General features: G+C 52.3%; 71 protein-coding genes (1 of these 71 only partly in view). 14 read left to right on the plus strand and 57 right to left on the minus strand.

Annotated features, from left to right (window positions below; translation table 11 throughout):
- Positions 1-450: 450 nt before the first annotated feature.
- From BUA93_RS07830 to BUA93_RS07870, 9 genes are all read right to left on the minus strand, one after another.
- Complete coding sequence (locus BUA93_RS07830) at positions 451-1,206, minus strand: ribonuclease HII (protein ID WP_072978972.1); 756 nt, start codon at positions 1,204-1,206, stop codon at positions 451-453.
- Positions 1,207-1,342: 136 nt separating this feature from the next.
- Complete coding sequence (gene purN, locus BUA93_RS07835; protein ID WP_072978621.1) at positions 1,343-1,930, minus strand: phosphoribosylglycinamide formyltransferase; 588 nt, start codon at positions 1,928-1,930, stop codon at positions 1,343-1,345.
- Positions 1,931-1,960: 30 nt separating this feature from the next.
- Entirely contained in the window at positions 1,961-4,495 is a 2,535-nt protein-coding gene (locus BUA93_RS07840) for an ATP-dependent Clp protease ATP-binding subunit (protein WP_072978622.1), read from the minus strand.
- Positions 4,496-4,508: 13 nt separating this feature from the next.
- Positions 4,509-5,177: an ABC transporter ATP-binding protein gene (locus BUA93_RS07845; protein WP_072978623.1), complete on the minus strand. Its 669-nt coding sequence runs from the start codon at positions 5,175-5,177 to the stop codon at positions 4,509-4,511.
- Between the two features lie 87 nt (positions 5,178-5,264).
- Positions 5,265-6,512, minus strand: coding sequence for an FtsX-like permease family protein (locus tag BUA93_RS07850; protein WP_072978624.1), 1,248 nt, complete (start codon positions 6,510-6,512; stop codon positions 5,265-5,267).
- A gap of 33 nt (positions 6,513-6,545) precedes the next feature.
- Complete coding sequence (locus BUA93_RS07855) at positions 6,546-6,917, minus strand: four helix bundle protein (protein WP_072978973.1); 372 nt, start codon at positions 6,915-6,917, stop codon at positions 6,546-6,548.
- 54 nt (positions 6,918-6,971) lie between these two features.
- On the minus strand, positions 6,972-8,477 hold the full coding sequence (gene lysS, locus BUA93_RS07860) for a lysine--tRNA ligase (RefSeq protein WP_072978625.1): 1,506 nt from the start codon (positions 8,475-8,477) through the stop codon (positions 6,972-6,974).
- Between the two features lie 107 nt (positions 8,478-8,584).
- On the minus strand, positions 8,585-9,382 hold the full coding sequence (locus BUA93_RS07865; protein WP_072978626.1) for a hypothetical protein: 798 nt from the start codon (positions 9,380-9,382) through the stop codon (positions 8,585-8,587).
- Entirely contained in the window at positions 9,379-10,182 is an 804-nt protein-coding gene (locus BUA93_RS07870) for a YkgJ family cysteine cluster protein (RefSeq protein WP_072978627.1), read from the minus strand. The genes BUA93_RS07865 and BUA93_RS07870 overlap by 4 nt, the downstream gene beginning before the upstream one ends.
- 152 nt (positions 10,183-10,334) lie before the next feature.
- Between BUA93_RS07870 and BUA93_RS07875 the strand changes: the two genes are divergently transcribed.
- Together BUA93_RS07875 and BUA93_RS07880 are read left to right on the plus strand one after the other, a co-directional pair.
- Positions 10,335-11,750 (plus strand): tetratricopeptide repeat protein, encoded by a 1,416-nt coding sequence (locus tag BUA93_RS07875; RefSeq protein ID WP_072978628.1) that lies wholly within the window; start codon positions 10,335-10,337, stop codon positions 11,748-11,750.
- Entirely contained in the window at positions 11,750-12,997 is a 1,248-nt protein-coding gene (locus tag BUA93_RS07880; RefSeq protein ID WP_072978629.1) for a hypothetical protein, read from the plus strand. Before BUA93_RS07875 ends, BUA93_RS07880 begins: the two co-directional genes overlap by 1 nt.
- 118 nt (positions 12,998-13,115) lie before the next feature.
- Here the strand turns inward: BUA93_RS07880 and BUA93_RS07885 are convergent, their stop codons facing one another.
- From BUA93_RS07885 to nirJ2, 8 genes are all read right to left on the minus strand, one after another.
- Positions 13,116-13,772 carry a hypothetical protein gene (locus BUA93_RS07885; protein ID WP_072978630.1) on the minus strand — a complete coding sequence of 219 codons (657 nt, stop codon included), beginning with the start codon at positions 13,770-13,772 and terminating at the stop codon, positions 13,116-13,118.
- A gap of 78 nt (positions 13,773-13,850) precedes the next feature.
- Positions 13,851-14,486, minus strand: coding sequence for an OmpA/MotB family protein (locus BUA93_RS07890; RefSeq protein ID WP_072978631.1), 636 nt, complete (start codon positions 14,484-14,486; stop codon positions 13,851-13,853).
- A gap of 3 nt (positions 14,487-14,489) precedes the next feature.
- Entirely contained in the window at positions 14,490-16,277 is a 1,788-nt protein-coding gene (locus BUA93_RS07895; protein ID WP_072978632.1) for a fimbrial protein, read from the minus strand.
- 15 nt (positions 16,278-16,292) lie between these two features.
- Entirely contained in the window at positions 16,293-17,201 is a 909-nt protein-coding gene (locus tag BUA93_RS07900; protein ID WP_072978633.1) for a hypothetical protein, read from the minus strand.
- Positions 17,202-17,210: 9 nt separating this feature from the next.
- Complete coding sequence (locus BUA93_RS07905; protein ID WP_254793908.1) at positions 17,211-17,936, minus strand: right-handed parallel beta-helix repeat-containing protein; 726 nt, start codon at positions 17,934-17,936, stop codon at positions 17,211-17,213.
- Entirely contained in the window at positions 17,933-18,763 is an 831-nt protein-coding gene (locus BUA93_RS07910; RefSeq protein WP_072978634.1) for a hypothetical protein, read from the minus strand. Before BUA93_RS07910 ends, BUA93_RS07905 begins: the two co-directional genes overlap by 4 nt.
- A 149-nt stretch (positions 18,764-18,912) precedes the next feature.
- On the minus strand, positions 18,913-19,452 hold the full coding sequence (gene tadA / locus BUA93_RS07915; RefSeq protein ID WP_072978635.1) for a tRNA adenosine(34) deaminase TadA: 540 nt from the start codon (positions 19,450-19,452) through the stop codon (positions 18,913-18,915).
- Positions 19,453-19,490: 38 nt separating this feature from the next.
- Positions 19,491-20,480 carry a putative heme d1 biosynthesis radical SAM protein NirJ2 gene (gene nirJ2 / locus BUA93_RS07920; protein WP_072978636.1) on the minus strand — a complete coding sequence of 330 codons (990 nt, stop codon included), beginning with the start codon at positions 20,478-20,480 and terminating at the stop codon, positions 19,491-19,493.
- 422 nt (positions 20,481-20,902) lie between these two features.
- Here nirJ2 and BUA93_RS16220 point away from each other — a divergent pair, with 422 nt between their 5' ends.
- The 6 genes from BUA93_RS16220 (at position 20,903) to BUA93_RS07945 (ending at position 23,685) form a co-directional block, all read left to right on the plus strand.
- Positions 20,903-21,061 carry a hypothetical protein gene (locus BUA93_RS16220; protein ID WP_175547395.1) on the plus strand — a complete coding sequence of 53 codons (159 nt, stop codon included), beginning with the start codon at positions 20,903-20,905 and terminating at the stop codon, positions 21,059-21,061.
- A gap of 2 nt (positions 21,062-21,063) precedes the next feature.
- A complete protein-coding gene (locus BUA93_RS07930; RefSeq protein ID WP_072978637.1) occupies positions 21,064-21,747 on the plus strand; it encodes a hypothetical protein in 684 nt (227 codons plus the stop codon).
- A gap of 25 nt (positions 21,748-21,772) precedes the next feature.
- Positions 21,773-22,744: a hypothetical protein gene (locus BUA93_RS07935; RefSeq protein ID WP_072978638.1), complete on the plus strand. Its 972-nt coding sequence runs from the start codon at positions 21,773-21,775 to the stop codon at positions 22,742-22,744.
- On the plus strand, positions 22,741-22,914 hold the full coding sequence (locus BUA93_RS16225) for a hypothetical protein (RefSeq protein ID WP_175547396.1): 174 nt from the start codon (positions 22,741-22,743) through the stop codon (positions 22,912-22,914). Before BUA93_RS07935 ends, BUA93_RS16225 begins: the two co-directional genes overlap by 4 nt.
- Positions 22,915-23,033: 119 nt before the next feature.
- Positions 23,034-23,387 (plus strand): hypothetical protein, encoded by a 354-nt coding sequence (locus BUA93_RS07940; RefSeq protein ID WP_072978639.1) that lies wholly within the window; start codon positions 23,034-23,036, stop codon positions 23,385-23,387.
- 4 nt (positions 23,388-23,391) lie between these two features.
- On the plus strand, positions 23,392-23,685 hold the full coding sequence (locus BUA93_RS07945; protein WP_072978640.1) for a hypothetical protein: 294 nt from the start codon (positions 23,392-23,394) through the stop codon (positions 23,683-23,685).
- Here BUA93_RS07945 and BUA93_RS07950 read toward each other — a convergent pair.
- The 5 genes from BUA93_RS07950 to BUA93_RS16760 are packed head-to-tail and all read right to left on the minus strand — an operon-like array spanning position 23,676 to position 29,353.
- Positions 23,676-26,033 (minus strand): phage minor head protein, encoded by a 2,358-nt coding sequence (locus BUA93_RS07950; RefSeq protein WP_072978641.1) that lies wholly within the window; start codon positions 26,031-26,033, stop codon positions 23,676-23,678. The two genes, BUA93_RS07945 and BUA93_RS07950, sit on opposite strands and share 10 nt — an antisense overlap.
- 13 nt (positions 26,034-26,046) lie before the next feature.
- On the minus strand, positions 26,047-27,294 hold the full coding sequence (locus BUA93_RS07955) for an anti-CBASS protein Acb1 family protein (RefSeq protein ID WP_072978642.1): 1,248 nt from the start codon (positions 27,292-27,294) through the stop codon (positions 26,047-26,049).
- Between the two features lie 14 nt (positions 27,295-27,308).
- A complete protein-coding gene (gene terL, locus BUA93_RS07960) occupies positions 27,309-28,709 on the minus strand; it encodes a phage terminase large subunit (protein ID WP_072978643.1) in 1,401 nt (466 codons plus the stop codon).
- On the minus strand, positions 28,699-29,142 hold the full coding sequence (locus BUA93_RS07965) for a hypothetical protein (RefSeq protein ID WP_072978644.1): 444 nt from the start codon (positions 29,140-29,142) through the stop codon (positions 28,699-28,701). Before BUA93_RS07965 ends, terL begins: the two co-directional genes overlap by 11 nt.
- Positions 29,143-29,149: 7 nt before the next feature.
- Entirely contained in the window at positions 29,150-29,353 is a 204-nt protein-coding gene (locus tag BUA93_RS16760; protein WP_072978645.1) for an excisionase family DNA-binding protein, read from the minus strand.
- Positions 29,354-29,378: 25 nt separating this feature from the next.
- On the opposite strand from BUA93_RS16760, the gene BUA93_RS07975 reads away from it, so the two are divergent.
- Positions 29,379-29,927, plus strand: coding sequence for a hypothetical protein (locus tag BUA93_RS07975; protein ID WP_139257887.1), 549 nt, complete (start codon positions 29,379-29,381; stop codon positions 29,925-29,927).
- Here BUA93_RS07975 and BUA93_RS07980 read toward each other — a convergent pair.
- The 4 genes from BUA93_RS07980 to BUA93_RS07995 are packed head-to-tail and all read right to left on the minus strand — an operon-like array spanning position 29,924 to position 32,512.
- A complete protein-coding gene (locus BUA93_RS07980; RefSeq protein WP_072978647.1) occupies positions 29,924-30,433 on the minus strand; it encodes a ParB N-terminal domain-containing protein in 510 nt (169 codons plus the stop codon). The two genes, BUA93_RS07975 and BUA93_RS07980, sit on opposite strands and share 4 nt — an antisense overlap.
- A complete protein-coding gene (locus tag BUA93_RS07985; protein ID WP_072978648.1) occupies positions 30,430-30,807 on the minus strand; it encodes a GNAT family N-acetyltransferase in 378 nt (125 codons plus the stop codon). Before BUA93_RS07985 ends, BUA93_RS07980 begins: the two co-directional genes overlap by 4 nt.
- Positions 30,804-31,916 carry a phosphoadenosine phosphosulfate reductase domain-containing protein gene (locus BUA93_RS07990; RefSeq protein WP_083597262.1) on the minus strand — a complete coding sequence of 371 codons (1,113 nt, stop codon included), beginning with the start codon at positions 31,914-31,916 and terminating at the stop codon, positions 30,804-30,806. The genes BUA93_RS07985 and BUA93_RS07990 overlap by 4 nt, the downstream gene beginning before the upstream one ends.
- A gap of 2 nt (positions 31,917-31,918) precedes the next feature.
- Positions 31,919-32,512, minus strand: coding sequence for a ParB N-terminal domain-containing protein (locus tag BUA93_RS07995; RefSeq protein WP_083597309.1), 594 nt, complete (start codon positions 32,510-32,512; stop codon positions 31,919-31,921).
- A 204-nt stretch (positions 32,513-32,716) separates the two neighbouring features.
- Between BUA93_RS07995 and BUA93_RS16230 the strand changes: the two genes are divergently transcribed.
- Positions 32,717-32,854 carry a hypothetical protein gene (locus BUA93_RS16230; protein WP_175547397.1) on the plus strand — a complete coding sequence of 46 codons (138 nt, stop codon included), beginning with the start codon at positions 32,717-32,719 and terminating at the stop codon, positions 32,852-32,854.
- Positions 32,855-32,930: 76 nt separating this feature from the next.
- Here the strand turns inward: BUA93_RS16230 and BUA93_RS15745 are convergent, their stop codons facing one another.
- The 31 genes from BUA93_RS15745 to BUA93_RS08145 form a co-directional block, all read right to left on the minus strand.
- Positions 32,931-33,284: a helix-turn-helix domain-containing protein gene (locus BUA93_RS15745; RefSeq protein WP_083597263.1), complete on the minus strand. Its 354-nt coding sequence runs from the start codon at positions 33,282-33,284 to the stop codon at positions 32,931-32,933.
- Positions 33,285-33,773: 489 nt separating this feature from the next.
- Positions 33,774-33,908: a hypothetical protein gene (locus tag BUA93_RS16665; RefSeq protein WP_256374673.1), complete on the minus strand. Its 135-nt coding sequence runs from the start codon at positions 33,906-33,908 to the stop codon at positions 33,774-33,776.
- 66 nt (positions 33,909-33,974) lie between these two features.
- A complete protein-coding gene (locus BUA93_RS08010) occupies positions 33,975-34,364 on the minus strand; it encodes a DUF5675 family protein (protein WP_072978650.1) in 390 nt (129 codons plus the stop codon).
- A complete protein-coding gene (locus BUA93_RS08015) occupies positions 34,361-34,852 on the minus strand; it encodes a DUF1353 domain-containing protein (protein ID WP_072978651.1) in 492 nt (163 codons plus the stop codon). Before BUA93_RS08015 ends, BUA93_RS08010 begins: the two co-directional genes overlap by 4 nt.
- A gap of 86 nt (positions 34,853-34,938) precedes the next feature.
- Entirely contained in the window at positions 34,939-35,199 is a 261-nt protein-coding gene (locus BUA93_RS08020; RefSeq protein ID WP_072978652.1) for a hypothetical protein, read from the minus strand.
- A gap of 18 nt (positions 35,200-35,217) precedes the next feature.
- Complete coding sequence (locus BUA93_RS08025; RefSeq protein WP_072978653.1) at positions 35,218-36,063, minus strand: bactofilin family protein; 846 nt, start codon at positions 36,061-36,063, stop codon at positions 35,218-35,220.
- A gap of 2 nt (positions 36,064-36,065) precedes the next feature.
- Complete coding sequence (locus tag BUA93_RS08030; protein ID WP_072978654.1) at positions 36,066-36,392, minus strand: hypothetical protein; 327 nt, start codon at positions 36,390-36,392, stop codon at positions 36,066-36,068.
- Position 36,393: 1 nt separating this feature from the next.
- Positions 36,394-37,512 carry a hypothetical protein gene (locus BUA93_RS08035; RefSeq protein ID WP_072978655.1) on the minus strand — a complete coding sequence of 373 codons (1,119 nt, stop codon included), beginning with the start codon at positions 37,510-37,512 and terminating at the stop codon, positions 36,394-36,396.
- A gap of 8 nt (positions 37,513-37,520) precedes the next feature.
- A complete protein-coding gene (locus tag BUA93_RS08040) occupies positions 37,521-38,135 on the minus strand; it encodes a baseplate wedge 1 family protein (protein ID WP_072978656.1) in 615 nt (204 codons plus the stop codon).
- A 1-nt stretch (position 38,136) separates the two neighbouring features.
- A complete protein-coding gene (locus BUA93_RS08045) occupies positions 38,137-39,045 on the minus strand; it encodes a hypothetical protein (RefSeq protein WP_072978657.1) in 909 nt (302 codons plus the stop codon).
- Positions 39,045-39,416, minus strand: coding sequence for a hypothetical protein (locus BUA93_RS08050; RefSeq protein ID WP_072978658.1), 372 nt, complete (start codon positions 39,414-39,416; stop codon positions 39,045-39,047). The genes BUA93_RS08045 and BUA93_RS08050 overlap by 1 nt, the downstream gene beginning before the upstream one ends.
- Before the next feature lie 69 nt (positions 39,417-39,485).
- Complete coding sequence (locus BUA93_RS08055) at positions 39,486-39,866, minus strand: hypothetical protein (protein ID WP_139257893.1); 381 nt, start codon at positions 39,864-39,866, stop codon at positions 39,486-39,488.
- Between the two features lie 3 nt (positions 39,867-39,869).
- A complete protein-coding gene (locus BUA93_RS08060; protein WP_072978660.1) occupies positions 39,870-40,397 on the minus strand; it encodes a Gp138 family membrane-puncturing spike protein in 528 nt (175 codons plus the stop codon).
- Complete coding sequence (locus BUA93_RS08065) at positions 40,394-41,419, minus strand: baseplate hub protein (RefSeq protein ID WP_072978661.1); 1,026 nt, start codon at positions 41,417-41,419, stop codon at positions 40,394-40,396. Before BUA93_RS08065 ends, BUA93_RS08060 begins: the two co-directional genes overlap by 4 nt.
- A complete protein-coding gene (locus tag BUA93_RS08070) occupies positions 41,419-41,781 on the minus strand; it encodes a phage baseplate plug family protein (RefSeq protein ID WP_072978662.1) in 363 nt (120 codons plus the stop codon). Before BUA93_RS08070 ends, BUA93_RS08065 begins: the two co-directional genes overlap by 1 nt.
- A gap of 4 nt (positions 41,782-41,785) precedes the next feature.
- Entirely contained in the window at positions 41,786-42,496 is a 711-nt protein-coding gene (locus BUA93_RS08075; protein ID WP_072978663.1) for a phage baseplate protein, read from the minus strand.
- Positions 42,493-44,397: a phage tail tape measure protein gene (locus BUA93_RS08080; RefSeq protein ID WP_072978664.1), complete on the minus strand. Its 1,905-nt coding sequence runs from the start codon at positions 44,395-44,397 to the stop codon at positions 42,493-42,495. The genes BUA93_RS08075 and BUA93_RS08080 overlap by 4 nt, the downstream gene beginning before the upstream one ends.
- A gap of 3 nt (positions 44,398-44,400) precedes the next feature.
- The gene (locus BUA93_RS08085; protein WP_072978665.1) at positions 44,401-44,610 is read right to left on the minus strand and encodes a hypothetical protein; all 210 of its coding nucleotides are present in this window, start codon (positions 44,608-44,610) and stop codon (positions 44,401-44,403) included.
- Between the two features lie 59 nt (positions 44,611-44,669).
- Positions 44,670-45,068, minus strand: coding sequence for a phage tail assembly chaperone (locus tag BUA93_RS08090; protein ID WP_072978666.1), 399 nt, complete (start codon positions 45,066-45,068; stop codon positions 44,670-44,672).
- A 3-nt stretch (positions 45,069-45,071) separates the two neighbouring features.
- On the minus strand, positions 45,072-45,485 hold the full coding sequence (locus tag BUA93_RS08095; RefSeq protein WP_139257894.1) for a hypothetical protein: 414 nt from the start codon (positions 45,483-45,485) through the stop codon (positions 45,072-45,074).
- A gap of 12 nt (positions 45,486-45,497) precedes the next feature.
- Positions 45,498-46,682 carry a DUF3383 family protein gene (locus BUA93_RS08100; protein ID WP_072978668.1) on the minus strand — a complete coding sequence of 395 codons (1,185 nt, stop codon included), beginning with the start codon at positions 46,680-46,682 and terminating at the stop codon, positions 45,498-45,500.
- Between the two features lie 3 nt (positions 46,683-46,685).
- Entirely contained in the window at positions 46,686-47,168 is a 483-nt protein-coding gene (locus tag BUA93_RS08105; RefSeq protein WP_072978669.1) for a phage neck terminator protein, read from the minus strand.
- On the minus strand, positions 47,165-47,539 hold the full coding sequence (locus BUA93_RS08110; RefSeq protein WP_139257895.1) for a head-tail adaptor protein: 375 nt from the start codon (positions 47,537-47,539) through the stop codon (positions 47,165-47,167). Before BUA93_RS08110 ends, BUA93_RS08105 begins: the two co-directional genes overlap by 4 nt.
- Positions 47,511-47,915, minus strand: a complete 405-nt coding sequence (locus BUA93_RS08115; RefSeq protein WP_072978671.1) for a DUF4054 domain-containing protein — start codon at positions 47,913-47,915, stop codon at positions 47,511-47,513. The genes BUA93_RS08110 and BUA93_RS08115 overlap by 29 nt, the downstream gene beginning before the upstream one ends.
- 5 nt (positions 47,916-47,920) lie before the next feature.
- Positions 47,921-48,265, minus strand: coding sequence for a hypothetical protein (locus BUA93_RS08120; RefSeq protein WP_072978672.1), 345 nt, complete (start codon positions 48,263-48,265; stop codon positions 47,921-47,923).
- A gap of 85 nt (positions 48,266-48,350) precedes the next feature.
- Complete coding sequence (locus tag BUA93_RS08125) at positions 48,351-49,265, minus strand: major capsid family protein (protein WP_072978673.1); 915 nt, start codon at positions 49,263-49,265, stop codon at positions 48,351-48,353.
- Between the two features lie 11 nt (positions 49,266-49,276).
- Positions 49,277-49,771, minus strand: a complete 495-nt coding sequence (locus tag BUA93_RS08130) for a structural cement protein Gp24 (protein ID WP_139257896.1) — start codon at positions 49,769-49,771, stop codon at positions 49,277-49,279.
- A 2-nt stretch (positions 49,772-49,773) separates the two neighbouring features.
- Entirely contained in the window at positions 49,774-50,901 is a 1,128-nt protein-coding gene (locus BUA93_RS08135; protein ID WP_072978675.1) for a DUF2213 domain-containing protein, read from the minus strand.
- 199 nt (positions 50,902-51,100) lie between these two features.
- Positions 51,101-51,667: a hypothetical protein gene (locus BUA93_RS08140; RefSeq protein WP_072978676.1), complete on the minus strand. Its 567-nt coding sequence runs from the start codon at positions 51,665-51,667 to the stop codon at positions 51,101-51,103.
- A 297-nt stretch (positions 51,668-51,964) separates the two neighbouring features.
- Positions 51,965-52,135, minus strand: coding sequence for a hypothetical protein (locus BUA93_RS16235; RefSeq protein ID WP_175547398.1), 171 nt, complete (start codon positions 52,133-52,135; stop codon positions 51,965-51,967).
- A gap of 99 nt (positions 52,136-52,234) precedes the next feature.
- Positions 52,235-52,546 carry a helix-turn-helix transcriptional regulator gene (locus tag BUA93_RS08145; protein ID WP_072978677.1) on the minus strand — a complete coding sequence of 104 codons (312 nt, stop codon included), beginning with the start codon at positions 52,544-52,546 and terminating at the stop codon, positions 52,235-52,237.
- A gap of 278 nt (positions 52,547-52,824) precedes the next feature.
- Between BUA93_RS08145 and BUA93_RS08150 the strand changes: the two genes are divergently transcribed.
- The 4 genes in view from BUA93_RS08150 to BUA93_RS16240 are tightly spaced (at most 8 nt apart) and all read left to right on the plus strand, a layout consistent with a single transcriptional unit that may run on beyond the window.
- A complete protein-coding gene (locus BUA93_RS08150; RefSeq protein ID WP_072978678.1) occupies positions 52,825-53,286 on the plus strand; it encodes a hypothetical protein in 462 nt (153 codons plus the stop codon).
- Positions 53,279-53,545 carry a hypothetical protein gene (locus BUA93_RS08155; protein WP_072978679.1) on the plus strand — a complete coding sequence of 89 codons (267 nt, stop codon included), beginning with the start codon at positions 53,279-53,281 and terminating at the stop codon, positions 53,543-53,545. The genes BUA93_RS08150 and BUA93_RS08155 overlap by 8 nt, the downstream gene beginning before the upstream one ends.
- Positions 53,542-53,820: a hypothetical protein gene (locus BUA93_RS08160; RefSeq protein ID WP_072978680.1), complete on the plus strand. Its 279-nt coding sequence runs from the start codon at positions 53,542-53,544 to the stop codon at positions 53,818-53,820. Before BUA93_RS08155 ends, BUA93_RS08160 begins: the two co-directional genes overlap by 4 nt.
- An 8-nt stretch (positions 53,821-53,828) precedes the next feature.
- Positions 53,829-53,955 carry the 5' portion of a hypothetical protein gene (locus tag BUA93_RS16240; protein ID WP_175547399.1) on the plus strand. It continues 32 nt past the right edge of the window, so only the first 127 of its 159 coding nucleotides appear in the window; the start codon lies at positions 53,829-53,831; its stop codon lies beyond the right edge, outside the window.

The following is a 53,955-nucleotide window of genomic DNA, read 5'->3' on the forward strand; positions in this document are numbered from 1 at the left end:
AGCAGTACCGCGGCCATTCCGCCGGAACCCATTCCGTGTCGCTGGCCCCCATGAACCGCGGCTTGTATCTGGTGAAGGTGGTTTCTGGCGGTAGCATACAGACGCTTCGCGCCCAGGTGAAGTAATTCGCAAAATAGCGTCGGAGCAAACTTCAAAAGTCTGTTGCGAAAAATATGCAAATATGCAAAAAGCCGATTTCCATAAATCGGCTTTTATAGAATTAGGGGGAATATTTACTTAATCGCAAGCATCGCCGAGATTACGTCGTCCTAGCCTCATGATGTGAAGTGAGGAATATGAAATCACGTTTCTTTCGGCCCGCCAGCGCCATATTTTCAAAAAATTTATTTCTTTTTACAAAAATTGCCCAAGGAGGCGATTCTCAAGGACAAATACGGCCATGAGCGGAACAGCCTTGGACATCGTAGACATCAGAATCAACTAGGATTTTTACAATTCCAGTTCGGTCTGCAAGCTCTTGGGGTGAAAACTCTTGCGATGCTCAGGGGTCATGCCCTGGCGGCGGATGGCATCCAGGTGTGCCTTGGTTCCATAACCGGCATGCTTATCAAAACCATAACCAGGGTAACGCTTTTCGAGGTCGTCCATATAGCGGTCACGGAAAACCTTCGCCAAAATCGAAGCAGCCGAAATGCTTGCAATGCGGCCATCGCCCTTGACCACGGGGATCTGCATTGCTTCGGGGATTCCGTGAATCTTGAGGTTGCCGTCGACAGCGATTAAAGCGGTTAGTGGTTGGTGGCTAGTGGTTAGGGAAGCAAAGGAGCCTTTCTGGAAGATTGGAATTTCGGGTTCTGATTCGTGAATTCCGGGCATACCGAGAGCCTGCAGGGCACGACGCATGGCCAAAAAGTCCGCTTCCAGGATGTTCATGCGGTCAATTTCTTCGACCGAGGCGCTTGCCACGGCAAAGCATTCGCAGGCGTCCTGCACCGCCTGGTACATAGCTTCGCGCTTGGGGCGAGTAAGTTTCTTGGAATCGTTGAGCGTGAGGAGCGCGTCGGGCGACTTGAGCACAGCCGCACACGCCACCACGGGGCCCGCCAAGGGACCGCGGCCCACTTCGTCAATGCCCACGACCACGGCATTCTCTCCCATCTGGGATGCAGCGAATTTGCGCATGGCGACTTCGCCATCGACAGGGGCTTCAATTCCTTCGAGAAATGCGGGCAACTTATGCTTCATAATCATTCAACTCTGTCATTCTTGACCGAAGGGAGGTCGGACAACACCTGGTTACTTGTAACCTTAGTGCGCATGATTCTCGAAAGGGAGAATCCGGTGCTGGATTCCGTCGCTACGCTCCAGAATGACTTTCTACTTACAGGATGCTCTTTGCGTAGTCGCGGATAGTCTTCCAATACAATTCATGTTCCTGCACCAGCACGCGGGCAGCGAGCGTTTCCGGCGTATCGCCATCTTCTACAGGAACGCGGGTCTGCGCAAGAATTCGGCCCTTGTCGATTTCTTCGCTCACCAGGTGAACGGTGGGGCCCGATTCCTTTTCGTTGGCGGCAATCACGGCCTCGTGCACGTGAATTCCACAGAAGCCCTTGCCACCATACTTAGGCAAAAGCGACGGGTGAATATTCAGAATGCGGTCCGGAAGCCGTTTGATAATGCTCACCGGCAAGGCCTTCATGTAACCGGCCAAAATCAACAAATCAATATCGTAGCGGTCGATGACTTCAAGCATCGCAGCTTCGTAAGCGGCCGTATCGGGGTGCGTTTTTCCCGAAATATGGTAAACAGGAATCCCGTAAGATTCTGCGTGAGATACTGCCCCGCAACCCCCGTTATTGGTAATCAGGAACTTGCATTGGGCCTCGAGGTCACCCTCGCCAATGCGGTCAATAATCGCCTTAAAGTTGCTCCCGCCGCCGGAAGCCATCACGCCAATTTTAAACATAAAAATACAAATCGGTTTATCTAAAAATTTCTAGCTCGGCAGAGCTTCCGAGGTGAACTTGAGCTTGCCATTTTCGACATCGATGGAAATCGTCGAGAAATCCTTGTAGATGCCAAGCAGCAAGCCTTCCGCAATTTCGTCTTCCACCAGATTCTGGATCGAGCGGCGAATCGGACGCGCACCCAAGGCAGAATCGTAGTTGTGAGATACGATATGCTCCTTCGCAGCCTCAGAAACTTCAAGGAGAATTCCCCTTTCGGACAAATTCTTCTGAAGGAACGTCAACTGGATATCCACGACAGAAACAAGGTCCTTCTTCGAAAGCGGACGGAACACAATCTGTTCGTCAATTCGGTTCAGGAATTCCGGCGAGAACACCCGCTTGACTTCTTCGCGAATGGCGGTTTCCATACGTTCGTAGTCGTCGGTCTCGCCCATCTTGGTGAAACCCATGCCGGAACTGTGGCGCACCTCGCGTGCACCTGCGTTACTCGTCATGATGATGATCGTGTTCTTGAAGTTGATCTTGCGGCCATAACTATCCGTAAGGATACCATCGTCCAGAATCTGCAAAAGCAGATTGTAGATGTCGGGGTGAGCCTTCTCGATTTCGTCAAGAAGCACCACGCAGTACGGGCGCTTGCGCACCTTTTCGCTCAGCTGTCCACCACCGTCCTCGAAGCCTACGTATCCCGGAGGCGCACCAATCAGGCGGCTGATACTATGCTTTTCCATGTACTCGCTCATATCGATGCGGATCATGGAATCTTCGCTGCCGAATAAGCTCTGGCTGAGCACCTTCGCCAGTTCCGTCTTACCCACACCCGTGGGGCCCAGGAACAGGAAACTGCTCATGGGGCGTTTCGTGTTGCGGATACCGGCGCGGGTACGGCGAATCGCCTTGACCACGGCATCGACCGCAGCATCCTGGCCAATAATGCGTTCCTTGATTTCGTCACCCAATTTCAAAAGTTTCTGAGTTTCTTCGCCCGCAAGGCGGCTGATAGGAATCCCCGTCATCTTGCTGATGCAGTCACGGATTTCATTTTCGTCCACAACGGGCAAGTCCGCCGAATCTTCCTTATTCAAGGCTTCGCGGCGTTCCGCGATACGCCCCGTCAGTTCCTCGATCTTGTCGCGGAGGGTTGCAGCCGTTTCGTACTGCTGGTCAGCAATAGCCTCTTCCTTCTTTTGCATGGTCGCGGCAAGTTCGTCTTCCATTTCCTTAAGGTCCTGCGGCGTACGAATCGAATTCAAGCGTACGCGAGCACCGGCCTCGTCAAGCACGTCAATCGCCTTGTCCGGCAAGAAACGGTCGCTGATATAGCGTTCGGCGAGCACCACCGCCGCACGAATCGCTTCGGGCGTGTAATGCACCTTGTGGTGCTGTTCGTACTTCGGACGCAGCCCATCCAGAATCTGGATAGAATCTTCGGAATTGGGCGGATTCACGACAATCGTCTGGAAACGGCGTTCCAGCGCGGCATCCTTCTCGATATACTTGCGGTATTCGTCGATGGTCGTCGCACCGATGCACTGGAGCTCGCCTCGAGCAAGGGCCGGCTTAAAGATGTTACTGGCATCGAGACTGCCTTCGGAACCGCCCGCTCCCACAATCGTATGGAGTTCGTCGATGAACAGGATGACCGAACTGTCGACACGTTGCAATTCCGTAATCAGGCCCTTCACGCGTTCCTCGAACTGTCCACGGTACTTGGTACCGGCCACCATGGCCGCCACATCAAGCGTGACCACGCGCTTGTTCATCAGGAGTTCAGGAATTTTCTTCTGTACAATCTTCTGGGCGAGCCCTTCGATAATCGCCGTCTTGCCGACACCCGGTTCACCGATAAGCGCCGGGTTGTTCTTCTTGCGGCGGCAAAGAATCTGAATCAAGCGTTCGATTTCGCGGCTACGGCCGATAATCGGGTCGAGTTTACCCTGCTTGGCAAGCGCCGTCAAGTCGCGACCAAAATGGTCCAGAATCGGAGTCTTGGAGCGGGACTGGCTACGAACCTGCTGACGCGTATCGCCACGCCCCTGATTGATAAAGCGTCCGTCATCACTGTCGTCGGCACCATCTGCAGGAGCCTGACCATTCATGGCCTCGTTCTTCACCTGCTGCAATGCCGCGTCAAAATTCTCGTAGGTAATGCCAAAAGTCGAAAGAGTCCCTGCCGCCGGAGATTCGCTCTGCTGTAAAATGGCGAGCATCAAGTGTTCCGGGCCAATGTACTGGTCCCCTTCTTCCTTCGCAATCTTGGCCGCATTAAAAAGAGCCGCCTTGCACCGCGCCGTAAAATTGAGAATCGCCCCATGCGAAACGCCGATGGTCATAATGCCGCCGTTGCTCGAAAGCGAACGCTGCACCGTTTCACCGAGTTCGTTCAGGTTGACCTTAAGCGCCATCAAAGTCTCGGCGGCAAAACCGGAATCTTCGCGGACAAGCCCGAGCAGCAAATGTTCGGTCGTTACACTGTCGCTACCTAAGTTGCGGGCCGCAATGCGGGCAGCCTGCAACACCGCTTTCGCCTTTTTCGAAAAAATACCGTTGATATCTGACATATTTCTCCTTAAGCTACTGAATGACGCCGCCGTGCATCACGACACGCCTTTTTGCAAAACTAGCCAATTTTTCGTCGTGCGTCACAATCAAGAAAGCTTGATTAAACTTTTCGTTGAGTTCGCCAATCAATTCGTTCAGCATCGCAGAATTCGCCTCATCCAGGTTGCCGCTCGGTTCGTCGGCCAGCACCAAGTCCGGATGGTTCATGAGCGCACGGGCAATAGCCACGCGCTGGCGTTCGCCACCGCTCAATTCACGCGGCAAATGCTTGAGGCGGTCCTTGAGGCCCACCGTTTCCAAAAGCATCGCGGCACGTTCCTTGCATTCCTTTTCAGAAGTCCCGAGAACGCGACCCGGCACGCACACGTTTTCAATTGCCGTAAATTCGCTCAACAAGTGATGGAACTGGAACACGAAGCCCACCTGCACACGATGGTAGCGGTCACGCTCGGCGTCGTTGAACTTGGAAAGCGCCTTCCCCTTAAAGAGGATTTCGCCAGACGTCGGCGTATCGAGCATCCCCACCAAATTCAAAAAAGTCGACTTACCCGAACCCGAAGAACCCGTGAGAGCCACCAGCTCACCCGTTTCCATCTCAAAATTCACACCCTTGAGAATTTCAAGCTTTTCACCCGTTTCGGAGAAAACCCTGCGAAGATTGATGGTTTGTAATAAACTCATTGGCATACGTTAGTGGTTAGTGGTTGGTGGTTAGGAAATATCTGAAACAATCCATCCTGTTTACTAATCACTAACCACTGTTTACTTCTACTCATGTCTAATCGCCCCCACCGGATCCAAGCGGCTCGCCTTCCATGCAGGGAGCAACGTCGCTGCCACGCAAAGCGCAATGCCGATGACAAAAATCAAAATCACGTCAATGATGTGCACCGAAATCGGGAAGTACGGAATCACGTAGACATCGCCGGGGAGCTTGATAAAGTGGTAGGCCTCTTGCAGCTTGCAAAGCACCAGGCCGATGGTACCACCGACAATCGTACCGCCCACGCCAATGAAACTTCCCATGAGCATAAAGACGCGCATGATGGCCGCCTTGCTAAAGCCCATACTGCGGAGAATGCCGATTTCCTTGGTTTTGTCGATGACGACCATGATCAAGCTACTGATGATGTTGAATGCAGCCACCAAGATGATAAGGCAAATCACCGCCGCCACGATGAACTTTTCGTAGTTCATCCACTTGAGGAGCGTGATGTTTTTCGTTTTCCAGTCCATGGCGTAATACGGATAACCTAACCATGACGCAAGGCTGTCCACCGCCTCGCCGGCAAGCCAATGATTGTTCAAGCGGAACTGAATGCCCGTCACCACGTCACCCAAGCCAAGCAACTTCTGCAATTCCGGGATGCCCACGTAAGCGAGATTGCCGTCGAATTCATAGGTACCCGTCTCGAAGATGCCGCTCACCACGCACATCATCATTTTCGGGCCGCCACTCGTTACCATTGCGTCGGGGCTCTGGAAGGTCTGCAGCACAAGCTTGTCGCCAACTACCACACGAAGCCTGTTGGCAAGGCCTGAACCGAGAATAATTCCCGGACGCATGGTCCCGCTCAAGTCTTCGAGGCTATCGACCGAGTAATTTCCCCACTTGATGTACTTGTGGATATCGGTCACGCCCTTGGCGGTTTCAGTATCAATACCGTAAATGACAATGCCGTCATTCACCTTCTTGGAGCTCACGCCCACTTTGTAAATAATGAAGGGAGACGAAGCGACCACGCGAGAATCACGGTCGCGAACTTCTTTCATGAGGCTGTCATACGGAGCAATCATTTCTCCATTGTACGCCATCACTTCGAAGTGAGCGTCTTTGCCGATCATCTGGGCAGTCACTTCTTCTTCGAAGCCGTTGACCGCAGCAAGCGCCACCACCAGCGCAAACACGCCGATAGAGACACCGAGCATACTGAAAATGCCGATAAGCGAAACGAAGAGACTCTTACGTTGAGCCCCTAAGTAACGCCAGGCGATTAGCCACTCAAGTTTATTCATAGGAAGTAGTGGTTAGTGATTAGTGGTTGGTGGTTAGGATTCTTTGGATTTGGAATTCTGCCTTTCCTTGAGTTTGGCCAGCATCTTCCCAACCTCATCTAATGAACATTTTAAAAAAGATATCTCTGAATTCGAAGCTAGACCTACTCGTTCACACAAAATCAATTGCGTTTCGAGTTCAGCCTTGGATCCTAAAGAAATGCCTAAAAAATGTGCAAATTCTTTTTTAGACTTACGACCTTCACCTTCAGCAATATTACTTGCTATAGAAACAGAGGCTCGCCGCATTTGAGATACAAGTCCAAACAATTCCTCTTTAGAAAACTGTTTTGTCAATTGGTAAACAGCGACTGTTAAATCAATCGCTTTTTGCCAAACAACTAAATCCTTATAACTCTGGGCCATTGCAAACCTGACACAATCCTGTTTACTAACCACTAACCACTGTCTACTGCGAAGCTACGCTTCGGGTTTCATCAGCGGGAAGAGCTGTACGTCGCGGATGGTCTGCTGGTTGGTGAGGAGCATGACCATGCGGTCGATACCGAAGCCCACGCCGCCGGTAGGAGGCAGGCCAGATTCGATAGCATGCATGAAGTTTTCGTCCATCGGGTGCGTTTCACCTTCGCCACCGCGGCCGCGGCGCACCTGGTCTTCCAGGAGCTCACGCTGACGGATGGGGTCGTTCAGTTCGGTATAGGCGTTGCCCAGTTCCCATCCGTTAGCGTACGGCTCGAACTGTTCAATGAGCCCTTCGATGGTACGGTGCTTCTTGCAGAGCGGCGTACTTTCGGTGGGCATGTCCTTGATGAAGGTCGGCTGGATGAGCTTGTCTTCCACGGTGAGCTCGAACAGTTCGAGGATACCGCGACCGCGGCTGAATTCACCATCCAAGTGTCCGCCGAGTTCTTCCATCTTGGCCTTGATTTCGTCGTCGCTCATCTCGTTCACCTTGAGGCCGCCGAACTTTTCGATAGCCTCAATCATGCTGTAGCGGGGCCACGGGGCCTTGAAGTCGATTTCCTTCCCCTGGTAGTCAATCTTGGTGGTGCCGTTGGCCGCAATGCAGGCGCGTTCGTAGATGTTCTCGAAGTGCACCATCATGTCGTTGTAGTCGGCGTAGGCTTCGTAGAATTCGAGGCCGGTGAATTCCGGGCTGTGGGTGCGGTCCATACCTTCGTTACGGAAGTTCTTGGAGAATTCGAAAACCTTTTCCATGCCGCCCACGATGCAGCGCTTGAGGTAGAGTTCCGGAGCCACGCGCAGGTAGAGCGTCATGTCGCAGGCGTTGTGGTGCGTGGTGAACGGACGGGCGTTCGCACCGCCGTAAATCGGCTGGAGCGTCGGAGTTTCGACTTCGATGAATCCCTTTTCGATCAGGTATTCGCGGATAGCCTGCAGAATTTTAAAACGCTTGATGAACACGTCCTTCACGTCGTCGTTCAGGGCCATGTCGATGTAACGCTGACGGTAGCGGGTATCCACGTCGGCAAATTCGTTGAACACCACCTTGTTGCCGTTCTCGTCCACCTTTTCCTTAGCCACCGGAAGCGGGCGCACAGCCTTACTGAGCATGGTCACCTTCTTCACGTGCACGGAGTATTCGCCCGTCTGGGTTTCGAACATGAAACCGTTTACGCCGATAAAGTCACCCAGGTCGGTCATCTTCACGATTTCATAGTTTTCTTCGCCCACTTCGTCACGGGCGACCACCACCTGCAAGCGGCCATAACGGTCCTTGAGGTGCATAAAACACATTTTGCCCTTACGGTTGAAGCGAACCACACGGCCAGCGAAAGCAATACTTTCGCCAGAAGCCATCAAAGCTTCCTTATTTTCTTTCAAAACCTTGGAATCATGCGTGCGGTTGAACTTGTGCGGATAAGCCTCCACACCCATTTCCTTGAACTTTTCAAGCTTCGCGAGGCGTGCCTGAACCTGGTCATTCATATCTTGCATTGCCATAATTTGGTCCTTGTTAATTTTACGGCGCTAAATGTAGAAAATTCAGAGTTCGGAGTTCGGAATTCAGAGTTAAATCAACTCCGAAATCTGAAATCAGAATTCCGAATTTACAATTCCCCGTGGCGGCGCATCTTGCGGATATTCAGCGGAAGCACGTGATTGTGCCAGTGGATCCATTCATCGTAATAGATGTACTGGCGTTCGCGACGTCTAAAGTTACGCCCATGAACAATGCGGCGGCCATTCTTGATTTCAACTGGAATCGCAATATGCAGGCATTCATGGTAAACGACACCGGCCACGGCATACTCCGGGCAGTTGGCGGCATCGTAGCCCTTGCTGATGCTAATCAGGTGGAATTCTTCGCCGGTCACAGGATCCTGACGGACCGAATGGAAGCTGAGCCCGCCTATGCGATTGCTCCACGTGATACGACAAGTTAATTTGTCTTCAAAACACGTACTGTTGATTGCGGCAAGCACATCGTTCAAGTTATGATACTTGCCCTGCGGCTTTATAGGCGGAAGGCGTCCCTTACTCGAAAGCGACTCATCGCCACGGTCTGCAAGAATCTGTTCAACCAGCGTCCAAAAGCGGCTCACCAAGTCCTTGATTACCGCCTTATTCTTCGCCGTCTTGCGTTTGATGGCGTGTTCTGCCCACTCAGCAGCCAATTCTCGCGCTGGCGCAAATTCAGGGTCTTTCATGTAGGCGGGCAAAATCACTTCGGGGTGGCCAAACAGCACTCCCCCCTTGCAGCGAATGCTCTTCTTGAGTTGCGTATTGTACTTGAAATGCACCAAGCCATTCTGCGAAACCGATGTCGGAACTTTCGGCTTCGCCGGTTCCTTGGGAGCATCGGTATTGTTCCCGAACAGGTCAAGTTGCAATCCGAACAAATTCATTTTTCGCCAATCAGACCTTCAAAGCGGTTCACGGCCAAGAGTCCGCCAAAGTAGCTTTCGGGCAAATCCAGCAACGAATAATGTTCCGAGATTCCGTACACCGCATCTTCGATGCTATCCGGCAAGTAAACAATGTAGCTATCGTTTTCGGGTGTTTGCAAATGCTCCGGTGTGCAAAACTTTGGGTCCGTCTCGCTAAAATACATGCGGCAAGACACCGGACGCAACGGATACACCGTACAATCGCCCTTCTTGTCCGAAAACGGGCACGGGTTCCATGCCGCAAAATAGTCGTGCAAGGCCTTGTCTTCGGCGTAGTCGTCCAAATCCATTTGGGTCGTCCGACTTTCGCCACCCTCGATTTTACCATTCTCGGCTTGCGTTCTACGCGATTCAAACATCCTGCTAAAGAGAGACGAACGCACCTGGCACGCCTCCATAATATCGAGCAGGTCATTCCGCCCCCGGAGGTCGCCATATAGAGTCAGAAGTTCAAAAGGCTCCACCGACATGGGGTAATGATGGCAGCAATTTCCGCAAGCGGGCCTGCACTGGATCGGTCGCGGCTGCTGTGGCAAAACGGCCTCAAGATACTCCGAAAAAAGACGGTGATATTCCCTTGTAAAATCGCGAATAAGCGGAAGCTGTTCCACCAGGTTGTCTGGACCTATCGCATATTCCCTACCCAAGTCTGCCGCTAGGGCATCCAAACGGTCGCGTTCGCGCCCCAGAAGCGAAGACAAGCGCATTTCGGCAATCCGAAACGCCTTGGTGGGAAAATACTCGCGATACGCAGTCATGCTATAAAGATAGATATTTTTGATATCAAGCGAAATAAACGACAAAAAAGCCTAAAAAAACGATAATTATCACAATTTCTCTCAAAAAAACAGAATGAAATTCCATTTTTGTAAGAATAAAGTTATCTTTTTAGATAAATGGGAATAATGTAATGAAAAACGTACTTAAATCCAAATTTTTATGGACAGCAGCCCTTGCGGCCTGTTTAACTGTCGTAGGATGCAACATTTTCAACCCTACCGAAAGTGTAAACATCAAAAACGATGATGCAGATGCTCTCACATACGAAGGTTATATCAAATTCCGTAACAACGAATATAGCGAAGCCGAAACGTACTTCAACAAGGCCATCGCCGCAGACTCCGCACACTCCGAAGCGTGGCTCGGCCTCATGAAATCTATCCTGAACCGCAAGCTGAACACGACGGCCGAAACGAACGTATTTTCCCTGCTCAAATATGTCAACACGAACCGAGACGCCGGCGACAAGACCGTACCGTTCGCCGACCTTCCCGATTCCGTCGCCAACACCCTTAGAACCGCTATCGATACGGTCAACTCTATCGCCACACAATTTATTGAACGCGACAAGAATGGCAAGACCGACGGCAAAGTCACTTACAAGTATATCGCCGATGGTTACATGGTTATCCAGATGTTAAAGACCATGCTCGTACTCAAGACCAAGATGCCCCTGGAATGCGCCAACAAGAGCACAAGAGCCGAACTCAGCAATAGCACCTGCAGCATGCAGGCCATTCTTAACGACTTCAAGAACGATCCCAACGAAACCGTGGAAACATTCCACGAAGTTTTCAACACCTGCGAAGCTAACCCCGAAAGTATGACCTCGCTCTTCGAAGACTACCTCCAGGGTTTTGGCAACGAAGCGGGTTACCTGACCAAAGAAGCCAAGAACGACGCTGTTAAGGGAATGTGTTCCGCCCTTGCCCAGGAAACGGAAGCATCCGAAGACGACGTTCCTCAACAATCCAAGACTCTGAACATCATTATCGGCCAGCTTGGCTATAGCGATATCATCGATGACGACGGCGACGGCTGCATTGACGAGGAACTCTATGACGGTGAAGACAACGACGGAGACGGAGAAATCGACGAAGACATCAGCGACAAGACCAATGAAATCCGTTATGACGATGCAACGATCATGAAGAATATCGCTCAAAAGAAGATGTCTATCAAGGATCTACGCGTCATCAAGTCCGCCGGTCCCAACGAAAAATACAGGAACGTCGACATCGACATGAACGGCAAAACCGTAGCGGACGACTCCGACGAACTGGACCGCGAATGGGCATTTATCTACGAGAACTATAAGGACCGCGTCGCACATAACGACCACCGCCTCGTTTTCTCTAAGGACCTTTCCTGGAACATGGAAGGGGGCGTCGAAGGCCTGAAAGCAAGAAAACAGCTCATCGCAAACGATACCAACAAAGACAATCCCACCTACAGCCTCGAAGACCGCAAGACGATGGTCGGCGGTTGCTGGGTCAACTACGATGAAGACTCATTCAAGAAATGGTTTGATGGGAGGACTAAATAATGAAAAAGCTCCTTGTATTTTTGATTCTTGTTTTGACGGTAACCTCCTTTGCAATCAAGGCCCCGACGCATAGATCGCTACGCGCGGAAGCCATGGGTAACGCCCACGTTGCCTTGGTCGACGACAAGGAAGCCATCTACTTCAACTACGCCGGCCTGAACCAGATTAATCGCCTGGGCAATTACGAGGAACGCCCCGAACAGGGCTACTACCCGCGCAACCTCGGCGATATGCGCTTGAACCTCGGCGGTGCAGGTCCCTTCGAAACTTATTTCTCCACCTACAACGTGGCAAAGGATGTCCAGAAAATCTATAGCCGCGCCAGCGAGGTCGCCAAGGAGAATGGATTGAAAGAATCCAATGTCCTTTTAGATTCCCTTTCAGCGCACCCCGAACTCATCCACAAGATGAATGAATACGACCACAAGTACCTGTCCATGAAAATCAAGATGGATGCCGAAATGGCTTTCCATAATTTCGGTGGCGCCATCTGGGTCGACGGTAATGTAGCACCCTATATGGACGCGGGCCTGATTGTTCCCCAGATTGTCGTTGACACATTCTATGTAGATGGTGTGGCTCAGGTCGGTACCGCTTACGGTTTTACCGATGAATTCTCTGCCGGTATCGGCATCAAGTTCGCCAAGCGCCACAAAGTCGAAAGCGTCCAGGTGACCATGGCCAACTACGACAACATCCAGGACACCCTGGAAGACCGCTATCACGACGTCGCCGACGAACTGTTCGAATTCAGCTCAATGTCCTTTGCAATCGATCTCGGCATGCTTTACCAGGTCGCCCGCGAAGTCCGCCTCGGCCTTTCCGTCCGCGACATCTATTTCAAGGAACTCGCCGGTGACAAGATTACTCCGAACATTACCGCCGGTATCAACTATAGCCCGCGATTCTTCAACAAGAATACGGGCTTTGGCCGTAAGTTCAACATCGCCTTCGACTATGCCGATGCTATCAACGGGCAGAACAACTACAAGTTCCTCTCGCACATCAACTTCGGTATGGAAGTGGAACAGACGCTGCTTGCGTGGCCCGGATACAACAACGCCATTCGATTCCTCGCTTTACGCCTTTCCGGCGGTTTCAAGGGCGGCTACCCCGCAGCCGGTTTCGGTCTCGAAGTATTGCGTTTCGTTTCAGTCGAATTCGCCACCTGGGCAGAAGAACTCGGTTACTACACCGGCCAGGACGAAGAACGCGTCTACATGGGCCAGCTGAGTATCGGATTTTAATAAATTCGGAGTTCAGTATTCGGAGTTCAGAGTTTCTTTCAGGCGGCTTCGCCGCGATTATTTAAATTCTTAATTATGAATTTTGAAATTCATAATTCAAAAAAATAGAGCGCAAGCTCTATTTTTTTTCTTGGGGGACGAGACGTTCCACGATACGGAACAGGTCGTTATAGATTTCGAGGAAGTCCTCTATCCAGATTGGATCGCGCTCGCCTACCACATGGAAGGTCTCTTCCAAGGTGTGCAGGGCATTGTAGGGACCCACCAGGCTCCCTGCCGGAACGGAGGCCGTTCCACGATAAAGATCCGTAGCCACGAGACGGGCACGCAGGCTGCGCCTCAATCGGGCAATCAGCGCGGTACGGAGCGACAAAAGTTCATCATGAGCCTGCAGGAGCTGACCTTCGCGAATCCACGCCTCAACTACACTCAGCCTGCGAAGAGTCGATTCCCTTTCGGTCGCCGGAACAAGCAACATCTTTTGCGAAAGCGTCTGCTTGAGTTTCGCCGACATGGCAAGTAGCATGTCGCTGTTCCAGATGACCATCGGATTTTCGGCAAAACGGTCCGTCGCATCCACGCGGGGAGTATGCGTCTTGATCCAGCGTTCTAGCTTATCGGCCACCATCGAGGCTTCCGGCAATCTATCGACCGCCAAATATTCTCCGGCGCGGTTAAAAAGATTATCTGCATAGACCATACGCCAATGCGGCAGCTTTCCGCTCTTGCGGATAGCATCGATACTTTGGCGAATGTTTTCCAGGCGTTCTTGCATAATTTAATACTGAGTTCGGAATTCTGCTTTCAGAGTTTCTTATCAGGCGGCTTCGTCGAGATTATTCTGACTTCCGAATTACTTATTCTCCATCTTCTGCAGGGGGGTAACGCCGATTTCTACGCGACGGTTCAGACGGCGGTGTTCTTCGCTGTCGTTCGGGTACTTGGGCATGTGTTCACCAAAGCCCGCGGCAAAGAGCCTGTCCGGCGGGAATCCCTGCGCAATCAGTGTCTTTACCACGTTCACTGCACGTTCGGTCGACAAATTCCAGTTGGTGTAAGTCTTGGACTTCACCGGAGTATCGTCGGTAAAGCCGCTCACCATAATCACGTCGGTAGAATCAAGCGCTTCCAGAAGGCCCTTGCTGATGCCGCGAATCACGCCCTCGCCTTCCTTGGTGAGATCGGCGCCGTTAATCGGGAAAAGGAAAGAAGCCTGAATCTGAATCTTGCCGTCTTCAAGTGCGATTAGGCCTGCCTCAATAGAGGTCTGCAAGCTCTTGGACAAAAGCGCATTGCGTTCTGCCGCTATCTTGCGCATTTCTTCTTGGCAGCTGAGGACTTCCTCTTCGGTACGCGTAAGGTCTTCAGCCTTCTGCTCCTTAAGGGTCGCCATCGCCACAAACGCAAGGATGAACAACGAGACAAGGGCTACGCCCAAGTCCGTGTAGGCCATCCAGGGATTGCTGTTTTCGTCTCTTTTCAAGCGCATCCGTTAGCCCTCGACCTTAGGCTGTTCTGCGGGAGCAACAGACGAACTGCGCTGCGTCTGCTCCAGCACCTCGAGCAAAATTTCCTGCGTCTTGACGGCGTTTTCCATAAGCACTTCGCTGGCGCGTTCGTGGAAGGCTTCGAGAGACTGGTTGAGATGTTCCACGAAGCTTTCTTCCTCTTCGCGTTCTGCGGTATCGCCCGAAAGCTTTTCGAGAATCGTCTCGAGGCCAGCACGCAGCATTTCGAGGTTTGCGCTGAGTTCGGACTGGTTCACGCGCATCAGTTCTGCGGTTTCCACGATGTTTCCACCCAAGGCGTCCGTCGCTTCCTTTTCCTTGACCACGCGATTGTCGATGCTTTCGGTGAGAGCCTTCTGGGCTTCCAGCAGCACGGCAGAAGTTTCGGAAAGTTTCTGGAAGGCGCCGAGAATATCGGAAGAAAGGGTCGAGAGTTTTTCGGCAACGGACTGAGAAAGTTCTGCGGAACCCGCTTGGGCTTTTTCGGCCACCTGAAGAGCCACATTCTTGAGCGTTTCGAGACCTTCTTTCTGGGAATCCACATTAGCCGTCGTTTCGGCGGCGAGGCGTTCCATGAAGGAATTCCACTGATCGTTCGACTGCTTGACCTGTTCAGAAACCGCAGAGGCGATATCCTTCGTCGAACCTTCCATCGCCTGGGCCGTCGCGGCGGCAACGCCGTCAAGGCCAGACTTCACATCAGAAGCAACCTTCGCAAGAGCTGATTCTACGTTACCCGAAACGCCTTCCAGCGAAGACTTGACTCCAGAAGAAATACCTTCGAGACCGCCGTTCAGCGTAGCAGAAATTCCATTCAATTTTTCATCAAGCTTAGCCGGGATCGATTCCACGGAAGCAGAAAGTGTCTTGATATTCTGTTCCATCGGAGTAAACGCACCCGAAAGCGAACCGCTCACAGAAGCACCCAAATTTTCGACGGACTTATTCATTCCTGCAACTGCGGAAGCCAGGGATTCGTTCAGCTTGGCAGTCGTCGAGGCTAGTTCCTCGCCCACCATCGCAACAACGCCAGAAAGGCCTTCCTTTACAGAAGATGCCACCGTAGACAGATTCTTTTCGACAGAATCAAAGAGACGCTCCAGTTCATTCTTCGCACGAACTTCTTCGCTCTCTTCCGTCTCGCTATCTCCCTGCAGATCAAGCGTGTAGGCATCGAGGCGGGCAACAAATTCATCGCGAGAGGCAATCATCATATTGCGGCTCGCATTCAAAATCAGGGCCGCAAACAAACCACAAAGGCTAGTGCCGAAAATACCCTTCATGTTCTGGAACAAAAGCTGAATCGTATCGAGCGTTCCCTGCGTCGTAGAATTGTCAATAGCACCACCCGCCGTGGCCACGGAATACATCAAACCGAAGAAAGTACCCATAAGGCCAAGCAGGATGACCGAGCCGCTGGCGCTACGCGGAACGGCTATGCCAACGCTATTCGAAAGGACTTCGTAGGCCATCGAGGAGTCGAGGCGGATTTTCTTGGCGAGCAGGCTCTTGGCCAAGGCAACGCGCTTGGCAACGACACCGTCGCCCGAGACATAACCGCCACGGTTCTTGCAGGTTTCCAGGACTTCGTTTTCGGCTGCTACCAGCTTGACCGTCTTGAGAGCCACCAGCTGTTCGCCGATGAACACGGCAAAAATGGCCACCATGATAACCCAGCCGAACAACGGGGCGCCGAAATAAAAAGCGGCCGCCATCAAGGCGATGAGCCCGACCACGGTAAGCGCCAAAATCATCTGAAATGCATTTTTCATTTTATACCTGCATCCTTAAGCCTTCTTCAAGGCTGTTGTTTCGAATAAATTCAACTGACCGCGCGAAAATCCGCGCAGGAACAAAGCCCACTTGCTCTGGTACCATTCAATAATCTGGATGGTGAGCCCGCGGGCGTAATCACAAAAATCATCGGTAAACGCGAGGAACGCATTTTCGTAGGCGTAATGCGGATTCCAGAAACGACAAATATTACGGGCGCACGAAGACGCCGAGCTGTAATAATGGGGCGCCCCCTTCGTATTGAAGGCAGCCGCGAAACGCTTCTTCGCGAGGCTATTCAGCGAGCTACGCAACGACACCACCATGGCATTTTCCTTGTCGCGGAGCGACGCTTCCAAACTGGGAAGCAGTTTGGAAACCGCATCCACGGCACTTTCGGAGTGCCAGTACTTGCAGAGTTTTTCCTGGAGCTGCATCACACGGCCGTGCATGCGGACGAACAACGGTTCGGCGTCGCTCACCAGCAGGTGAATCGTCGCCGAATAGAAAGCGTTGATATCCTGCTTGTTGTTCTTGACGGTCAACGCCCAGCCTTTTTCCTCGTCGTGATGCAAAAAGTCACCACCTTCCAAAAGGAGGCGCATCACTTCGTCCGTCGAAAATCGCTGCATCCACTTGGTGCGGAATTCGTCGTAAAGCTTATTGGCATCTGCGATAATCTGCGGGAAGCTGGAATCCGCCAATTTCCACGCCGTCTCGCTAAAGGAAATCAGCTCCGAAGTACCGACATTGACCGCCGGGTCGTTCAGCATGGCATCCAAGTGTTCGTGCAGCACGATAGACCATGTCACCATCATTGACTGCGAAAGTGTCGCGATCATCGTCGAGCGGTTCGGACGCACCGAAAGACGGACACTGTTGCCCGTCATCTTTCGAATGGACCTGCGGAACGCTTCTTGCACTCAGACTCCTTAGAAAGCGGTTTCTATGCGGTGCCAGATATTGCGATTGACACGCTTGCCCTGAGCGGCCATTTCCTCGGCTTCGTTGCGCACGTCGGCTTCAAGATTGTCCTTGATCAGGCCCTTGTCGCCATCGAATTTTCCACCGGGTTCCAGATACAGGCCGTACACGTTATTGGAAATAACCGTTTCCGTCGACATGACCTGTCCTGCACGCACCGAAAGCGCATAGCGGTTACGAATAAATTCACAATGTGCCAGGAAAACTTCTGGAACATCATCAATCCACAGGCCATAGTAGTTGTTCACAAACTTGACATTTTCGAAAATACCCTTGGAACGGAACACCGTGTTGCGGAAAGCATTTTCGATAACGAGGTTCTTGATTTCAAAAGGACGGTTCGCCGAAACAAAGTGCACTCCGTTCCAGCTTTTCACGGAATCTGCGCTCCTGAAAACTACCGGAGCAGCTTCTGTACCAATAATCTTGACGGCGCCACGGAACATGAGCTTAGCATATTCGCCCATGAGCACGGTCACGCCCGGTTCGATTTCCAAAGTGTCCTTAGCCGAAAAGACAGCGCCCTGTTCCAGCAGGTATGGGCTGTCCGCCACCACCAGTTTCACCTTTCCGTTTTCAATCGGCGGAAAAGGCATCTCCCCTGCCACCGTTGCACCGGCAAACAGCAGAGTCGAAATCAACACTCCCAACCATTTCTTAAAACGAGAAATCAAAATTCACTCCTCAGCTTGATTTTCTGAATCACATGCATATCGGGAATGACATTGTCTGCCACAATATCATTGACACTCAGGTCACCCGTCAGTTCCATCTTGACGCTGGAGATCGCACCGTGCGTCATATCGAAAAGAATCGAGCCAGTTCCCACGATAAAGCCATTGCTTTCCATACGGAGGTCTGAGGTTGAATCGGGGATTTCCTTATACTTGAGGTTCATCCCGATCTTTGCCATCTGGACACCGTCATGGACATACTGGTCTTCGAGCGTAAACGACTTATACACCACCGTCTTACCCGATGCGCCAGGAATTTCAACAGGACGTTCCCAGGTTTCGCCAAGACGAACGGCCTTTCCCGGCAGCAGGGGCTGCACCTTCAGGAAAATACGAATCAGGTCAAGGGCCTCGGTTCCGAGCATCACGGAATCTTCGATGAAAGGATCGCGCACGGAGCCGTCCTTCGCCATCTTGAACTGGAAATGTTCCGTAGACATATAGCGTTCCATGCTGCGGAATTCCTCGACGGAGCGCTTGTCGGACTTATAATCCACAGAATTAATCTTCAACTGGAACTTGGCGGAGCCGTCATCGTAGGCCGTCAGGAGAGAATTTGTCGCACGAACATTCAGATGCGTGTTCATCGCTTCGGGCGTAGCCGAAACGGAATCCGTCACCGGAAGAATCGCGTTCAGGGATGTTTCAAGGTAATACGTCTGCGGGGGGACATTCTGGGTGTTAAACGCAAGAACGAATTCATTCCCATCACAGGCACAAAGAGCAAACAGAGCTGCAGAGCTCGCAAAAAACTTAAAGAAATTCATACTATGAATATAGTAATTCGGAATTCAGAATTCGGATTTCAGAGTTAAAACAACTAGGATTTCGGAATCTGGAGTTCAAGTTCCAGAACAATCCGAAAAACAAGATTCTGGGTTAAAATAATTCCGAATTCACAAATCTGAATTCTGAATTAATTTTCCCCTTTGTTGCCGCTATCCCCTTTTTCAAGGCGCATTTTCTGGAAAAAAGCCTTCAAAAGGCCCAGGCATTCACCGGCAAGTACTCCGCCCACCACTTCGACATCGCGCTTGAGGGCATTGCCCGTAATCACGTCGATGGTCGTGCCGCAGCCGCCAAAGCGGGTATCCGGAGATCCGTAGACTACGCGGGAAACTCGGCTATTGAGAATGGCTCCAGCGCACATCGGGCAAGGCTCCAGAGTTACATACAAAGTACAACCGTCCAGGCGCCAGTTTTCGAGACTGCTCGCGGCAGTTCCGATGGACAAAATTTCGGCATGGGCCGTGGCATCCCTCAGCATCTCGATCTGGTTATGGCCCTTCCCTATCACCACGCCGTCCTTAACGATAACGCAACCGATGGGAATTTCCTTCTCATCGAAAGCCCTTTCGGCTTCGCGGAGCGCCATACGCATGTACTTTTCGTCTAATTCGGAATTCGGAGGTCGGAGTTCGGAGTTGTTTTTTTCTATTAAATCTTCACATTTCATATTTCATCTCTGAATTCTGAATTCCGAACTCTGAACTATTAAAGTCCTCTCCCGTAGGCACAATACGAATCTTCTTGCATGTAGTCGCCGTCGTGGTAATAGGCGGCACGGGCGCGGCAACCGCCGCAGCGGTCGTTGAACTTGCACTTGCCGCAGGCACCGGAATAAGCCTTGGTACGGAGTTTCTTGAAGATTTCGGCATTCGCCCAGATTTCGTCAAACGGCGTGTCGTGCACATCGCCCGCTTCTTCCATCATGTAGGCGCAGGGGCGCACCTTGCCGATAGGGCTTACGATGCAGTAGTCTAGGCCCGCGAGGCATCCGCGGCTGTAACGCGTCTTGATGCCGAGCTGGTCGGCAATTCGCAGGAACTGCGGAGCGCAAGTCGGCTTTACCGGAATACCGAGCGTGCGACTCTTTTCCATAATCTTGCGAAGAAGTCCTTCGTATTCAGCAACACGCAGGGCGTGACCTTCAATTTCCTTGCCGCGACCCACGGGGATGAGGAAGAAAATCTGGTGATTCACCGCGCCGATTTCCTTGACCCAGTCCATGATGTCGAAAATTTCGTTCTGGTTCCAGTCCATGATGGTCGTGTGAATCTGGAACGGGAGTCCTGCCGCCTTGCAGTTTTCGATACCCATCATCGTAAGTTCGAAGGCGTTCGGAAGGCCACGGAATTCATTGTGACGATCGTGATCGATACTGTCGATGCTGATTCCCATCGCCATGGCACCAGCCTTCTTGAGTTCAATGGCCAGGTCGTGCGTAATGAGCGTGCCATTCGTGCCGAACACCGGACGAAGTCCCTTGCTCGAAGCGTGGGCCACCAGCTCCACAATGTCCGGGCGTGTCATCGGCTCGCCACCGCTAAAGATCATAATCTTGAACCCCGCCTTCGCGATTTCGTCAATCAGCTTGAGGGCTTCTGCCGTTGTGAGTTCAGCAGCCTTATTTTCGCCTGCATCCTGGTAGCAGTGCTTGCAGGTCAGGTTACACTTGTTGGTGGTCATCCAAGATACGATCATTTAAAACCTCAATTTAGTGCGCTAAAAATAGAAAGAATACCCCTTGCAAAACATCCCATGAACCCGCTATATTGCCAGTTCGTCGCAAAAATAAAAAACCGCCTCGGGGTGGAGACGGTTTTTAGTGGATGATGCAGGGGTCGAACCTGCGACCCGCTGATTAAGAGTCAGCTGTTTTCGGCATTCCTTATAAACACTACTTTCCAGGCGTGTAGTCTCAAAAAGCACACAAAATTTTTCTGCGGAATCGTCTCAAAAAGCACACTTTTTTTCATCGAAACAACCGATTTTCCACGGATAAGCTGCGAATAAGAAAAATAACACGTCTTTTTTTATCCACAATATAAATAAATCTGATTTAATTAGTTATATTTGTAATAAAGGAACGGTAAAGTTCCCGAAACAAAAAGAAAGAGGTGACAATGACATCAAGGTTTGTATTCACGGTATGGCAGGAGATGAAAAGCGGAAGAATCTACTGCGGAAAGTTCGGAAGCGACACCGAGGCCATGACGGCCAAGGCAAGGCTCGAAAGGGAAAATCCTAACCACAAGTACGCAATCTACGCGAAGGAGGTGTAGCCATGAGTAACGTTTGGTACGGCTCCCTCAATAACAGGCTCGCAGAACGTTCCATCCAGCCTAAACCCGAAATCGGCATGGGCGTTACCCAGTGCTGCTACAGCGATAGGCACCCCTGGGAAATCATCGAGGTCAAGGACGAGAAGCACATCACAATCCGGCAGATGGGCTGCGAACGGATCGACAAGAACGGGATGAGCGATTGCCAGGAATACCGCTACTTCAGCAAGCCCGATGGCGGCGTCAAGCACCTGGTTCTTCGCAACGGACGCTGGCGCGACCGCATCGAGGAAGCGGTCTACGAGGAAGACCCCAACGGCGAATACGTCCGCCTTTTTGATGTCGAGAAAAAGCGCTACCGAAAGGTTGGCTACAAGGTTACAAACAAGCTCGGCTGCGACGGCTGGAGCCTCGGACGCTCCGAAGAATACTACGACTTCACTTTCTATGGGTACATCATGGACGGAATCAAGAAATTCATCGAGGGCAAGGATTACAAGTGCAGGATGATTTGCGACAGCGACATTGTCCTGAATTTCAGGGTTGTCAAGAGGACTGAGAAAACCGTGACACTTCTCGACCTTGAAACTGGAGAGACCAGCAGAAAGCGCCCGAACGTGTGGGACGGACAGGAAGTCTGTTTTCCACTAGGATATTACTCAATGTGTCCCATCCTGAGGGCTTAACCATAACACAAAAGGAGATGAAATAATGACTATTATCAACGAGACATTGATTGAACTGGCAAACGACAACAGCTTCTTCAACAGAGGCAACGGACTCGAAAGGGATGCCCAGGTCGCGACAAATTCCTTCCGCGAAAATTTTACAGACCTTGAAAAGCGCATCGGTGCCTTCAACGAAAGGCAGCGCGAAATCCTTGATGAACGCGAAGCCGGATGGCGCGAGCTGGTCGCGGAACAGTACAACGACATGGCAAATTTCGAGGCAAGCAACGTTCCATGGCACATTGCAGGACCCGCGAACTACAATTTCAACAGGTACAACAAGCGTCTGGACGCGGCCATGAACCGGTTCCAGGAAAAGGACGAAAAGAGGGAACGCTTCATCAAGAACACCTGCGACATGCTCATGAAGGCCATGACCACGGAAGAACAGGTGTCCTACTGGAGAAACGGTAAAAACGGATATGGCGAGGTCATCGCCACGGACGATCCGCTGGCTGTAGAAAAGATGGAAGCCCATCTTGAGTTCCTGAAAGGAGAACACGAGAAGCACGTCACATGGAACAAGTCCATCCGTAGGACAGGAGGCGCCCAGTTCTGCGAGGGCATGGGCGATGAACAAAAAAAAGAGGTTGAAGACTACATCAAGCAATTCCCGTACAAGGTCAACAAGTTTTTCTTCACGGACCAGGAACAGGCCAATATCCGAAACAAGGAAGCTCGCCTTGAACAGTTGAAGAAGTCCAGGCAGCTGGCAGCTGAACAGAAGGAAAACGGCAATAGCCCCGATTTGCAAAAGGAAGGGCTTCGGATGCAGATTAACTACGAGGCTGCACGTGTACAGCTCATTTTCGACGGAAAGCCAGACGAGGCCATCCGGGCCAAACTGAAGGCGAATGGATTCAGGTGGTCTCCACGGTTCGGAGCATGGCAGCGTCAGAACACCCCAAACGGAATCTACATCGCAAGGAAGTTCTTCGAGGAGTATGTAGCATGATTCACGAATTCAAGGTTGCCTACAGGCTCAGCGGTAGCCGCAGAAGGACGGTACTGGTGAATGCGGAAAGCGCTTCGGATGCACGTAACCGCATCATACACGCGATAAATGCGGCCCAGCAACGTAGCAACAGGTTCGTCAACCTGGACTATTGCGAGGTCTCGGAATGATTCTCGGCACCCTGCCCCCGGACTTTCATCATCTCCTTCATCCTCGGGCGGGGTGCCACTTTTTTTCAAAGGTATAACACCTTTGTCGGAAATAAACTATATTTTAATTAGGTATATTTATGGTCAGTTATAAAGGATTCAGCAAGGAACAGCGACTGAAGATGCACGAAATCTTCAAGGCGGAAATAGCGGCTGGCAGGGTTCCACCAGCGAACACGCTCCCCTGCTCGATTTGTGGGCAGGACAAGGGGATCCGGCACTACCATGCCGAGGACTACACGAACCCAGAACAGCATCAGAAAAGCGTCAAGGTTGTCTGCTGGCGATGCCACATGATGATACACAACCGGTTCAAGCACCCCCTTAGCGTCGCGCAGTATTTCTTGAACATCCACTTTCTGGGCAAACGGTACGCCCCGGTGTTCAGGCCGGACGACTGGAAAACACTCGAACAGCACTTCACGGAGGACTAGCTGTATGGCAAAGACTTATAATTTTTTCAGGTACTTCAAGGACGAGGAGCAAAATCCGTTCTACGGAAAGGACCAGGACAAGGCCATGCTTTGGGATTACGAACGCGGATATTCTTTCACTGGTGACGAGAAATTCCTTATCGAAGAGTATCACGGATACATCAAGCAATACCGAGAAAACGACGGTATTCCCGAAGGTTTCAAGGCGCTCCTTTTCAACCGTTACATGAAAGATGCTTATTCTGTATCCGAGTCAATTCCAAGTTTCAAAAAATTCTACGAAAAGTATTACGGCTGATTGTATAGCTGACCTACCAACTTGCAGTAGATTGTCTTACCATGGACTTCTACTACTTCCAGTTTAGAACCCCTTTGAAGAATCATTTCGCGCTCACCGCCGAATGATTCTTTATTTTTTCCGTTCCAGAGAACTCCGGTGTCAAAATCATGTTTATGGGCATCGTTGTAGTGAGTAAAAGGTTCGGCGTAAATTCCCTTGGCGCCTTTCGGAACGGCTATTTTCAACGTGTAAGTTTTGGTCAGCCCGTTGCCTTCCTTTACCGCAGTTGACAAAAAAGCTCCATCGATAAAGGTATCTCCTTTTTTCAGTGACGACAGGTTTATACCTGCAGAAGTCATAAAATCATCTGTTCCCCTAGACACAACTATGTCGCTCGGAATAACTGATTTTTCAATCGCATTTGTCATAATAGGCAAATCGTTTGTGTATTCTGACAAAGGCCTACCGCCATAATACGTTATTTTTCTTAAAGGTTCATTCAGATAGCTGTATGTCTGCGTGTATTTTGTGAGGACAGTTTTCTCTTCCTGCGAGTATTGCGCCCAAAGCTGTTCGGACAAAGGACGGAAGGCAGCATCGGCCCTATCGTCAGTGACTTTACGAAACTCCTGAATCAGCTTTTTCGCGTCCTTGTTCGACATATAGGTCAAGTCATTCGCAGAATTATTCATTGCTGGCTTCGGATCATACTGCTTGATTCGCGCCTGTTCCTTTTCTACCTTCTGTAGTTGTTTCAACAATTCAGTCTCGGTATACGCCGACTTGTTCGCTACCATGTTTTCAAGTTCACCTAGCCATTTCTTGAAATTAGGCCAGCGCTTGTGCGTAGATGCGTATGCCTTCAAGTCAGGCAAAACCTGTTCAATCGCTTCTACCTGAATATCCTTGTTCACTTCGACAAGCAATTTCATGTAGGCATCCTGGGCTACCTTCCAGCTTGGGTATTTCTTGTTGTTCTCGACCCAGTTTATTTCGAACTCCAACTTTTTCTTTCTCTGTTCCAGAGAAATGTTTTCAAAGTCCCATTTATTGAGTTTTCCTTCTACAGACTTTTCAATCGTGACGGCAGTCTGGTAGTCGAAATCCTTGGCCACCTGGAGTGGATTCTGGACGTACTTCATTGCCTTCAGTTCATTGACCTTCGACTTTATTTCGTTGGCGAGGTTGTTCATCTCGACGTACTGCTTTTTAGAGCCGCCCTTCATGAGTTCTTTCAGCTTGTCAAGTTCGACTCCGTTGATTCCTTCGGCTTCCTTGACAACCTCGTTCGTGAGCTTGCGGACTTCCAGGCGGTTGTTCAGACGCTTAATGATGTCTTCACGTTCGGCTTGCGTCCTGGCGGCGTGTCGTGCCTGGGCTTGTTGCAGTATCTCCGTTTTCCTGTTGGCGGCTTCGAGCTGTTCACGGGCTTGTTCGAGCTGCTGTGCGGTCTCTTCCAATATCTCCCTGGTTGTCTTGGGTTCTTCCGGCTTTTCTACAGAACCTTCCTTGACCTCGTACTTGCCGTTGATGTAGGGGTCCCACGCGACCATAGAACACCGGCACTGAAAGTCCATTCCTGGGTGCAGGTGCACCATTGCGCCGGTTCTTGGTTTTTCGATTGGGTGCATCGGATCGTTCGGATTTTCCTCGTAGTAGACATCGGGATTGCTCACTGAACAGATTACGTTGTTCATCTCCGCATGGCTAGAACGTTCGCGTCCGTCCATCGTGGTCATCCACACGTAGTATTCTACGCCTATTTCCTTGTACGTGGCTCGGTTTATTTCGCTGTTGAGCTTCGCCGTCTCGGTACGTGCTATCAGTTCTGCACGGTTCCTGTATTTTTCAGGCAACTGTTTCTTGACGGCCTTTTCGAGCTGGTTCTTGTTCCAGCCCTCGTTTTTCGCCTGTTGAACGATTTGGGCGATGTCATTCTTGGCATCGGTTTCAGCACTCTTGCACAAGAGCTGGAAGTTCGATTCCCAGTTGGTAAGGATTTCGGTTTTTGCTGAACCCGGATAGTAAGGCTTACCGATAATCATTTCCGACTGTTTCGCGAAGTTGTCTACTGCCTTCTTGTCGATAGCATGGGCGATTCTGTCAATTTCGCTCTTGAAGCCGTCCGAAAGATTCGGTTCAAGGTCCGAGAGTTCCTCGATGTCGTCACCCAGCTGCGTTCCGAGCATGGCCGCAGAAAGTGCCTCCTCGATAAAGCGCATGAACTCGTTCCTTGTCGCCCCCTGGAGTTCCCTTTCGGGAACATAGGGGTAGAACATGTTTGCGTTGAACACAGGGTGACGGCCCCGTTTCTTACCTACGGCGAGTTCAACGCCGTTCGCGAACCTTACCAAATCGTTCAGCATGGCTTCTTTTCTCCTACTTGGATTCTACGGACACTTCCCAGCTGTGGCCGTTCTCGAAAACGTTCTTGCGCACTTCGTCGGGGTAGAGCGTTCCCATGTTGTAGTAGATATTGAGGGTCTCTGCCTGGAGCTTGCGGGCTTCGAGAGTCTGTTTCAGCGTCATTTCGTCAACGGCGCCCCATTCAAATTCGGAGTAGTCCTTGTTCAGGTTCCTGCGCGAAAAGTCCTCGATGAGCCTGCACATCGGACGGTAGAGGTAATCGGCCCTCCAGGCATCAACCGTCTGGCACCACGCCTTGGTGTCGCCCTCGTTCGTCTGTGCGAGTCCGGTAGCACTCTGTCCGAAAAGGATGCTCACCGGAATACGGGACTTTGCCGCGACGATATTCATGCACTTCTGCCAAATTTCCGAAAGTCCTGCAAAATTGTGGCTCAGGATTTCGAAGCCGTCGTCCTTTCCTGCGAAAGCCGCCCTCAAGCTGTTCATGCAGAGTTTCACCAAAGACATCATCTTGTGGATGTCTGCCACACCGCAATCGGGTTTAGACATCATCAGGTTAAGTCCGCCCATCTTCATGAGCAGGGTTCCTGTTTCCTGCGCCATGTTGACAATGGCCCCGGAAACGGCAGCAAGTTCCTTCAGCGCCTGTTCAATCGGATAGAGCGCCGATACACCGAAGTAGCTTTCTCGCAAGCTATGGCCGTTGAGCACGTCCGGCAGTTCCACGCCGTGGAAAACGGTGCACCTGGAGGCATGGATTTCGACGTCGGTGCCGTCGATCTTGTTGCAGCGGAAAATTCTCGGTTCCTCTCCGTCAAAATCTTCCTTGCGCAAGTTCACACGCCCTGCGGAATACACGCGGTACCCCTTGACCTTGGCTCCAGCGGAAGGTTCCTCGCTGATAGTTTCTGAATTGTCACCCTCGTATTCAGTGACTACTACCGAGCCGCCAGTAAGGCGCATTTCCGAGCCGGCCCTCTTGACAGCCCGGAAAAATCCGAGCCTTGTAGCATCTCTCAGCACCTCGCCTTCGGTATCGTTCGTGACTGAAATATCCTTCATGAGCGCCGCCTCGGGAACTCCGTCAACGATAAAGGACGCGATGCCGTCCTGAACCTTCATTGAAGCGAGTTCCGTAAGGTTTGCAGGAATGTAGTGCTTAGCGCGGATATTCGCGCTCTTGTCCATGCCTGCCTTGCCGAGACCAGTAACCAGGTTCTCGTAGGATCCATCCATCATTGTAGTCGTTTTCTTTGCCATCGTCTATTCTCCTGTTAAAGAAAGTTTATCACGCTCTGCATACCGCCACCGTTCGACAGGTAAAGAAGCGCCTGTGTCGTGGAGTCCACACGGTCATCGTGCGGTGCTCCCGGAAACATCGTAAGTTCGTCAACATATTCCCGTACCCACGGATGCCTTTCGTCTTCTGCAGGAATAAGGACATTCCCAGCCTCGAAAAGAGGGCTCACCGCGAAAGCCCTGGCTTCCTTGGAGCCTTCGGGATTGAACGGAATCAGCCCCGAAATTTCCCTGTTCATTGACGAAATAATCGCCGGACCGTTGGCCTTGTCTTCCACGATTTTAGCCATGGCCTGCGGCCATTTTGCCGTAGTGCGCTGTAACGCCCTTATGCTGGACACGAAGTCCATCTTTTCTGCTATGCAGTCTAGCAGATAGTAATTAGCCCCAACCTTGCCCCAAACAGTTCCGGCCACGTTGTCGGCAGAATCGGAATTCTTGAAGGTGAAGTCCCAGCTCTGAATCACCACGTCGAAAACCTTCGGCATGATTTCGTAAGTGCGAATCCATTCGCGCTTGATTATGCCGCCTCCGACGGGCGTAGGGTGCTGCTGGTATAGCGAGTTCCAGTCATACGATCCGACGTTTACCTTGATGCGTTCGAGCATTTCCAGCGGGTACCTGGCCTCATGCAGGGCCTCGCCCTTCTTGCGGTGAAGTTCATCTTCCTCGGCTATAGCAGGATAGTTGATTACTTGCCACTGGTCGCCGCTCCCCTTCTTCATCGCATCGAGTAGACGTCCAACCAAATCGTCCTCGTGCCACCGAGTGAGGGTTACAAGCACGCCGCCACCTGGCGAAAGTCGCGTATAAGCGGTCGAAGTGTACCAGTCCCACACACGCTCGCGGATAGTGATTGAGTTTGCTTCCTGGCGATCCTTCAACGGGTCGTCGATGCTGAGGATGTCGCAGCCCATGCCGGTGATACCGCCACCTATACCGGTACTCCTGAAACTCCCTGAATGACCAGGTATTTCAAGAAGGTTCGTGGACCGTGAAAAACTGCTACCCCTGCCCGAAAGCGATGTCTTCGGGAAAATCAGATGGTAGTCTGAACTATCCATGATTCTCTGAACATCCTTGTTTATTCGCTTCGACAGGCTGTCGGAATAGCTTGCCGCGATAAAGGAAATATCCGGGTTTACCCCGAAACACCACGAAGGAAAATGCTTGCTCACCAGCTGGCTCTTGCCGTGACGAGGCGGCATCGTAAGAATCAATCTAGGCGACTTCTTTTCCATCACGTCTGCGAAGAAGTTCATCAGGCGACCGCAAATCTCGCGATGTACCCACCCTATGGAATAGGTAGGCATGGTCGGCGTGACGAACGCAAGAAGGTTCCTGCGCGAAAGCTGTATCATCTCACTAGTCGGCATCTTCGTACACCCCCAGCTCTATGGCCTGCCGCCTAATTTCTCCCAGCTTTTCGGGAGTAGGTATCGAGCCGTCCTCGTCAACAGTCACGTTTTCAGGAGCGTCAGCCATGCGTTCGAGCATCTTGCGCCTTGCTGCCGTGAATTTGGAGTTGTTCGTTTCCTCCGCCAAATCGAAAATGAAAGATGCAGCCTTGATGTTTCCGGAAAGTGCCATTCCACCCATCACGGCACAAATCGCGGCCCGCAGTTGCATCGGCTTACTTGTATCTATTCCGATGCTCTTGAGCGATTCCGATAACTTGCCTTGCGGAAGGAACTTTGCGGAAAGGACGGACCTCGCGATTTCGCGGGTCTCCCTGCTACGGAGCCTTGCCAGTCCCGAAGCCTTGCCGCCCTTGCGGCCGATGGAACGCATGTCCTGGCCTTCTACCATGGCATCCCTAGAAATTGTTAGGTTCCGACCACCACTTTGCGAAATCAGGCCAGTATATCGTTATACGGCCCTGCCGTCCTACTCGGCGTACCGGCATATTGCGGTTCTTTATCCAGTCATACACCGTGTCGGGATGAAAGCCGATTTTGTTGGCTATCTCCTTGACAGAGTAGTAGTCGAAATGAAGTGACATCTGTTCCTTGCTAGCCATGGCGAACCTTATTTATATTTATGACATGATGACCAAAACCGAAGAACTCGTAGAGAAATTCAAGGCTCTCGAAGACCTTGCGAAAAAGAAAATCCTTGTAGGTTGGATTGACGGCAACAACACCGCCCGTATCGCCTACGAAAATCTCCAGTCCAGAAAAAAGACCGGAAAGGCTACTCCTGCCATAAAGGCTCCAGCATCGAACGCACTCATAGCGCGAACCCTGAACTACGGACGGCAGGAAGGCACGACGGCAGAAGGTCGGCACTATCCTGAAATAGTGGCACGCCCTTTCATGAAGTATGCCGAAGAAAATTTCCGCAAGATTTACAAACGTATTCTTGCGAGGAACGTTCCGCTGGTGCTTGCCGGAAAAATGGATGTAGACACGCTTGCAAATGCCATAGGCACTTTTTACCGCGACGAAGTTACTAGAGCCATACGCGACAGCTCCAAGTACCCCGCCGTTTCCGAAAAGACGCTCAAGGCCCGTAGGCGGCACGGCAGCACGAGCGCAGTTCCACTTATCGATACACATCAGCTTGTAGACTCCGTTTCCTTCGAGGTACGTTAGCGCACGCCCCAGGCCTGCGAGTACTTCGTTTCCTCGTTGATTTTCTTTGCTGCGAAAACGTTTTCGAGCATGAGCAGGTCAACCTCGTCGCGGTTGGCCCCGATTTCCTTGCAGATGGTTTCTGGCGGCACTCCGTACTCGTTCACGAGTTTCTTGATGATGTCGCTCATCTTCAACGCGATGTGCGAACCTTTGGCACGGTTGATTCGGATCGTGAGAAGCATCCTTTCGGGTTCGCTCAGGTTCATCACCACTACTGGAACCTTGCCGTCGCTCATGGCCTTCACGTCCTTGTCAACCTTCGCGATTGTGGAACGGTGGAACCCGTCGATAATCACGAAGTCCTGGGTGACAAGAACCGGCTGAATCCAGCCGTTCCGCAGAAGGCTGAATTTCAGGAGTTCCATTTCCTTGGAGAACACTACGTTCGGGTTGTAGTCGTTCGCTGAAAGTTTTTCGACATCGACCCATTGAACGTTAGAAATAGGCATTTCTTCGATTTTCATTTGACAGACCTCTTCACAAAGGTTATACCGTACTTGTTCGTCTTTCCCTTGACAAAACCTTTCGACAGATACATTCCCAAAGACATTGCAGTGCAGAAAGCCGTATCGCTTGCACGCCTGATACCTTCGGTGGCCTTTTCTCTTGCCACCCATAGTTTGGAGTACACCCCGCGTTTTCTGAATGCAGGGAGCACGCAATCGCTCTTTAAGCGAAGGCTCTGACCAACCATCTGCCACGCAACCATTCCGACAAGGCGACCGTCTTCAAAAGCGCCGATATACTGGCAGTTAGGATAGAACTTGAAATCGATGCTCTCCTTTTCAAGACTCTTCAGTTCCAATGCCTTTTTGTAATCAATCCGTTCTATGTTCATACGGGAGCCTCCAGTCCTTCGAACTCGAAATCCAGGCTGCTGGGCTTGGACTTCGGCAGAATGTTGCGCTTGAAGGCTCCGTTCACAACCTGTTCGAACACGTATCTCACCGGATAGGCACCAAGGTTCTTTCCGTCACCGGCATTCCTTCTTGATGTCTCTACCGTCTTCACACGCTTTATTGCAAGTTCGCGCTCAACGCCTTGAAGATTGTCGTCGATATAGCGGTAGATTCCTCTGAACGAATGCTCGTATTTCTCGTAAACCGTATCCTTGGAACCGCCCTTGAATTCTTTCCAGTAACGGGCCTGCAGAATGAATTCCGGAAAAAGGTCAACCAGCTGCTGGTAGTATGTAGGATAGAGCGTCCTTATCTTGTCGAAGTGTTTTGCACTCTCGGCATGGAAGGGAGTAGAAACACGTAGTTCCATGGAGTTTAATGTCTCTGCATCGTAGATGTCGCAGTACTTCAAGCCCTTCTTGTAAAAGTAGAGGAATATGTCCTGCTCGTTCCAGTCATAAATCGGCTTGCAGTTCTTGATCCGAGGTTCCTTCGTGCCGCAGATGTAGTTCTCGTTGCGCTTGTTTACGCACGACTGAAGGCGCACCAGCGATTCGTCCGCACGGATTCCGTTCACGATGGCGACTCTGCCCTTCTCGTTCTTGCATACGAAGGCGTCCGTCGTGTATTGGTCGAACTCCCGGTATTCATTGTCTGGAATGCGGATAGCGTATTCAGGCGGTTGCCTGAGCCATTTCCTGTTTCGGTCCCATTGCACGTACTTTTCCGTCTTTCCCAGCACGAACTTCTGCGACACCAGCGGTATCGCATAGTAACGGAAATCAAACTTGCCGCTTTCGTAGATTCCCTGCACGAAACTCACAACGCTGTCGGATATCACTTCCTCGTCGCGGAAGAAAACCTTTACTTTATCCGTAATTCCCAGTTCGTCGTAGACTTCCTGTACCAGGTTGAGCGTCGCCCAGGAATCCTTGCCGCCGGAAAAAGCCACAAGCACGTTGTCGAACGTGGCGATTATGTGCCGTATGCGTTTCTTGGCCTCGGTGTACACGTCGGAGTCAAGTTTAATTCTGTGGCGCATTGCCATGGCTACCCCTCCTTCATCCACTCCCGGACAGCGCACAGGATGCGTTCGGCTACGGTTTCCTTTTCGGGGAACCTCTTCTTGGTGGCCGCGATGAACCTGTACCACTCGGACTGCTCGTCCTCGTCGTTGAAGGCTATCTCGTAAGTGATGTTGTAATTGTCGTCCTCGACCAGAGGTCCGCCCTCGCCTTCTCCAGCATCTGAATCCTGCTCGGTGGAAAAGTCGGCAGAGAATGCGTTGAACCCGTAGTCGGAAAAGTCGAACTGGTCGGAAAGTTCCGCAAGTTCGGAATTGAGCTTTCCGAAGTCCCATGCCGCAATCTCGGCCACCTTGTTGTCGGCAAGACGGTAGGCCTTGATTTGCTTGTCGGAAAGTTCGCTAGCCACGACGCACGGCACCGTTTCAAGTCCTAGTCTTTTCGCGGCCTCGTATCTGGTATGACCTGCGGCTATGACCCCGTTGCGGTCAATTACGATAGGCACCTGGAATCCGAACTCCCTGATGCTGTTCGCGACTTTGTCAACGGCATCGGTGTTGATACGCGGATTGTTCTCGTATGGGCGCAACTCGCCCAACGGTTTCTCGATAATTTGCATGATGTCTCTCCAGTATTTTCTAAAAATAAACATTTGTTAAGCATTACTCAACAAATGTTTTTTTCTCACCACCTTTAATTTGACACGGAAAGAAAATTTATCTATTTTAATTAGGTAATAACAGGAGATAAACTTATGGCCGCACATTGTCCTTATTGCCAGCACGAATTATCTGATAGCGAAGTTCGTTCAATACACAGTCAAATGACAGGAAGTCGCTCAACACCAACCTCCGCCGAGAACGGCCGCAAGTACGGCGGCAGGCCGAAGGGGGCAAAGAACCGCGCCCCTCGTGCAGACAAGGGCCTCAAAAGGGGGCCGCGTTCGAAGCCCATGCAGTAGTTTTTTCGTTTCCCCACGATAAAAAAGCCTCCGGTATCACACTACCGGGGGCTGTTCTTATTAAATAATCAAGCCTCTAGAACTTGAAAAAAGCAGCAGGATCAGTACCGAACACTTCGCCCAACTTCACCGCCATCTTCCTTGAAACCGGGCGCCTGTTGTTTTCCATGTCAGAAACTACCGTGACCGCAACACCCAGCTTTTCCGCAAGTTCCGCCTGGGTCATTCCGCGAAGGTCCCTATCAAGGTATATCGCTTCACCAGGTGAAGTCATTTCCCTGGCCTCCACAAGCTCGGGAATGTCCTCGGGCGCATAGGTTTCCGGTTCAATTTCAACGCCACCGAAATTCTCCTTGAGAAAGTCAAGAAGTTTTTCGGGAATGACTTTTGCCGACACCCTAATACGGGGCTTTCTCACGACTGCCAACATAGTAAACCTCGATTGTTAATGTTCCGTTTTCGTTTCTCCAGCAAGCCACCCAGCTATAGGATAGGTGGCAGTGATACGTGTCTTTTCCTAGCTTAGAAAAATTCCTGAATGAAGGCTGCATAGGACCCGTCGTTTTCAGAGAATCAATAAGTCGGTTTAGCTTTTTCCTATCGACCATAGGTAGGTTTTCAATGGATTTTTTCGCTGCCTTGGATAAAGTCACTTCGTACATATCCATAATATACACTTTTTTTGTGTATATGTCAATACCTAATTAAAAAAAACAAAAAAGGTGACGCGGATTTCTCCACGCCACCCCGGGTCTTCGCGGAACCTTGGTTTAGGCCTTGGTCGCGTTCACGGACGTAGCCTTGGCGGCACTTCCGTTACCGTTTCCTTCACCTGGCCGTCGGCGTACTTTTCCGCCTTGAGCTGGGCGATTTCGTTGTCCTTCTGCGAAAGCTGGTACACGGGGCTTGCTGCGGGATTCTAGTTCCCGAACAGGCCTCCGAGACCGTTTCCGTTGAGAAGTCCAGTAGCAGCGGCAAGTGCCACGCTACCGAAGGTAGTGCCGAGGACACCCGTCACCGGGGCCTTTTCGTTGTTGTCATTGTATGTAGCCATCTTATCATCTCCTTTCAGCTGGCTTGTTAAATGCCTTCCGGGATTTTCCCGGTCGGCTCTCTAAACTTATTGCGGCTCATAAATCGCGAGCCTGTTCTCGTTCCTGCAGAGCATCGTGACCATGGTCTCGGCGTTCGCGCTCTCGAACACGGCGGGTTCCACGCCCGGCTTGTAAGCCTCGCTGTTGTGGCTCATGCCGACAAGGATGCAACCGGCGGAATCCTCCCAGGTGTTGCCGCGATGGATACGGATTCCACGGCTCGCCTTGACTGTCGCATTGTACACCAGCGGAAGCTCCCGCTTGAACTTCGTTGACTTGGAGTTCTGTACGTTGTAGCAGCCCGTAGGGATGGCCTTGGCGGCGTTCTCCAGCGTGTAGCAGACGAACGCACCGTTCAGGTAAAGCGACCCCAGGATTGACTTTTCCGTGCGGATTTGGCGGACGAGCACCATCATACGCAAGTCTCCATCCTTACAAGCCCACGTACACCGTAGGAATCGTTACCCCAGTGAAGGCGGCAACCAGCGAAAAGGCCAACCATAAAATCGGCGGTCGATGCCTTGAACCTCGACACCCCGGCTTCCCGCAGGATTCCACGGAATATGTCGTCGCACTCCGAGCGGGTGAAGATTCCGTATGCGCCCACGGAGGCGTATAGCCAGTCGTGCACGGCCCCGGCGAGGTTGTACAGCTCGTTGACGTCGTCCCAGTCGGGCATGAACCAGCGAAGCGGCCTGGGAACAGAAAGCCCGTCGCAACGGAACCCGGAACCGCCCGGCTCGCTGTCGCGTCCACGGAAACGGAACGCCGCCGCAAATTCCACGCCGTCCTTTACAAGTTGCAGGTGCAGGGTGTCGCTCCACATCAGAACGCGGGAGCCGTCCTTGTCCCTGTGCCACACGAACGGCCTGTCAACCCAGGCTTTCTTTACCGTCACTGCCATAATCGCACCTCCCTACTTTTTCGGTTTCATGGGCCATTCCATGATGATTACGCCGACAATCAGAATCAAAAGCATAAGCCACACTGTCACTTCCTCCCGGCCCGGACTTCGCCTATGAGCTGGTTAAGAAGTTCATTGTTGCGGTCTATCTTCTGGTCAAGCGTTCGGAATGCGGCATCCCCGTCATCGAGACGCTTGTCGTTCTGCTGCATCCTTGTCTCCAATACCGCCATCCGCTCGTCCAGCCCCTTCTTTGCGGAATCCGCCTTGCGGTCGGAATGCAGCGACTTTATCACCGCTCCGAGTGCCGCCGCAAGAGCACCGAGGTCGATTCCTGTTATATCCATAGCCTCCTCCTTTCCTTGCTATACGTAGTCACCGCCGACAGGATAAACCTTGCCGTCAACCTTTACGACCTGTATGGCAGTGTATCCGGGCACCTGGAATAAGGTCTTTGCAAAAATGTTGTCGTTGAACTGCAAGGCAGTTCCCGTCTTGTTAACGATTAACGCTACTGTGCCGTCACTCAAACTTGAGAGGGATGAGGTAATGCTCGACTCGTCGCCTGAGGTAGAAGCCGTGTATATTGAACCGGTACCGAACTTGACGTGACCGCCTACTTCAAGGTTGCCGTTCGAAGTCTTGATGTCGCCGCTGTTAGATTCAAAGCCGCCGTCGGCCGTAACCGTTCCTGTCGCAATGACGTCATCGGCGGACAAGTCGCCCGTAATGTTGGCATCACCTGTGACACCGATGTCACCGCCAACGGTGACATCGCCAGTTACGCCAAGGTTGCCATCGATAGAGCCGTTACCGGAAATATCCAATGTCACGCCCTCGAGGACGTTGGCAGAGATGCTGTAGAAGCTGTTAATGAAGGGTCCGTTGCTGCCGTAACCGATATTGCCGCCTCTCTGCGCATTGCTCTTGATGGTCACTGAATTGAATTCAGCACTGTCGGCGATAACGAAATGCAGGCCTTCAATCACGGGGCCGACATTCTGCCTATCCTCCCAATAGGCGCCGCCGATGGTCAACTTGTGGAGGGTCATCTCGTTAGAGCCGCCAGCCATGATGTAGGCGACAAGCGCGGACAGTTGCAGTTTCCTGTCACGGTTGCTTCCTGTTCCCTGGACTAGGTAGAAAAGGTCGTTGCCCGATAGCGTGTCCGCATAGTCTTTTTCAAGAAGTGTAGTTATGTTCTGCGCCATTGTTATTCCTCCGTATTGTCCGCCTCATCAAGGGATTTGACAAGCCTGTCCGCAATAGCCTTTTGGGCATCGTCGAGTTTTTCGTAGATAACACCCTGGATGTACCTTGCCGCACTGTCGAACATGCCTACCGAAATAAACGTAAGGACTCCGGCGTTCGTAATCCACAACGTCGCGTCCTCGCCTTCCATGTCGTCGAGAAAATCGTCGATTATGTGCGGTGCGACATGCCGGTTCCATTCACGGCCGGACTTGTACATACCGCTTGAAAAAATCCTTTGCGAACGTTCGTCCGTCTGTTTTGCCAAATAATTTTTTCCGTAATTCATTTTAAGCCCCCTGCGATACGCTTACATTCGAAATTGCCGCGAAGAACCTGTAAAGGGATTCACCCTGCGGAGCCATCGTAGCGAAAGTCGTCTTGATTTCTGCCGGATCACTGCGGTCTGTCATGCTCAGGTTGTCCGTATACCACCCCAATTTCGGTGTAGTGTTCAGGTTTTCCGAATAGGTGTTTCCGATGAACTTGACTGAGTTCGCATTGGTCAAAATCACAAGGAAGTAGAGCTTGCTTGAAGACAGTTTCGCATTATCCTTGCACTGCGTAATCGAAGCGGCATGAAGTCCAGTAGTGGAGACTTGCGAAGCCACGTTGTCCGTATTCGCGACCCAGTTGATAGTATTTGTTGCCAAGTCATACTCGTACAGGCAAAGGTAAAGGTAGTCACAGTTCCCGGTCTGATTAGTTGCATAGAAAATCTTAGAATCGGTCGTATTGATTTCCTGGTCCATGTTCGGAGAGAACAGCGTCCCCTTGGCGAAAATAGAACCGTTTCCTTGAATCGTATTTCCACCCTGAACAGATCCGAGGTCCAAAGTGTAGATTATCTTGGAGTGCAGCGTTTCAACGGCTTCCTCGACCTCTTCCGTCACCACGCCCTGGATTTCTTCAATATCAAGTGCGACAACCTTCACGCCGCCGTCGTCTTCAAATTCAAGACCTGTTCCCAGCTTTACGGAAATTTCACCGTTAGTGATATCGATTCCGTCGCCAGCTTCATATTCGCTAGAGTCCGATAAAGTCCACGTGTAAGCACCATTTATTTTTTTTAGGAATAGGTTGTTCGTCTTGGAAGAGAACCTGTAGACCTCATTTTTCATGTATCCATAAAGAAAGAACTTATCGACATAATTTGCAGGATTCCGATATTCAATGGTGACGTATCTTCCGTCATTCACGGCACTTACAACATCGTCGGAATCCGGCCATTCTATTTGCTGGGTTTGGGAATCGAAGGTCGCCACCAATACAATAGTATTGTCCGATATGTCACTCGCCGGAACCTTGTACGTCTTGTCGTTTTCAACGGCCATAGGAATGTACGCACCTGCGGTCTTCATCGCCGCAAGCGTACTGGTATCGAGTTCTGAAATTTTCTTTTCTGCCATAACAACCTCTATTCTGTAACGAGATTTTCTCCAGTTTCGGTAAGAATGGATTCGCCCTCTTCGGTAACAAGCTGATAACTTTCGCCGACATGGCTGTCTTCGGCCACCATCAGGAACAGCTTGCCGTTTGCATCCGCCAGAAGCGAGCCGTCACCCATTTCAACGGCCGCACCGGGCAACCCCAGCACCCCTGCAGGGGCCAGCCTCTTAACCGTACTACGTAACAGCTGCCTTCCGTTCGGAGTGTACACGAAAAATGTCAGCGGAACTTCGTCCATGTACTGCGGTGCAGGATCGCCCGACTTGTCGATTGCATTGGAAATAAGGTAATCAATCGTACCTGCGTTGTTCACTTTCGCATATTCAAGAATCCGCGAACGGAACGACTCGTCGGATTCCCCCGGATTGCGTTCGAGGCCGACTATTTTTCCCAACAAGTCAAGCCATTCGCCAGAGGCATTTTCAACGCTGGCAACGCCCTGTAACGAAACGGCGGCATCCTCGATGTACTGGACACAATTTTCAACGACGGCCCTGATTATGCCGAGAAGGTTGTGGCTTTCCCGGTACTCCTCAAGGACCAGCTCCCTGATTTCGTTCCAAAGTTCCTTGCGCACGACCATTCTACACCTTCGTCACGGTGATGTTCTCTTCCGGTATCACTGCATAGGTGTCTGCGGAAACAGGAACCCTGCTCGAAGTCCAGCCGGTTGAACCATTCGCGGAGACTTCGACCGTTACCGTATCGATCCCAGGTACTTCGTACACGGCCTGCACAACCCTTTGCGGAATGATGTCCTGCCCTGGCCTGTATTCGGTAAGCGCCCATTCGGCGACACTTGCCGCTACCTTTGAAGCAAAATCGTCAGGAAGGACTTCTTCTTCGTACTCGGTAATCGTAATCCGCATGAAGTATGCGTCTGAGCCTTCTATCCTGTTGAACTTCATAATGTGCGGAAGGCCTACCATGTCCTCGGCTGTTCCTGAAGACGAACCGTAAGTGGGAACACCGGCGGCCTTGCAGTCGAAAATTGCCTGGGCGATTTCGTTGTCCGTCTTGGTGACGCTTTCTGGAATGTAGACGGCTATATGGTGCCCGGGTATTCCGTCGCCGTCCGTTTCAGGCTCGTCATTCACCTTCATCGTAACCGACGAACCCAGTTCCTTCCTAAGGTATGTCAGCATCGCGTCGTATGTTGCAAACCCGGTCGTATCGCTTGAAACAAGCCGTCCTCGATAGCTGTCATCGTCTTCCCCGCTGTTTCGAGGAATCCCCATGAGTGCGCCCAGGTTGTCAAGGAATACGCCGTACGAGCTGTCAAGGTCAAGCGCGGACGCAGCCCCCTGTATAGCCTCGGCGGCCTCGCTGTAGGCGTAGGCGAAAAGGTCTATGAGCTGGCCGTCTGGAGAACTGGGCGTCGTGTCGAGTTCATCACCGAAAAGCCCCTTGAACTTCGCTTCCAGTTCATTACGGATTTCGCGGTAGCTCTTGACCGAAATTCCACTTGCAGAAACACTAATCGCCGTAGCCATCAAAATTCTCCTGTTGCGACAGAGCCGTCATTTGCCTGCACCTTGAAAGAACCGGTCAGGTTCCTCTTGCCTTCCTTGACATCAAGAGTCAACTGCAAGACCTTCTTCACTGTCGGCAGTTCGGAAAGTTTCTCACGTATAATCTTCGTGGCGACATCGAGATGCTGTACCGGCAAGCCCAAAATCCTATTGAACCACGGAACGCCATGAGTGTAGTCAACGAACGACTCGCCCTCCTCGCAACGCAAAAGGCAAAGTCCAGCCTGTTGAGCACGTAAACGGTGGACTTCTGCGGTGTCCTTCTTGAGCCTCGCAATCGAGGCGCCGTCACGGTATATGTCATGTGCGTTGTCAAGGCGTAATTCGTTCATAATTCCAAAAATACTCCCTTATGCCGACAAAGAAAATCAATACCGAAACACGCTTAAATACACCTAAAATCACTCGGCGGAAACAGAAATTTGGCCGGCAGACTGTACCGTAGCCGTTATAGTGAACGTCTGCGTATCGCCGCTAGGATTTGTCGCTGACACTTCGAACTCCGCAGAATCACCTTCAAGCAATACGTTCCTGCCGTCAACCTTGACAAATTCTGCGGAACTTTCGAAACTGGCCACTACGGTACCGCCACCGGCATAGGCCCCGACAGTCCACGCAGTTGCTGTCAAGGTCGTTCCGTCAACATACACTCCTTTGCCGTCGGCCTTTACCGTCTGCGAAGCCGCTCCAGGTTGCGCAGTGACAACGGCAGCACCCATCGGAGTTTCGCCCATCTTCGCCGTGTATGTCAGCACCATCCCTTCAACGGCTACGTATTTCATCGTCTATTCCCCGGAAGGTGCGGCAACCTCAAGATGCCCGTTTACAAGCACCGTGCCGTCGTTTTTCATCTCGATGCTACCCTTGCCCACCACCTTCACGGAATCGCGCCCGAGCGTCACGGAAACCGCCTTCGAGCCGCCCCTGGTAAGCGGTATTGCCATAAGGTCGTTGATGTCGTTTCCCGAGAACGACAGCGGACTTGTCGGGCCTCCGTCTTCTCCCGCTTCCACCCATGCCCGCAAATCGCGGCTCGATGCCACGCAGAGAACTGGGTCGCCAGCCTTGATTTCGAATTTCACCACTGCCGCCGAAGTTCCCGGCCATAGCACTGGGACCCCCTCGACCGGGAGCGGTTCATCGTCTTCCCCGTCGGGTTCCATCTGCATGTTCTTCAGCACGTTCCTTATGGACGGTGTGACATCCACGGTGCCGTCGTCGTTGACGTTCTTCACGACTCCAGGAAAGGCTGTCTCGAAGCCTTCCATGTAGTTGTCCAGCACCTGCCTAATCAGTTTCACGAACTGGTTCATTTCGCCTCCGTCCTGTAAGGTGCCTCCTGGGCGTCGAAGGTCACGGTGAAGTCCCCGCCTGTATTCCCGCCGCTGTACCGGCATTCAGTCACCACGTAGCGACCCTTTACGGCAAGCGCATTGTCGTATTCGGTGCCGTCCGTTGAATCCACCTGCACGAAACAGTTCGGCACTATCGCCGGGTTCATCAGGCTCCTGCACCTGATTTTCTTCGTTCGGTCGATTTCCTTGCTGGGCCGTTTCTTCGGTTCTACCTTCTGGTCGCTACCTGAAAAGAAGTAGTACACCGGATCGTCGCCGAAGTTTACCTTGTTCAGGCCCTCGTCACGGATCTCGTTGCATTCGAGCAGCCCCGTGTCGTGGGTCAGCACCACTTCTTCGAGGGCTATGGTGTTGTCGAGGCCGAACACGATAAGTTCATTATTGTCAAGATAGAGCTTGCATTTTTCCATCGGGAAAATCACGTGTTCCGAAAATGCCCGGATTACGTCGGTAAACGTTCCGGAACAACGGAACGGCCACGTGATGCCCTTGTCTATGAAGGACTTGTTCCCGGCCCTGAGCACAATCCCGGCATAGTCGCAAAGGTTCTGAAGGCATTCGCGGATTTTCTTTCCCTTGGAGAACGAAACGGCGCAGTTCAGACGGGCTAGCTGGTAGAACGCCCCGCGTGACTGTACACACGTAAGCACCACCTCGACATCCTTGCCTGCCCTCTTCGGGGCAACCATCGCAATTTGCCCGACAAAGATGTTCTTCACGTTGTGCTGGTCCTCGTAACCGGCCTGGAGAATTACGCTGTTGCCGTTGCGCATTACGGAGTTTATGGTGTCCGGTTTCGGGTTGTACACCGTAATCGTCGCCTCGTTGTCGTACCACTCTATGGAACGAGTCACCTCGAAGTCGATATCCAGTTCCGAAAGGTCGAGCGCATCGACGGACTTGTCCACAAGGTCGGTCCCCTCGATGTTGCCCTTCATGAAGTCGCCCACGTAGAGCTTTACAGAACGTCCGTAAGCCATCAGACAGCCTCCGCGTTCATCGAGAGGAGCGCTTCGACAAATTCATCCACCTCGGCCTTCGTGAGGTAAATCAATGAAAACTCCTTGCCCAGGTTGTCAAAACCGAGCGTGGCCTTGACTCCGGTCACGGACTGCACTATTACAAGGTCGCCATCGACCAGGCACTTGTTTTTTGAACTGAGCAACGGCGTATTGACCATGAAAGCCACGCCGTCATTCTTGCCGTCCACGCTCTCCAGGTCAGCATACCACCTCGAATCGCGCCCGTTCCAAAGAAGCCTTATGGACAGCGACACCCCGCCCACGTTGACGGATTCCGTCATGTAGGCTACGCCGTTCGTCTCTATCGGAATTTCTACCATGGTTCTACCCCTTCGGAGTTATGGTCTGCGGGTTCAGGCCGTCCTTGTAAATCATCGTGGAAGCCTTCTCCACCGCCGACACCTTGCCATTATTCTTCTTTTCGGACAACTTTCTCTGCGGTTCTGTCTCCTGCTTTGGCGGTGCCGGAGGGTTCCACGTAGCCTCCACCGTCTTCGTCTGCGTCCTCGCCGTTCGCACCTCACGGAGCTTCATCGTGAACTTGACACTTTCGCCGTCGTCTGGGCCACGGTCGAACGATACGCTCTCGATGACCATGCGCTCGTAGACTTCTAGGGCCGTCACCAGGCGGACCGTGTTCCTACGGCGTGCAATTTCCTTCAGCTTTTCAAGCCTTTCCCTTGACGTGTTCGTGACAGCCTGTTGGCCTTCCACGTTGATGATGTCGGGTTCCTCTACGATTTCGCCCTTGTCGTCCACATACGCCTGCGCACTCCCTATCGGATGGTTGGTGAACATGCCCGTGACGCTAACGGTACGGAGCCGCTCGGACACATGGTCCGAAATCGTCGAGCCGTTTTCCACGGCATGGTCAGATATGTCGAACTCAAGCTCGTGGCTTTCGTCCACGAGCAGGTCGAACGGAAGTTCTGACAGTCCGAAACTTTCATCCTGGAAAAAAAGCGACCCCTGCACGACGCTTGGCGACGGCTTTTCCTGGAAAAGGCTTGCAACCTGCTTTACGAATCCTATCATAATGCGAGCGCCTTTGCCCCTTCGGAGCGTGTAATCATGCTGAGGTTCGAGGTCAGGAGCATCCTGAGGTTTTCCTTGATGGCCTTGGCCATCAGGTCGGAATTTGCCTCGATGTTGTTAGTGTAGTTGATGTTCGTGATGTTGGTGTCGCCCTTCGTGAGCCCTGCCAGTTCCTTGTTCATCTGTTCTTGCAGGTTCATTTCCTGAGAGCCTTTTCCCGACGCACCCACTGCGTTCATCTTGGCAGTAGCCGAATCCGCCTTGGCTCTCCACGTCCGCTTGTCGAACTCGTACTTCATCCAGTCAATCTGCCCCTGGCTAAGACCGGCGAACATCATGCCCACCCTCGGATCGCGGACGTTGTTCAAGTCAATGCCGGACGGGATAGACGACATTTTTCCGCGTGCTACAGCGATTTCCTCGGAACTTAGACCCAGTTTCTTCTGAAATTCCTGCGCGGAGCTCACATGCCGCATCGCTTCGGAAAAATCCGCATAATGATGGTCACGGTCAATGCGCTTGCTTTCTTCGCCCAGGTATTCCTTGCCAGCCTTCGCCGCCTCTGCAATCTTCTCGATAGCCCAAACGGTCAATGCCATTAGACCGCCCTTGGCTATACCGGACATGGCCTTGCCCATCACCTTGACGGCGGCCCCCATTTCGAGGGCACTTGTCCTAGCCTGGAACATTGCAGGGCCGATCAGCTTCATCGCCGTTACGAATGCCATGATTTCAACCGGGGCCTTGGCGAAAAGGTTGATGGCATCCGTAAGCGCCTGGAACGTATTCGCGATTTCATTCTTTCTCGAAATCACTACTTCGATGAACCGCTTGATAAGGTTACCCAGCGAGTTGAAAAAATCCTTGATTAACGGAAGATTCTTGCGCACCTCCGCGGCCAGTTCTCCCAAAACAGGCAACAGCATCTTGCCTACATCCTCGCGGAGGTCGCCGATGTCATTCTTCAGCTGCAGGATTTTTCCTTCGTCGGTGCTGGCAAATTCTTCTGCGAGGCCCTTCCAGTCCTTGAGGGCATTCTCGAGGGCGGTTACTTTCAGGTCTTCAAGGCTTTTCCCCTCGTTTTCCTTGAGCCATTTCAGGAGTTCCTTGTCGTCGTTCGAGAGTTTCAGTTCACCTGTTTTCTTGTCACGGGCTACATTCCCTTTTTCCAGGTCTTCCTTTAGCTTCATCGCGGCAGAAATCTGTTCCAGCTCCGAAGTGTCGAAGCCCTTCCTGCGCATCGCCTCGTATGTGCCGTCGAAAGCCTTGCCCAATCCTGTAGCGAGATTAGTCATGGCCTCGGGCGACATTTCGGCCCCGCCGGTCATGCCCATCGAGTAATCGGCCAACAGGCCCATCATGCGCTTGAGCTGTTGCGAGTTCCTCACGTATGTCGAAAGTTCCGCCGCACCCGCAATCATCGCCTCATCGCCGATGGTAGTGCGTTTCTGCAATTCCGAGGCAGCATTCTTGATGTAGCCGGAGGCCTCGCCCATGCCGTTGTTCTTCAGCACTGTGTCGAGCATCAGTTCCTGGCGTTTCTGTGCCGAATACGCGGCAATGCTCCCCTTGCCGAAGCCGATGAGCTTGGAGATTCCCTGGAATCCCGCATAGGCGGCCACCGCCCCCTTGATGGCCCCGGTAAGCCCGCCGAAGCTCTTCGAGAGCCTGTCGGTTTCCTTGGCAGCATCCTTGCTGGCCTTGCCTATTTTCTCGGTCTCGGAAGCAGTCTTCCTCGCTTCGTTCCCGGCCTTCTTTATCCCCTTTTCAAGGTTCGCCGTCGGGTCCTTTCCGCTCCCGCCTTCACCGAAGGCGGCACGCATACGCTCTATGGCAGCGCGAAGGTCGCTGTCGTCCACCTTGAACTTGATAACCTGTACAAAAGAATTCTCGTCAGCCATTCGTCACCTTCCCTGCTGGTTTTCGCGCTGGTAGAACTCGCCCCAAGCGCTCTTGTAGTCGTTCTTCATCGATAGGAACGCCCCGAAACTCACCATCCGCTCGAAAGTCCACTCCCGCTCTATATCAGAAAGCGGAATATGCGCCTCTCCGACAATCCGCCAAATGAGCGCATACTCCGCCGCGCCGCCTTCCAGCGTTCCCACGTCTCCCAACGCCTCGATGTTCGACGAGTCGGTCGCGCTGAATGCGGCTACGATAGGGTTGGAGTAGTTCAGCCTCCACTCTGTTCCGTTTTCGGGGCCAGTGCGAAAGGGGTCAGCTTTTCCTCCTTCCATACTCGGATCAGAACGGTGTAGAGTCCGCCCATGTTCCCGGCAAAGTGTTCGGCAATCGCGTCCATGTCGGAAAGGGACACGTTCTTCTTGCCCGGAGTCACCACCGTGACACGGCCGAGCGTCGTTTCCACGAGCCAGCGGTACTCGCTGTCGCCCATGTCCGAAAGTGCGCCCGAAAGCATCGCGAATGCGGCCATGTCGTCGTCTCCGGTGAAGGCAGAAGCCATGCGCCCGACAAGACCGAGAACCTTGCGGTCAAGGTTTATCGCCGTGAACCCGGTATGCGGAAGGAGCTGGTATTCCTCGTCGCCGACCTTGAAGTTTATCGGGGTCATCCGCTATGCCCCCTCGAAAGCGGCTTCCGCCTTGACCCTCAGCACCACGGTACGCGGCTGTGCCTGGCGGCCCTTGGTGGCGTCGCCCATGCTCTCGATCCACGCCTGACCCATCAGCACGTATGCGCCGTTGAGGTCGGTAATGGCGAAGGGGAACGGGCCAGCGCCGGCCTTCTCGTCGGAAATGCGGAGCGTCTCGATTGCGTTGAGCTGCGGGCTTGTCTGCATCATCGGAAGGTTCACCGTGTAGAGGTTGCGCACCATGCGGGAGCGCTCGATTGCACCGTTGGAGCCTTCCACGACTTCAAATTCCGGCCCTTCCTTGGTGATGGTCGGGTCGCCGTTGAAGTCGGTCAGGGAGATGCCGTTCAGCGAAATGTTGACCTTGGTGTGGTCGTAGGTATTGAACATCGACATGGAAAATCCTCCTTAAAGAGTGACCTGCAGGGAAACCTGCACGACGGTGTGGATGGAGTTCATTCTTGCGTAGCGGCCAGTAATGAGCGGCAGGTTGCGCTTGCGGACATCCTCGGCGTAGTTCGCCACGAGGTAGCTGTAGGGCTTGTAGTCCACGCTCGCGGAACCTTCCATCACGTACTGGTGGACCGTGTCGGCGGCAGTGTTCAGCACGTTGAGCACGGCGGCGGCAACAGCCGCTATGCCTGCATCGTCGTAGTTCACGCCGTTGCCGTCGTTGCCTTCTCCCAGGAGCTGGTAGATGCGGCTCTGTGCGTTGAAACGGATCCAGTCGTCCTTTACGATCTGGTCGATGAACCTCTCGTTGCTTGAAGTCGTACCCATGAACAGGCGGGACTCGCCAGAAACCTTGGTGTAGATGTTGTAGCCGCCGTCGATACACTCGTTGTAGCTTTCCACACTGTAGGAATCCGGTGTAACGCCCTTGCACTTCTTGTGCGCGAAGGTGCCCTTGGCGGAATCGCTTGCGCAACGGAGGGCCACGATGGCCACGGGCAGGTATTCCCAGGAAATTTCGACGGTGGTGGTCTCGGTCCCGTCGGTGGTGACGCTCTTTGCTGCATGGTCGATCCATCCGGCGGGCTTCGTGGTCGAAGTCGTCACGGTGGTTTCCTTGGTTTCGGAATCGTACACGGTCGTGGTGACGGAGTTCATTTCTGTATGCAGGTAGAGGGCCACTCGGTCATAACCGGCATCAGCACGACCGTCAAGACCCGCCTTGTCGGCAGCCTTGATCTGGATGTGGGCGACCTTCTTCACGTCGGCAAGCCATTCGTGCCAAGACTTGATGTCGTTCAGAGAAACGGCGGTGTCGTCGGAAGCATAGACAATGTGGTAGAAGTCGAAATTCTCGGCAGCGGCCTGGACTGCGGCAAGTGCATCGCTACCCGCCGGAATGCAGACCACACGGGACGGCTGGGAGTCCTGGGCGAAGAATGCCTTGACCATCTGGTAAAGCTCGGAATCCTCGCCGAAGGCGTCCTTCGCCCCGCTCAGGGATGCAATTTCTTTTGCATCGGTGGAACCCGAAGCCCCGGTCTTTCCGACAAGGGCCATGGTGTTAACGTCCACCGTGGTGACGCTCGAAATGGCGTCCTGGATGGAAATCTTGACAATCTGGTCGATAATCTGAGCCATTGTCTATTCTCCTGTTAGTGTTAAAGGTTCGACGCTCTCGATTCTCGGAACGTCCTGTAAAATCTCGTCCGCGAAGTTCACACGCATCGTGAACCTCCACTGCCTTACTACAAACTCGCCGTCAAAGGTGTCTATCGGCAGGATGCTCGTAAAGTCCCACACGGCAAACCCGCCCTCAGCGACGGCACTGTCGCGGAAATCCTTGCGCTGGACCAGGTTTCGCACCATCCTGAGCGTCTCGCCGTCGCCCTCGACCTCGATGAATGCCACAGTAGCCACCTGCTCGAAAGCGAACCTCGCGTTGTCACCGGGCGGCGGCTGCATCTCGGAGCCGTGCTGTTCCACCTGCTCGACCCTCACCGCGATGTACTTGCCCACCGGGGCCGGTATGTTGGACGGGGCCTTTACAAAGGGGCAGTCCATGAGCTGGTGCTCGTTGAAGTAGTGGCAGATTGCGCCCTTGATGTCTTCCACGATGGAACTCACGCCACCCCCTGCAACGCTTCGGGAACCTGCGACGGCGGAACCAGGCACGCGATATACTTCCAGTGGTTTATCAGGTCATTCTGGTTCGGCAGCTCGTCTACAAGCTCATAAAGGTATTCGCCACACTTGACATAGCCAAGTCCCGAACCGTCCTCGGCGCGGAAATCGAGCCGTTCGGTGCTGTACACCTTGACCGTTCCCGTGTTGCGGCTCAATGCCACGGCTGGGACAGTTTCCTTGCCATTCAACGGCTGCACCGTACCGCGCACGGAGCGCACGGAGACTTCGCCATATACCGCATTGCCGTACGAATCGGTCGTGGGCTTCGGCATACTCAAGAAGCTAAAACGGCGATTGAACAGCGTCGCCACCGTCGAACCCTCCGCAGCAAGAAATTCCCGTCACTCCCGGCCTGTGGGAGTACTGCTCCAGAAGCGTCGCGAACTCCTGGCCATACGTCGATGCAGAAAGGTCGCCATTGCCGGATCCACCGCTCCCGTAACTTACGGACAGGTCGCCTTCGCGCTTGCTGGTGACGGCTCCTGCCGCTCCGTCGGCGGCCAGACCTTCGAGGAACGCCTTGTGCATGACCATGAGCGAGAGCGCATAGACGTAGGCCTTGTCGAAGTAGCACCGCGAGACGCGGTACCCTGCCGCCTCGATCCACGCTTCCAGCCGCGGGCTATCGGCCACTTCCGCCGTCAGGAAGGCAAGCAGCTTTTCACGTTCTGCATCGGTAAGGTTCATGGCGACTATTCTCCGTCTTCCTGTTCCTTCTTTTCCATTTCGGCCTTCTTGGCCTTGGCTTCCGCATCGATGGCATCCAGCTGCTTCTTGCGATTACCCGCGGCCTTCTTCACGTTCTCGTCCTTGGGCGCGGTCTTCGCGATTTCATCGACGATGGACTGGGTGTTGGCCTTCTGCACGGCCTTCACGGCGTTGTCGGATTCCTCGATGTCGCCGTTTTCGATGTACGCCCTGAACTGTGGGTATGCGTTGCCGTCGATTTCATCCACCACGTTGCTGCCGGGAAGCAGCATCGTCTTCCCGAACATGATACAACGCTTGGTGCCGTTGATGTAGATTTTCTTTGCCATAAAATTTTACTCCAGAAATTTTTGATTGATAAAAGAACCCCAGGATTTGGCGGGTTTTACCCCGCCTCGTTCCTGGAGAAACGAATTACAGGCCGTCGGCGTAGAGGATGCCCTTCGGGTTCTTGATGACCGTGCCGCCGATACGTGCATAGCAAGGCACCTTGTAATGCAGGGCATGGGGCTGGGCTTCCTTCTGGACGAACGGCTCGGGGAGCACGAACGAGAGGATGGAAGCGGACTTCTTGTAGAACACCGCGCGGTTCACTCCGTTTTCACCGGCACCGTCAAGCAGGCGGGATTCTTCCCAGTTCACGATTCCGAGTTCACGGAAGAGCGTCTTGAGGTACGCCAGGATGGTAGTGCCGTCGTACTGGCTCACGCGGGTTGTCGTCACGTGGCTGTAGGCGTCGTGCGGAAGGATGATGGTATCGAAGGTGATGGTGCCCTTGTTGAGCGTGTAGGCAGCATCGACAAGTGCGTTCACGTCCTTCACGATTTCGTCGAGGGTCTTGGTCTTCCAGGTGGTGGTAGTCGCTGCACCTGCGGCCACGTTTTCGACCGTCACGTTGGCATTGTTGAAGAGGCCCGTGACGCCCTGTTCGTCGTCACCGACGAGAAGAACGCGGTCGACCTTTTCGTCGATCTTGCGGCGTGCGGTTTCGGCACGGTCGCGGGAGACGTCGACTCCGGCAGTGAGCCACTGGAGCAACTCGAATTCCGAGTAGGAATAGGAATCGCCGAGGGTCTTGATGCCGATGGTTTCGAGTTTCATCAGGCGTTCGACCGGCGGAAGGTCGTCGGCGTAGTCGGAAATGAACTTCGCCATGCCCACTTCGGAAACGACCCTGTAGGCCCAGCTCATAATCCACGGGGCGATACCGCCCTGTGCCGGGATGAAGGTGGTGGCCTTCAGTGCTTCGCGTTCGAGGCCGTAGGTCTCGTTGGCGATGACACCGAAGAGCTGGAGAATGGTTGCTTGCTGTTTAGCGTTAAAAGCCATGGTTTACCTCCTTAAGCGATTTCGAGCTCAGCGAGCTGACCGTCTGCGGCGTTGGACTTGAACACGCCGCCAGTGATGGCGGTAGCCCCGCTGGAAGTCGCGGTAATGGCAAAGTTAGTGTCGTTGACATAGGCGGCCTGACCAGCGAGGACCTCGCCGAGGACGCGGACCCAGAGACGGCCCTTCTTGAGCACGTTCACCTGGTCGCCCTGACCGTAGCCTTCGCATCCGAGGCCGTCGAACTGTGTACGTGCGGCGATGCCGACGAAGTATGCGTCCGGATCGGGTACGGTTGCACCCTCTTCCGCACCTTCGGTTTCATCGGGAACGGTAGGCATTTCTGCCCACACCTTTCCCGGAACGCCCTTCTTGGCGAACAGCGCGAAGCCGCCGCCAGAATTCTTGGTTCCCTGGAGGAACCCGCTCTCGATGGAGTGCGGCACTAACGGGAAAATCAGTCCCGGAACGCCCACGGTTTCGTTAAAGTCTGCATTTTCGATAGACATGGTCATGCCTCCTTCTTGGTTTTGCCAAAGATGGCGTCGCACATGGCCTTATGCGCGGCTTCGTGGTCCGAGTCCTGCACGTTCGGCATGTGGCTAAAGTCGTTAGCCATCGGGTTCTTGTCGTTGCCATTGGTATCACCCACGGAATCAAGGTGAATCAGGGCGGAATCGTAGACCACGGCCACGTATTCGGCGCTCTTGTCCTTCAGGTCCATCTTGTCGCCGAAAGCCTTGGCGACGACGGCCTTCTTGATGTCTAGGGCGGAATCGGTCGTCTTCACCTCGCAGCCATGTTTCTTGGCCGTTTCGACGAGAGCGAGCTTCTCGTCAGCAAGACGGGCGATTTCGGCCTCGTCCTTCCGGGATTCCTTGAGGGTCTTGACTTCGGCCTGGGCCGCGTCACGTTCTGCCGTCACCTTGTCGAGTTCGGCCTTGTGGGCGGCTTCGGAATCGGCGAGCTGCTTTTCCAGCCCGGCGACCTTCGCGGCCACGGCCTCGTCGCATTCGTAAACGGCACCGTCAATGATGATTTTCTTCATTGCGCTGTCCTTTGCAGGTTCCTTACCTGCGGTTTTGTCGTTGAAAAATCTTTCGCCGTCGGCGGAGTCGCCGATGCTGAAATTCACGTTGTCGCCAGCACGACCGGCATAGACAAGTGCGACATGGTTGTACTGGATGCCCTTCATGACCTCGTCGTACTGGGTACCCCTCCAATTGCCGGGTTCATTCAGGAGGTCCGCGACATCGTAGCCCATGCTAACGGCCTTGACCTCGCCACGCTCGATGGCGTCGAGAGCCTTCCGGTCGGTCACGGTGATGGTGAGCCACAAATCCAGACCGTCGAACTCTGCATCGTTTCCCGTGAAGCCCACCTGGTACTTCTTGATGTTGTCGGGAGAGATGTTCTCGCCTGGATGGCGAAGGGTCAGGGGCTTGGAGTTCGCGGAAGCCACGCTTTCGGGCTTGCCCACCTCGTCACGGGGGCGGAGTCGTCGCACCAGGCCGTTTTCGGTCCTGTAGGGGAACACTCCGGCGCAAGTGACGCGGATACGCCCCGTCAAATACCCTTCCGGGGTCCTGTGGAGCTTCTGAGGCTCGAAATCGGAATAGTCACGCAGTCCAAATGCCATACCCCAAAATTAGCCACGGAAACGCCCTTCCGAGCCACTTTTCCCAAACACCCAAACAAACACCCACAAACACCGAAAAACACGCTTGAAGCGCGGTTCTGCGCAAAAGAAAAGTGGTGCCAGCTAAAAAGCCAGCACCTATGAAACAGAAAAGCCCTGCAATGACGCAGGACCTTATCAAAGTTTGGTGAAGTCCGCTCTAGTATGCGTAGGTGAAGTTTCCTGCAAGTTCAGGCTTGAACACGGCCCTCATGCTCTCGATGAACAGTGCCGTCTTGATGCTGAACATCCTCAACCCCTCCTGCACCCTGTTCCTCTTCGCCACCTCAGGCGGGAGAGACTGCTTTTTCTTCGGACCCACATAAAAAACTTTAGGGGCAGACCCTACGGCCCGCCCCTTCTTGGGAGATGCTTTCTTTTCCTTTTTCGCCTTATGCGTTCCGGCCTTTGGCGGTTCCGCCTTGATTTCCGCTACCGGATGCTCGCAGGCGTCCGGCACGAAGCTGTAGCAGAAGTAAGTCCTGTCTCCCGATTCCTCGATGAGCAGCCCCCAGCACTGCCCCTGTTCCAGGTTGCGCTCAGGGTAGCACTGGATGGCGGATTCCGCATTTTCAACGTTCCTGAGCTTGTCTGTCACGCATTCCAGGTTGTCGATGCTCCTGACGATGTTCGCCAGTTTCTTACCCCTCACGTATCCGTCAACGATCCTGCAACCGTCCACGTCCCTCACGCCCAGCTTGAAGACCTTTCCTATTCTTTCGTTCATTGTGTCACCTCTTTCGCTTGCAGTGGCAACATCGCCGCCGCTCGTTAATAAATATAACTAACTAAATCAGATAAAGCAATAGCTTAAAACAAAAAAAGACCTTACTTTTTTCTTATCCGAAAAAAATGTCGCAAGACCCCTCAGACTCATACTGTTCCATAAAGGATAGTATTGTAAACATGAGTTGAGTATGAGGGTTATTTATATATAATTCTCTTATTCTTTATGAGTTATGAGTTATATATAAGGTTTGTATCGGTTTTGATTCAAATTGTACTTAAATATATACAAATTGTATTATTTCAATCTTTGCACAATGAATTCCGCTATTTTTTCGCAATCGGCATCAGATATAGTATTTTTCACTTCTATTCCAAAAAGTTCTTCTGCAGTCATTCCGTTTTCGAATAGTTTTTTCATCGTCTCGTAAGACGGCGCAACAGAACCGTTCGCAAGAAGAGTGACCATTGATCTTGATAATTTCAGTCTTTTCGACAATGTAGACTTTGACAATCCGGTCCTTTCGAAAAAAGACGAAAAGTCCATAGAATTCTTCTTTTCCATCCCCTAAACCCGCAGCAAATCAGTCAAAGCTAATCGTACAGCTTCCTTGAAATCATGGTTGACCGGATTAGGAAGATTATCCTTTTGCGGAGATGGAGACAACTTTTCTTTTACCGTTTCACCGAACATTTCTTCGAGAGTCATTCCCAAATTTATGAGCTTCACCAACGTAGAATAGTTTGGAGTCGATTTTTTCGCACACCAGTTCCCTATTGTAGTAACCTCAAAACCGAGCTCTTTAGCCAATTCTTTTCGGTCCCACCCCTTCCTAATCAGGAATTTATTGCAGTCGAAAAAAGATTCTTCATTTTCCATGTAAAAAATATGACAATAAAAACAAAATTTTTCAACTTTTTTCAAATAATTTCAAAAATTTTGTTCATTTTAACAAAAAATTTGTTATATTCTAACAAAAAATTTGTTTAATCCCAAATTTTTTGGAGATGTATGAAAAGTACAACAATAGGATTGACGCGGAAAGCTCTTGAGCTTGTCAAGAAAGAATCTCAACGGCTGAAGGAAAATGGATTGGCTGCTTCTACAACATCCGTTGCGTCCGAAGCCATTATCAAGTTTTTCGGGAATGAAAAGAAATGAAGAAAGTCTGGTGGGCAAAAGTTTTCTTCGACGATTTCTGCGCCCACTACTTTGCGAAAACGGATGACGAAATCGTGAAAGACGTCAAGCAGTCTATCAAGTCACTTCTCGAAAAGGACGGCTCCGGAAACAGTTTCGGGGCGAAGATGGTCAATGAGGCGACAAAGCGTGTGAACGCACTCTCCGAAACAAGGAGAGATGCTATAAACAAAAGATGGCATCCAGAAGAAGGGCGGAAAATGTTCGGCCAAGCAGCAGGATTCCCGACAGCGAGAGACATCTACGATTTTGCCAGCGTGAACGGTTTGAGCGAAGGCGATGCGAGGGACTTCTACGAGATGACCTTCGTTGAGCGCGGTGGGAAAGACAGGTTCGGAAACAATATCGACAACTGGCAGGGAGCCTGCAAGCGGTTCTGTGAGAGCAGGGCCGGAAAGAGGAACGGAAACGATGGATGAAACGACTGAAAAGAAAAAGCGCAACAGGCTACCGAACACTACCAGGCTCATTGCCGATGAAGAGTACATCTGCCCGGCATTGGCTGCAAAGTTCATCGGGTGCAGCCGTTCTACGCTCCAACAGATGATTGAACGCTCCAGGCACGGGCTACTGAAACCACCCCTGGAATGGTACAGGGACAAGCCGAAATCACCCATCTGGTTCAGGAAGGCTTTCCTGGTCGAATGGGCAAGGAAACGCGGGGCGATGCACGTATGATTGACGTCGAAGAACTGAAACGAACCATCAACATCCGGGAGACCGTCAAGCTCTACTTCATCACAATAGGGCGATACCACGACTTCCTGCAGTCATACGCAATGGAAATCGACAAGGAGCGAAGGAACTGGAGCTGGAGAAACGACAGCCTGCACGCTTCCACTGCGGCACAGCACGAACCGATTATAGAGAGAATCTGCGGACAGTGGTTTGGTTTCAACCCAAACAACCCGATGCACCCGATGAGGAAATTCTTCAACGAGCACTACAGATAGGAGAACGCATGAGCAACGAAAAACTATTCCTGGTATTTGCGCACTGGGAACCGCTCGGCATCATGACCATGCTCGACGCATTCCGCTGGAGCTGGAGCCAGGGCGCAGGGCATCACGTGATTATCGAATTTACAC

It is taken from the genome of Fibrobacter sp. UWH4 (assembly GCF_900142475.1).
Lineage (GTDB): Bacteria > Fibrobacterota > Fibrobacteria > Fibrobacterales > Fibrobacteraceae > Fibrobacter.

Coding starts and splice junctions, on each gene's coding strand:
- BUA93_RS07830 (WP_072978972.1), bottom strand. CDS start 1,206: ATGAAGCATAAGTTGCCCGCATTTCTCGAAGGAATTGAAGCCCCTGTC.
- purN (WP_072978621.1), bottom strand. CDS start 1,930: ATGTTTAAAATTGGCGTGATGGCTTCCGGCGGCGGGAGCAACTTTAAG.
- BUA93_RS07840 (WP_072978622.1), bottom strand. CDS start 4,495: ATGTCAGATATCAACGGTATTTTTTCGAAAAAGGCGAAAGCGGTGTTG.
- BUA93_RS07845 (WP_072978623.1), bottom strand. CDS start 5,177: ATGAGTTTATTACAAACCATCAATCTTCGCAGGGTTTTCTCCGAAACG.
- BUA93_RS07850 (WP_072978624.1), bottom strand. CDS start 6,512: ATGAATAAACTTGAGTGGCTAATCGCCTGGCGTTACTTAGGGGCTCAA.
- BUA93_RS07855 (WP_072978973.1), bottom strand. CDS start 6,917: ATGGCCCAGAGTTATAAGGATTTAGTTGTTTGGCAAAAAGCGATTGAT.
- lysS (WP_072978625.1), bottom strand. CDS start 8,477: ATGGCAATGCAAGATATGAATGACCAGGTTCAGGCACGCCTCGCGAAG.
- BUA93_RS07865 (WP_072978626.1), bottom strand. CDS start 9,382: ATGAATTTGTTCGGATTGCAACTTGACCTGTTCGGGAACAATACCGAT.
- BUA93_RS07870 (WP_072978627.1), bottom strand. CDS start 10,182: ATGACTGCGTATCGCGAGTATTTTCCCACCAAGGCGTTTCGGATTGCC.
- BUA93_RS07875 (WP_072978628.1), top strand. CDS start 10,335: ATGAAAAACGTACTTAAATCCAAATTTTTATGGACAGCAGCCCTTGCG.
- BUA93_RS07880 (WP_072978629.1), top strand. CDS start 11,750: ATGAAAAAGCTCCTTGTATTTTTGATTCTTGTTTTGACGGTAACCTCC.
- BUA93_RS07885 (WP_072978630.1), bottom strand. CDS start 13,772: ATGCAAGAACGCCTGGAAAACATTCGCCAAAGTATCGATGCTATCCGC.
- BUA93_RS07890 (WP_072978631.1), bottom strand. CDS start 14,486: ATGCGCTTGAAAAGAGACGAAAACAGCAATCCCTGGATGGCCTACACG.
- BUA93_RS07895 (WP_072978632.1), bottom strand. CDS start 16,277: ATGAAAAATGCATTTCAGATGATTTTGGCGCTTACCGTGGTCGGGCTC.
- BUA93_RS07910 (WP_072978634.1), bottom strand. CDS start 18,763: ATGAATTTCTTTAAGTTTTTTGCGAGCTCTGCAGCTCTGTTTGCTCTT.
- tadA (WP_072978635.1), bottom strand. CDS start 19,452: ATGAAATGTGAAGATTTAATAGAAAAAAACAACTCCGAACTCCGACCT.
- nirJ2 (WP_072978636.1), bottom strand. CDS start 20,480: ATGATCGTATCTTGGATGACCACCAACAAGTGTAACCTGACCTGCAAG.
- BUA93_RS16220 (WP_175547395.1), top strand. CDS start 20,903: ATGACATCAAGGTTTGTATTCACGGTATGGCAGGAGATGAAAAGCGGA.
- BUA93_RS07930 (WP_072978637.1), top strand. CDS start 21,064: ATGAGTAACGTTTGGTACGGCTCCCTCAATAACAGGCTCGCAGAACGT.
- BUA93_RS07935 (WP_072978638.1), top strand. CDS start 21,773: ATGACTATTATCAACGAGACATTGATTGAACTGGCAAACGACAACAGC.
- BUA93_RS16225 (WP_175547396.1), top strand. CDS start 22,741: ATGATTCACGAATTCAAGGTTGCCTACAGGCTCAGCGGTAGCCGCAGA.
- BUA93_RS07940 (WP_072978639.1), top strand. CDS start 23,034: ATGGTCAGTTATAAAGGATTCAGCAAGGAACAGCGACTGAAGATGCAC.
- BUA93_RS07945 (WP_072978640.1), top strand. CDS start 23,392: ATGGCAAAGACTTATAATTTTTTCAGGTACTTCAAGGACGAGGAGCAA.
- BUA93_RS07950 (WP_072978641.1), bottom strand. CDS start 26,033: ATGCTGAACGATTTGGTAAGGTTCGCGAACGGCGTTGAACTCGCCGTA.
- BUA93_RS07955 (WP_072978642.1), bottom strand. CDS start 27,294: ATGGCAAAGAAAACGACTACAATGATGGATGGATCCTACGAGAACCTG.
- terL (WP_072978643.1), bottom strand. CDS start 28,709: ATGCCGACTAGTGAGATGATACAGCTTTCGCGCAGGAACCTTCTTGCG.
- BUA93_RS07965 (WP_072978644.1), bottom strand. CDS start 29,142: ATGGTAGAAGGCCAGGACATGCGTTCCATCGGCCGCAAGGGCGGCAAG.
- BUA93_RS16760 (WP_072978645.1), bottom strand. CDS start 29,353: ATGGCTAGCAAGGAACAGATGTCACTTCATTTCGACTACTACTCTGTC.
- BUA93_RS07975 (WP_139257887.1), top strand. CDS start 29,379: ATGATGACCAAAACCGAAGAACTCGTAGAGAAATTCAAGGCTCTCGAA.
- BUA93_RS07980 (WP_072978647.1), bottom strand. CDS start 30,433: ATGAAAATCGAAGAAATGCCTATTTCTAACGTTCAATGGGTCGATGTC.
- BUA93_RS07985 (WP_072978648.1), bottom strand. CDS start 30,807: ATGAACATAGAACGGATTGATTACAAAAAGGCATTGGAACTGAAGAGT.
- BUA93_RS07990 (WP_083597262.1), bottom strand. CDS start 31,916: ATGGCAATGCGCCACAGAATTAAACTTGACTCCGACGTGTACACCGAG.
- BUA93_RS07995 (WP_083597309.1), bottom strand. CDS start 32,512: ATGCAAATTATCGAGAAACCGTTGGGCGAGTTGCGCCCATACGAGAAC.
- BUA93_RS16230 (WP_175547397.1), top strand. CDS start 32,717: ATGACAGGAAGTCGCTCAACACCAACCTCCGCCGAGAACGGCCGCAAG.
- BUA93_RS15745 (WP_083597263.1), bottom strand. CDS start 33,284: ATGTTGGCAGTCGTGAGAAAGCCCCGTATTAGGGTGTCGGCAAAAGTC.
- BUA93_RS16665 (WP_256374673.1), bottom strand. CDS start 33,908: ATGGCTACATACAATGACAACAACGAAAAGGCCCCGGTGACGGGTGTC.
- BUA93_RS08010 (WP_072978650.1), bottom strand. CDS start 34,364: ATGATGGTGCTCGTCCGCCAAATCCGCACGGAAAAGTCAATCCTGGGG.
- BUA93_RS08015 (WP_072978651.1), bottom strand. CDS start 34,852: ATGGCAGTGACGGTAAAGAAAGCCTGGGTTGACAGGCCGTTCGTGTGG.
- BUA93_RS08020 (WP_072978652.1), bottom strand. CDS start 35,199: ATGGATATAACAGGAATCGACCTCGGTGCTCTTGCGGCGGCACTCGGA.
- BUA93_RS08025 (WP_072978653.1), bottom strand. CDS start 36,063: ATGGCGCAGAACATAACTACACTTCTTGAAAAAGACTATGCGGACACG.
- BUA93_RS08030 (WP_072978654.1), bottom strand. CDS start 36,392: ATGAATTACGGAAAAAATTATTTGGCAAAACAGACGGACGAACGTTCG.
- BUA93_RS08035 (WP_072978655.1), bottom strand. CDS start 37,512: ATGGCAGAAAAGAAAATTTCAGAACTCGATACCAGTACGCTTGCGGCG.
- BUA93_RS08040 (WP_072978656.1), bottom strand. CDS start 38,135: ATGGTCGTGCGCAAGGAACTTTGGAACGAAATCAGGGAGCTGGTCCTT.
- BUA93_RS08045 (WP_072978657.1), bottom strand. CDS start 39,045: ATGGCTACGGCGATTAGTGTTTCTGCAAGTGGAATTTCGGTCAAGAGC.
- BUA93_RS08050 (WP_072978658.1), bottom strand. CDS start 39,416: ATGAACGAATTACGCCTTGACAACGCACATGACATATACCGTGACGGC.
- BUA93_RS08055 (WP_139257893.1), bottom strand. CDS start 39,866: ATGAAATACGTAGCCGTTGAAGGGATGGTGCTGACATACACGGCGAAG.
- BUA93_RS08060 (WP_072978660.1), bottom strand. CDS start 40,397: ATGAACCAGTTCGTGAAACTGATTAGGCAGGTGCTGGACAACTACATG.
- BUA93_RS08065 (WP_072978661.1), bottom strand. CDS start 41,419: ATGGCTTACGGACGTTCTGTAAAGCTCTACGTGGGCGACTTCATGAAG.
- BUA93_RS08070 (WP_072978662.1), bottom strand. CDS start 41,781: ATGGTAGAAATTCCGATAGAGACGAACGGCGTAGCCTACATGACGGAA.
- BUA93_RS08075 (WP_072978663.1), bottom strand. CDS start 42,496: ATGATAGGATTCGTAAAGCAGGTTGCAAGCCTTTTCCAGGAAAAGCCG.
- BUA93_RS08080 (WP_072978664.1), bottom strand. CDS start 44,397: ATGGCTGACGAGAATTCTTTTGTACAGGTTATCAAGTTCAAGGTGGAC.
- BUA93_RS08090 (WP_072978666.1), bottom strand. CDS start 45,068: ATGACCCCGATAAACTTCAAGGTCGGCGACGAGGAATACCAGCTCCTT.
- BUA93_RS08095 (WP_139257894.1), bottom strand. CDS start 45,485: ATGTCGATGTTCAATACCTACGACCACACCAAGGTCAACATTTCGCTG.
- BUA93_RS08100 (WP_072978668.1), bottom strand. CDS start 46,682: ATGGCTCAGATTATCGACCAGATTGTCAAGATTTCCATCCAGGACGCC.
- BUA93_RS08115 (WP_072978671.1), bottom strand. CDS start 47,915: ATGAACCTTACCGATGCAGAACGTGAAAAGCTGCTTGCCTTCCTGACG.
- BUA93_RS08120 (WP_072978672.1), bottom strand. CDS start 48,265: ATGGCAAAGAAAATCTACATCAACGGCACCAAGCGTTGTATCATGTTC.
- BUA93_RS08125 (WP_072978673.1), bottom strand. CDS start 49,265: ATGGCTTTTAACGCTAAACAGCAAGCAACCATTCTCCAGCTCTTCGGT.
- BUA93_RS08130 (WP_139257896.1), bottom strand. CDS start 49,771: ATGTCTATCGAAAATGCAGACTTTAACGAAACCGTGGGCGTTCCGGGA.
- BUA93_RS08135 (WP_072978675.1), bottom strand. CDS start 50,901: ATGGCATTTGGACTGCGTGACTATTCCGATTTCGAGCCTCAGAAGCTC.
- BUA93_RS08140 (WP_072978676.1), bottom strand. CDS start 51,667: ATGAACGAAAGAATAGGAAAGGTCTTCAAGCTGGGCGTGAGGGACGTG.
- BUA93_RS16235 (WP_175547398.1), bottom strand. CDS start 52,135: ATGGTCACTCTTCTTGCGAACGGTTCTGTTGCGCCGTCTTACGAGACG.
- BUA93_RS08145 (WP_072978677.1), bottom strand. CDS start 52,546: ATGGAAAATGAAGAATCTTTTTTCGACTGCAATAAATTCCTGATTAGG.
- BUA93_RS08150 (WP_072978678.1), top strand. CDS start 52,825: ATGAAGAAAGTCTGGTGGGCAAAAGTTTTCTTCGACGATTTCTGCGCC.
- BUA93_RS08155 (WP_072978679.1), top strand. CDS start 53,279: ATGGATGAAACGACTGAAAAGAAAAAGCGCAACAGGCTACCGAACACT.
- BUA93_RS08160 (WP_072978680.1), top strand. CDS start 53,542: ATGATTGACGTCGAAGAACTGAAACGAACCATCAACATCCGGGAGACC.